The organism is Anaerotruncus sp. 80 (assembly GCF_009936115.1).
Classification (GTDB): Bacteria; Bacillota; Clostridia; order Peptostreptococcales; family Anaerovoracaceae; genus Senimuribacter; species Senimuribacter intestinalis.
On record NZ_QWES01000028.1, the window covers coordinates 1 to 45147 of the forward strand.

Sequence of the window (45147 nt, forward strand, 5' to 3'; positions counted from 1 at the left end):
TAACTGCTCACGGTAACCCTTGCTTTTTGGTGCTAATATTGCACTTATTTTTGGACTTTTTCAATTACGGTTGACAGTGTTTAATTTTCATGTCCTTTTTGTCTCAATTCCAATCCGGTTCATGAACCATGTCAGATTATGAAATGTGCATAAAATCATCATTTCTATTCAAAATATGCATATCCTTCTCCTGATCTGTGCATATTTTTTGTAAAATCAACGAGTATATGCATATTCTTGAACTTAAACGACTACACTTCAAGGTAAAACCCACTTAAATCTACATATTTTGAACAATTTCTTCAATTCTATGCACGTGCTTGTGCATATTTTGTCAAATTTTTTCTAATATATGCATTTTACCTCGTTACGCCGTCCTCGCTAGGACAAGCCTTTTATTCCTTGTCATGCTTCTGATGAAACTGGCTCGCCTGCCTGCAATCTCTGACAATTTGCGCAGACAGTTCCTTTACACTGTCAAATTTGACCTCGTCTCTGGTCTTCTGTAAAAACTCTACCGTAATCTGTTTTCCATAAAGTTCTTTATCAAAATCAAAAATATGCGTCTCTACATTTTTGTTATAGTGTCCAATGGTCGGCTTATGACCTACATTAGTTACACTCGGATAGCGAACGCCATTGTAAGTGCAGTAGGTTACATAAACACCGTTAGGCGGCGTTACCATGGACGGGTCGATAACCAGATTGGAAGTGGGAAAACCCAGCTGCTTTCCAAGTCTGTTTCCTACCACCACTTCACCGCCAATAGAATAGTGTCTGCCCATATAAGTTTTGCACTGCTCCACTTGTCCAGAGGCAATCAAGGTACGAATCAGCGAAGAGCTGACGATTTCGCCTTTAATTTTATATGGTGGGATTTCCGTCACCTCGTATCCGTGCTGCGCGCCCATCTTGCGCAAAACCTCCGGATTTCCCTGCGCTTTGTAGCCAAAATGATAATTAAAGCCACAGAAAGCAGCTTTCATCTGAAACTTCTCAAGAAGGAGCTTCTCCACAAAATCTGCAGGGCTCATGGTCATAATGCTGCGAGTAAAAGGCACATTGAACAGATAGTCCACGCCTAAGTCTTGAATAATCTGCTCCTTTTCCCGCTTAGCTAAAATGTTCTTCACCTTTTTTTCTTTAGGCAGCAAATCCTTCGGGTGATTAGAAAAAGTAAACACCGCCGACTTTAGATCCGACTCACCTGCTTTTTCCACCGCCTTTTTAATCAGTTCCTGATGCCCCAGATGAACACCGTCAAAATTCCCCAGCGCTACTGCCGCCGGTTCAATATTCTGTATTTCTTCTAAGGTTTCAAATATCTCCATTTTCATCACCTCGTATAAAAAATCTTATCCGCTACCAGTTTCTTATAGGTCTCGTTATAAAATGCCACACCTATAAAAACCTCTTTTCCGGCAATCTCCGCAAAGACGTTATATGCTTTGCGAAACTCCGTGCGGATAGGCAGATAAAAATCCTGCTCTGCAAAAGTCGGCGCTTTTACAATCTGACATTCCTGCAAAGGAAGGTGCCAGCCGGCAGCAAAGCGCACGCCGGAAATCTCATCGGTCACTACCTTGCCAAAGTGAACAAGAGGCTGCCACGAAGCGTAGAGACTTTTTTCAATCTCCAAAGGGTCCATCTCTCGAAATACTTCCAAATCCAGCGCTTCTTCAACATGAAAGATACCGCTGGAAATTCGTTCAAGGGACGTCAATGTGCCGCAGCACCCCAGTTTTTCCCCTGCGTCCTGACAGATGGTTCTGATGTATGTACCCTTGGAGCACTGCACCGTGAAGGTTATGGTTTTTTCACCATCGGGAAAAATCTTCTCAAGTTCCAGATTATGAATATAGATTTTCCGTGTCTTTACGTCGACAGTTTTCCCTTCTCTTGCATACTCGTAAAGTCTTTTTCCATCAACCTTCAGCGCTGAATACATAGGCGGTTTCTGGTCGATAACACCGCAAAAATCCGCAAATACAGCTCTAACCTGCGCTTCCGTGCAGGTAACCGATCTTCGCTCAAGTACCTCCCCCCAGATATCCTGGGTATCGGTCAGTAGTCCCAGCTCCATGGTACACCGATAAGTTTTCAAATCCATATCCAGATACTCCATGACTCTGGTGCTCTTTCCAATGCAAACAGGAAGAACTCCGGTTGCCATCGGATCCAGCGTGCCGGTATGTCCGATTTTCTTAATACCCAAAGTTCTTCTGGCAACGCCTACGATATCGTGAGACGTCATATTCTGCGGTTTATTGATATTCAGTATTCCTTCTGTAATCATGCTCTATCCTATACTCTTTATAATCTTTTCCTTCAAAAGGTCGAAGGCTTCGGAAAGTCCTAAGGTAAGCGTTGCGCCCGCTGCACGGATATGACCGCCGCCGCCAAGTTCAGAAGCAATGCGTGCCACATCTACACAGGATTTAGAGCGCAGACTGAGCTTAATTCTGCCGTCCTTTGTCTCCTTCAGGAATGCCGCCACTTCCACACCGGAAATGCTGCGCAGCCGCTGTACTACGCCTTCGGTCTCTTCCATAAGCGCACCGCTTTCTGAAAGCATATCCTGCGTCACATATGCGATGACACCGCGTCCGCCTGCTACGGTAGACATGGTGGCAAGCGCCATATTCTCGATGAGAAGTTTTTCTATGCGCATGTTCTCGTAAATCTCTACGCTGACTTTATTCGCATCAATACCAATGTCGTAAAGCTCTGCTGCGATGAGATGGCTCTCCTTGCTGGTATTGCTGTACTGAAAGTTTCCCGTGTCCGTGGTAATTGCCGCAAAAATGGCTTCGCCCATTTCTTTGTCGAGGGCAATGCCCAGAGTCTGCAAAAGTCTATAAATCAGTTCACCAGTCGCTGCAGCGTCTTTGTCTACGTAGTTGTAATCGCAATAAAATGTCGTCGTTTCGTGATGGTCAATGCACATGGACTTACTGCTCTTTTCAAAAGCCGCCTGTCTTCTTTCAAAGCGGGACGGATCGCCGCAGTCCACACAGACAGAAAGGTCGGGCGCTGTGATAACGTTCTGATCAAAGGTGCAGTACCCTTGGTCTAAAAACGCTAAATTGGCGGGAATGTCATCTTCAATGAGAACATGACATTCCTTTCCCATACTGCGCAGCCCCTTGCACAGCGCTGCCGCTGAGCCCAGAGCGTCTCCGTCCATATTGACATGAGGATAAATTAAAATTTGTCTTGCAGAAGAAAGGACTTCTGCCAATTCTTGAAAAGTATTATTCTTCATGTTCGATTCCCAGTTTTCCAATTACCTCTGAAATATGTCTGCCATACTCCATGGAGGTGTCCAGTTTAAAAATCAGCTCCGGAATGTGGCGCAGCTTAATCTGTCTGCCGATTTCTTTTTTTATAAGGCCTTTGGCGCTGCGAAGCCCCTCTAGTACAGCTTCCGCCTCCTGCTGCTTTGCCTCCTCATCTTTACTTCCGACAGAAAGCACAGTCACATAGCAGGTGGCATAGCTGCCGTCAGAAGTCATTTCCACTCCCGACAGGCTTACCATCGCTGACTGTAATCTAGGGTCTTTAATGTCTCTGAGCAGCATTTCGCTGACAATTTTGCGAATTTCTTCTCCTAGACGACCCTGTCTGTATCCTTTTCCCATAGGTTTTCCTTTCGTAATGGTTATTTACGTTCAATTTCAACCATGTGGAAGCACTCGATAATGTCACCTTCTTTGATGTCATTGTATGCTTCAATGCCGATACCGCATTCATAGCCGGAAGCAACTTCCTTAGCATCATCTTTGAATCTCTTCAGAGATGAAATCTTGCCTTCGTGAATTACGATACCATCACGCACCAGTCGAACTTCTGCGTTTCTCACAGCTTTTCCTTCCAGTACGTATGCACCGCCGATGATACCTACACCTGGTACTTTGAACGTAGTTCTAATTTCTACTTTACCCAGAATTTCTTCTTTAAATTCAGGATCCAGCATACCCTTCATGGCATTTTCTACATCATCGATCACATCGTAAATGACTCTGTAGGTTCTGATCTGAATGTTTTCTCTATCTGCCATGGTCTGTACTGCTGTGCTCGGTCTTACATTAAAGCCGATGATGATAGCGCCGGCTGTACCTGCCAGCATAACATCGGATTCTGTTACAGTACCTACACCTGTATGAATAATGTTTACTTTTACATTTTCGTTATTAAGTTTTTCAAGGGAAGCAATCAGTGCGCCGACAGAGCCCTGTACGTCGCCCTTGATGATCAGGTTCAGTTCTTTAACTTCCCCTTCCTGGATCTGGCTGAACAGCTTTTCTAAGGTGGTGCTTGCGTTTCTTGCAAGAACTTCTTCTCTCAGCTTTTCTTTTCTGTTTTCAGCAATTTCTCTTGCTATCTTATCGTCTTTTACTGCGTTAAATTCATCACCTGCCTGCGGTACATCGGTCAGACCCAGGATTTCTACTGCTGTAGCAGGACCTGCTTTCTTGATGGTCTTACCTTTGTGGTCGGTCATAAGACGGATTCTGCCGGAGCAAGTTCCTGCAACGACGCTCTGTCCGCTCTGCAATGTTCCGTTAGTGACTAGAAGTGTAGCAACCGGACCTTTGGATTTGTCCAGTCTTGCTTCAATAACTGAACCCATGGCAAGTCTGTTCGGATTTGCACGAAGTTCCATCATCTCTGCCTGAAGCAGAATCATTTCCAGAAGGTTTACGATACCTTCGCCGCTCTTTGCAGACACTGGCACGCTGATGACATCGCCGCCCCAGTCTTCTACCAAAATACCGTGCTCGGTCAAATCCTGCTTTACTCTGTCAGGGTTTGCACCTGGTTTATCCATCTTGTTGATAGCAACGATAATCGGAACGCCTGCAGCCTTTGCATGGCTGATGGATTCAACAGTCTGCGGTTTTACACTGTCGTCTGCTGCAACAACCAGTACTGCGATATCGGTAACGTGCGCGCCTCTTGCTCTCATTGCAGTAAATGCTTCGTGACCCGGTGTATCTAAAAATACGATCTTCTGTCCGTTAATTTTTACTTCAGAAGCACCGATATGCTGGGTAATGCCGCCGGACTCGGAAGCAGTTACATTGGTCTTTCTGATTGCGTCAAGAAGCGATGTCTTACCGTGGTCAACGTGACCCATAACAGTGATAATCGGCGGTCTGTCCTTCAAATCTTCTTCACTGTCTTCAAAGAGTTCCAGTCCCTCTTCAACAGCTTCTTCCTCTACCTTGCCGATAGCTACACTCAGACCCAGATCCTCTGCCAGCACCATTACAGTATCTTCATCAATATTCTGGTTGATATTTGCCATGATACCCAGCTTCATCAAAGTCATGATGACTTTTGAAGTGGATACTTCTGCCTGTTCACAGAAGCCTGCAACAGTAATCGGCACATTGATCACAACGGTGCCTTCTGGCAGTACTTCTTCTTCAATTTCAGTTTCCACAACTTGTGGTTTAGGTTTATTGTGTTTCTTTCTTGTCTGTTTTTCCAACGATTTTCTTTCCAGTTTATCAAACTTATTCTTTTCTTTATCCTGCTTCTTCTTGGAATCGTCTCTTCTTCCCGGCTTGGTTTCAATTTTATCAAGCTGTGGACGATCCTTTCTTGCCCCGCCGTTTCCACTGCGATCGTTTCTATTATTGTTTCCACCGCGGTCATTTCTGTCATTTCTGCCGTTATTTCCACGAGGATTATCCTTGCGGTCATTGCGATCATTTCTGTCATTTCTGCCGTTACGATTTCCGTTGCCGCCGCGATCGTTTCTGTCAGCTCTCGCACCATCTTTGCGTTCCGGTTTCTTGCCGCCGCGGTCTTTTCTTTCTGCATTTCTATCAGCAGGTTTCTTCTCTGGCTTTACTGCCGGCGTTTTTTCAACTGGCTTTACTGCCGGCTTCTCAGCTACTGCAGGCTCCGCTGGTTTTACCGGTGCAGCTTCCGGTGCTTTTACAGGCACCGCAGTTTTTGCCGGTTTTTCAACTGGTTTTGCTTCTCTCGGCAGCGGAGTGCCTACAGGCGGTTTCTGTCTGCTTCTATTTTCCAATTCTGCTTTATTTACTACCGGCTTTCCAACAGGCGGTTTATTCTTACTTGCCAAATACTCCGTATCTACTACCGGTTTTCCAACAGGCGGTTTCGGACGATTGGAAAAGCCTGGTCTTACTGCCGCTTTGACAGTGACTCTCGGTTCTTCCTGGACTGTAGTTCCCTTTTTCTTAGGCTCTGCCTTTACAATCTTAGTCTCTTTCTTTGTTCCCTTTATCTTGTCAACATCCGCATCAGATAACACGCTCATATGGCTTGTTACACTGATACCGAGCTGCGCTGCCTTCTCTTGGAGTTCTTTACTTGAAATGTTTAATTCTTTTGCCAGTTCATGTACTTTTTTCGTCATATTCACTCCTCCCTTTCTGATTGAATAAGGTCAATCTCCTTACAAATAATTTCCGCAAAATGACGGTCTGTAATACCGAAAATCCCCTTTCCGGTCTTTCCTGTCACCTGAGAAAGCTCATCGCTTCCTCCGAAAATTCTATAGTTAACATTATTTTTTTCGCATTTTCCCTGCATTTTTTTCACTGTGTTATCGGCTAAATCTTCAGTTAAAATCAAAAGCTGCACTCTTCGCTTCTCAATCATCATGATACAGGTGTTATACCCAGTCACAAGATTTCTGGACTTGGCGGCAAATCCTAAATAGCTGAAAACTTTTCCTCTATTCATTAGCCTGCCCGTTTACTTCTTTTAATTCCTCACAAACCCTGTCAATTTCGCTCTGGGCAATATTGGCAGAAAAGCTTCTCGAAAACGCCTTACGCTTCTGCGCCTTTTCAATACACACATTGTTGCGGCAGAGATATACGCCGCGCCCTTTAGCTCTTCCTGTCGTATCTAGCGACAAAATACCTTCGTAAAAGGCTACGCGGAGCAGTTCCTGCTTGGGTTTTGATTCCATGCAGCCGATACACTTTCTCATAGGAATCTTGTTACTCTTCAATCTCGAAAACCTCTTCTCCTTCTAATGCTTCTGCCGGCTCCTCATCGATTTCCACAATGTCATCTGCCGCCTCTTCATTATAGTACTGCGTGTGGCTCTTAATGTCGATTTTCCAGCCGCTGACTTTTGCAGCCAGCCTTACGTTCTGTCCTTCTTTACCAATTGCCAGAGAAAGCTGATAGTCCGGCACTACAACTGTCGCAGTCTTTTCAGCCTCATCTGCCAGCACAGATTCCACTTTTGCAGGTGAGAGCACGTTGCTGATCAGTACTTTCGGATCTTCACTCCAAGGAATGATGTCGATTTTCTCACCGCCCAGCTCGTCAACTACCGCCTGCACACGAATACCTCTGGTGCCAACACATGCACCAACCGGATCAACGTTCACGTCTTCGCTATAAACTGCCAGCTTGGTTCTGGAGCCGGCTTCTCTTGCAATCCCCTTGATTTCAACAAAGCCATCCTGAATTTCAGGAACTTCCATCTCGAAGAGACGCTTTACAAGACCCGGATGAGATCTGGATAAAAACACCTGCGGACCCTTCGTGGTCTTCTTCACGTCCATAATGTAGACTTTCAACCTTTCGTTGACCTCAAAACGTTCACCCGGTACCTGTTCGCCAGCAGAAAGGATGCCCTCCGCCTTTCCCATGTTGACAAACAGCGTTTCGCCGCTCTTTCTCTGCACAACACCGGTTACGATTTCACCCTGCTTGGTGATGAAGTCATCGAAAATCATACCTCTTTCGGCTTCTCTGATTCTCTGTACTACAACCTGCTTTGCAGTCTGTGCAGCAATTCTTCCGAAGTCTCTTGGCGTTACAGAAAACTCAATCGCGTCACCGATTTCGTATCTTGGATCGATTTCCTGTGCCTCCTCTAAAGACATCTCAATCATATCATCATAAACTTCTTCTACAATATCTTTTCTCATGAGTACTGCAATATCGCCGTCTTCCCTGTCGATATCCACTCTCACATTCTGCGATGTGCCATAGTTCTTCTTGTAAGCAGAAACCAGTGCGGACTCAATTGCTTCAATCAAAATGTCCTTGGAAATGTGTTTCTCCTTTTCAAGTTCATTTATCGCTTCGATAAATTCTCTGTTCATTTGTCTTTACCCTCCTTAGAAAACCACTGCCAGGTTGGTTTTTGCCACCTGATCCAGCGGGAACATCCATTTTTTATCATTTTCATCTTTTATTACAACATTGCCGTCTTCTAAGCCTTCCAAAATGCCTTCAAAAACTTTTTTCCCGTCAATGCCCTTATACAATTTTACTTCTACCAGTCTGCCGGTATACTTCTCGTAATGCCTTTCGGTAATCAGTTCCCGGTCCATGCCCGGCGAAGAAACTTCCAAATAATAATTCTGCTCAATAGGATCCAGTCTGTCCAGCTCGTCACTTAAAAATCTGCTGACCTTTTCGCAGTCGTCGGTACTCACGTATTCTTCCTCCTCTGCGGAGATTTTATCGATATAAACCCGCAGAAACCAGTCTCTGCCTTCCTTAGCAAACTCAACGTTATAAAGTTCCAGCTCAGATTCTTCCATGAATCCTGCTGCAATTTCCTCAATAATTTCTTTTATCTTTTTCTTTGCCATTTACTGCCTTTCGTCCTCTTGCAAAGCCTCTCTTTTACAGCACTTTGCCCTAAACAAAACTGAAAGAGTGGGTTTTGCCCACTCTTCTCGCTTTCCTCAATAAATTTCGTACATATATATACTAGCACAAATCTACGGCTATGTCAAATATTAGTTTTTTCAAATTTCCGGCGCATTGACATCAAACCTGCAATAGCTCTGATACCGCTATAAAGCAGACTGCGCCTTATGTCCTCTATCTGATAAAATTAGTCGCAACCTTCGAATTAACCGGTGCTTCAATCCCGTTTTCTTTTCCTGCTTCAATACATTTTAAAAGCCAAGCCATGTTAGAAGCGATATTTCGCATAGTCTGCAGTCCCTCTAAATCCTGTGCGACTTCCTCCGGCGTGTTGCCGTGCACCATATTCCAGTAAGTAGAAGATACCACCGGCATCTGATTAATCATAAAATATTTGTTCAAATCATCTAGCGCTGCTGTAGTGCCCGCTCTTCTTGCAGATACTACTGCTGCTCCCGGTTTGTGTGTAAATGCACTGCCTCCAGCATAAAAAGCTCTGTCAAGCACAGAAAGAACTCTGCCGTTAGCATGCGCGTAGTATACCGGTGATCCAAACACAAATCCATCTGCTTCCGCTGCTTTTCCTATCAATTCATTAACTGGATCATCCTCAAAAACGCAAACACCGTTTCGGCTGCCACATGCACCGCAGCCGATACAGTCTCTAATCGGCTGTTTCCCCAGCTGCAGGATTTCACTGTCGATATGAAATTCTGCCAGCGTCTGTGCAATCTCTTTTAAGGCTGTAAAGGTACAGCCTGCCTCGTTAGGGCTTCCATTTAACAGTAAAACTTTCATTCTTCTACCTCCCTTGTTGTGTCAGAGTAATCTATGTTCTTTGTCTTTAAAAATTCCACTTTTTCAGGAAAGACGCAAATTTCTTTACCGCTGCCGAAGCATTCTTTCCATTTTTGTAAATAACTCCAATATTACGGTAACACGGTAAATCCAGCGGTGCAATTTTAATCTGATCGCGGCATGTCTGCAATACCAAATCCGGCATAAGGCTAATGCCAAATCCCTTTGCAACCATGGATATCGCACTGTTATCGTCAACATAGGTGGTCTGTCTGTTGGGCTTGATATGATATCCTGCCAGCTGCTGCTCAACATCCAGGTCACTGGCACAGTAAGGGAACAGGAAATGTTCTGTTTCAATTCTATGCAGCGGAAAGAGTTCCCCCTCCTTCCATGGATATTCCGGTGGAAGCACTGCAAAAAAATCATCTCTGGCAAGGGGTTCAAAGTCCTCTCTTTTCACCAGATTGGTAGTGATGCACATGTCGACTCTTCCTTCGTCAAACCACTGATACAGCCTATCGTCTCCCTCTTTAATCTCAAAAGAAATTTCCGGGTTCTCCTTCTGAAAAGCGCGCATCACGTCCGGAAGCCAAGTTCTGATTACGCTGGCAACCGCCGCAATACGAATCATAGAGGCTTTCTGTTTTAGAATCAGGTCTACCTCCGTCTCAATCTTTCCGCTGGCCTTGACCAGTTCTTTGAAAAGTGGCATAAGGCGCTCGCCTTCTTCTGTAAGCCGCACACCAAACTTACCGCGGTGCAGCAGCACCACGCCCAGTTCACTTTCTAAAGAGTTCATCATATGGGTAAGCCCGGCCTGGGTATATCCCAGCTTAGTAGCCGCTGTCAGCAGACTGCCGTTATCCACCGCATAAATCAGCACCTTGACCTTATTAATATCCATAATATCCGTCCTGTTCTATTAAAAATCGTTATATATATATAATAATAAAGAGAATTCCATAAGTCAATAGAATGCGGTAAAATATAGATATAAATATTCGTTTAATTTGAAAAGATTTATTAGGAGGATTTCATTATGTACAATAACACCATGTACGAGCTGGGAAGCCAGCCATCTCTGATTCGTGAACTTTTCGCTTACGGACTTGAACAGGCAAAGATTGTTGGACCAGAAAACGTATTTGACTATACTCTCGGTAACCCAAGCATTCCAGCTCCTGCAAAAGTACAGCAAGCAATTAAAGACATCCTTGATGATACCGATTCCATCAAAATTCACGGCTATTCCATGGCTGGCGGTTTTGATGAAACCAGAGAAGCAATCGCTGCAAACCTGAACAAGCGTTTCGGTACTGATATCAAAGCATCCAACCTGTTCGTAACCTGCGGTGCTGCCCCTGCACTGATTTCTGTAATTAAGGCACTGGCTACTGACGCAGATTCCGAAATTATGGCAGTTGCACCATTCTTCCCTGAATACCGTCCGTTTGTTGAAAAGAACGGTGCGCACCTGGTAGTTGTACCTGCTGACAGAGAACATTTCCAGATTGACATGACTAAGGTGGAAGAACTGATTTCCGTACATACACAGGCAATCATTATCAACTCCCCTAACAACCCATCCGGTGTTGTTTACACGAAGGAAACTCTGGAAGCACTGGCTGCTATTCTGACTAAGAAGAGCGAAGAATACGGACATCCAATCTACATCATCGCTGATGAACCTTACAGAGAACTGACCTACGGAGATGCAAAGGTTACTTTCATCCCGACAGTTTACAAAAACACTATCGTGTGCTACTCCTGGTCCAAGAGTCTGTCTCTGCCAGGCGAACGTATCGGTTACGTATGCGTGCCTGATCAGTGCGATAACGCTTCCGAAGTATTCAACGCTGTTGCTGGCGCTGCTCGTGCAAACGGTCACGTTTGTGCACCTACCCTGCCGCAGATGGTAATCGCTCGCTGTGTAGACGAAATGCCTGACCTGAAAGCCTACGACGAAAACCGTACCCTGCTGTACGATGAACTGACTAAGATGGGTTATAAATGCGCAAAACCTGATGGCGCTTTCTACCTGTTTGTAGAAGTTCCAGATGGAGACGGAATGAAATACTGCCAGAAAGCAAAAGAAGACCACAATCTGCTGGTAGTTCCTGGCGAAGGCTTTGACTGCCCGGGATACATGAGATTATCCTACTGTGTATCCAACGAAATGATCAGAAGAAGTCTGCCTGCATTTGCTAAAATGATGGAAGCTTACAAATAATAAGCCTTTCTTCCAGCAGGGCTGTATGAAATCACACATCCCTGCGCGGCTTGACTTTAAAGTAACAGTCCAAATCGGGCTGTTACTTTTTTATCGTTGTTATTCCAATAATTTCCTTGTAATTCCAGGATAACTTTACCAGTTTTCAGTTTTATTCATTAGGGTTTTCAAAATCAGGATTTCGTCCGCAAAAAGAAACCCTTTTTGATAGTTTTGAAAACCAAACAGAGTATTTCTGAAAACCACCAGAATTTTCCATGTTAAAAAATTCAATAGACTGCATTAAACCTCAAATAATATCCAAAAAAGAGGAAGACCGGAGCACAGGGACTCCGATTTTCCATTTTAATCCATATTTAGCCAGTATAATTGAATCGATATCATTCAGTCAATCTCGTTCAGTCAGTGTCATTTAGTCGATATAATACGCCCAGTTCTCTTTTCTTTCTGAAGCCTTCGGATATTCTCCATCGACATAACCCAGCACGCAGTGGCCGATTCCCTCATAGTCACCTTCAATGCCCAGAGATTCAAGAATTTCCTGTCCCTCCGTACGTTCAAATTCTTCCTTTGCTCTGTGAATCCAGCAACTTCCGATTCCAAGGGAATGAGCAGCCAGCATCAGATTTCCCATGACCAGACTGCCGTTATATACGTGAGTCGGAATCTTCTTGTCCGCTAAGACAATCAGTACCACTGGCGCACCGTAAAACGGGTCGCTGTCTGATCCCATAATCTCAGCGTTGAGTTTAGACAGTCTGTCACGAACTTCCTTGTTGGTTACTGCAATAATAATCGGATCCTGATAGTTCATTCCTGTTGCCGCAAAAGTACCGGCTTCAATAATCTGCTCAATGATTTCCTTTGGCACCATGTCCGGCTTAAATTTACGGATGCTTCTTCTCGTTTTCATCGCTTCAATAATCTGATTCACTATTTTCTCCCTCCTGTATTTTTGTTCACTCTTCTATTTTAATTGTACTGAAATTTCAAGTTATCGTCAATACGCCAACTTGAAAAGAATCTTTCGGTATTCTTGCGTTCTTTATGTCAAAAACGCCAACTTGAAAATTTTATTTTAGTATTCTTGCGTTCCACTTCTTAAATTCGCCAACTCGAGAAGTAAAATTCGTCAAAACGGCGCATGACGCCAACTTGATCCTGTTTTAAAGCTGAAAGCAGCGTGAAACAGCGCTGCCTGATGGTCAGAAACGGCTTTAAAGCCTTTCGCAGCGCAAGAATCTTTAAAAAACACCTTGAGTTTGGCGTTTTTTAAGGGGCGAACGCAGAAATTTGGAAAAAAATCGGTGATGTTGGCGCGTTGGAACACCAGCACCAGGTCAGCAGCGGAATGTTGGCGCGCTGGTGCTGTGCTCCGCAGCCTACATGCTGCCTGCCTTTTCCTTATTAAACCGCTCTATGACATAATTCTTAAAGGCTGTGTATGCCCCGGAAGGTCTCCAGCTTTTTTTCCATGCCAGAAAGGTCAGTATCTCCTGGGGCGGTTCGATAGGAAGTGCTGCAAGCATCTCATTTTCGTAGCTCTTTGCAACCGTATCGGTGATAAGCAAAATACCGGTTCCCGCCTGCACCATATCCAGCATGATGTCCGTTTCTGCTGTATTCATAAAGGCAACATTAAAGTCAACCCCATATCGCCGGTACATCTCCTTCATCTCATTGAAAAAATGAGAATCACTTTCTCCTGTCAAAAGCGGCACCCTGGAAAGATTTTCAACTTGCATATTCTCCTCCCTGGCCAGAGGATTTGCTCTGCTGATTAAAACATTGAGCCTTTCAGTACGTAGAACCTCATAGCGAATGCCCGGGCGATTTGCGTTTTCAATGCGGGCTTTGATAATCACAAAATCCAGCCGCCCTGCTTCCAGCATTTCGTACGCCTCATAGTTTTCCACCACCTTGATACTGCCGATGACATTTTGTCTCTCAATAAAAAAGTCATTGATAATCGGAACCAGTCCAGCCGCTTTATAAAACGGAAATACACCGATGCGAATGGTGGTTTTATTATCCGCGGTACTCTGCCCGAAAGCTGCCAGAAGCTTATTTACAGAGCCGATTACCTCCTTTGCATAGGCGCAAAATTTCTCCCCTTCCGCACTGAGCACTACGCTGTGTGTATCTCTTTTAAAAAGCTTTACCGAGAGTTCTTCCTCCAGCGCATGAATCTGCTGACTGATGGCCGGCTGGCTGACAAACAGCGCCTCCGCCGCCTTTGAAAAGCTGCGCTGCTTTGCCACTTCCAGCACATAATAAATCTGCCTTATCTCCATAACCTTTTCCTCTTTTCGACTTTTGCCGCACGGTTATAACTGTATCTTATAACCGTATTGTATCTAATTATTTCCCTTTTTGCAATAGCCACAGTAAAATAATTTCAGAAAATTTTTTCAAGGAAAAGAGGTAAACAACATGCATCCAATCTTAGAAGAAGCAATGTCTATGAAGGAGGAAACCATTGCAGTCAGAAGGCAGATTCACGAAAACGCCGAACTGGGCTTCGACCTGCCGAAAACGCGCAAACTGGTAACAGATACCCTTTCTGCCATAGGCTGCACGCCAAAACCTTTGGGCGAAGGAATCACCTGCACCATTGGAAGCGGCGCGCCGGTCATACTCCTGCGGGCAGACATGGATGCCCTGCCGCAGACGGAAGATACAAACCTTCCCTTTGCCAGTCAAAACGGGGCCTGCCATTCCTGCGGTCATGACGCCCATACTGCTATGCTGCTGACTGCCGCGAAGATTTTAAAAGCTCATGAAAGCCAGCTTGCTGGCACGGTCAAACTGATGTTTCAGGCAGGAGAAGAAACCCTGCTGGGTTCTCAGAAAATGATTGACGCAGGGATTTTGGAAAATCCAAAGGTTGACGCGGCTATGGGACTGCACATGAACTTCGGTCCCTGTGGAAACTATGACCTTCACCCGGGCACGCTTGCTTACAGCGCCCATCAGATGATGCCGTCAGCTGACGAATTCAGAATTACAGTCAAAGGCCGCTCTGCTCACGGCAGCAGCGCTTTTCAGGGCATTTCCGCAGTCAGCGCCGCATCCGCAATCGTGACGGCTCTGCAGCAGCTCCTTGCACTGGAGCTTCCATCAGACGAACAGGCCATTCTTTCCATCGGCAGTCTGCATAGCGGAAACGCATCTAATGTAATCCCTGATGAAGCTGTGATTATGGGAAATTTCAGAGCCTACAATCCCCAGTACCGGGATTTGCTGAAAACCCGGGTTTCTGAAATCGCAGGCGGCATTGCAAAAGCCTGGCGCGCCGAAGCAGTGACAGAATACATCGCAGGTGTAGCGCCAAACATCAATGACCCGGAAATGGCAGAAGAAATGGCTGGCTATGCAGCCCAGGTCATGGATAAAGTGGAAGTCATCCCGCCGGTTAAAGGCTCGGAAGACTTTGCAAATCTCTGCAGTCACGTACCGACCTTCTTTGCCAATGTGTGCGGAGGAAGTCCGGAAGACGGGTACGCCTACTCCATGCACAATCCAAAAGCCACACTGGACGAAGACGCGCTGCCATACGGCGCAGCAGTCCACGTCATCTGCGCCATGAAATGGCTTGCAAATCACAAGTAAAATTTGTATCATTGAACTTAAGAAAGGAATTATCATGAACGGATTATACGCACTGACAATTGTCATGATTGTCTACGCTCTCGGCGATATGATCGCCACCAAAACAAAAGCAATTATCTCCATGCTGTTCGTCGCTTCCGTGGTCTTTGCCATCGGATTTTGGAACGGCCTTCCCGCAACGATTTTCGCAGACTCCGCCCTACAGGGTTTTGCAAGCGTGACCGTGGGTCTGCTGCTTGTACATATGGGTACTACCATCAAGCTGAAAGATTTGATCAAGGAGTGGAAAACCGTAATTATCGTACTCTGCTCCACTATCGCAATCTGCCTTGGCGTTTACTTGATCGGCGGTATCATCATCGATAAAGCCATGGCTCTAATTGGCGCTCCGATTCTGGGCGGAGGCGTTGTAGCCTTTGTTGTCATGAGTGAAGCACTGAAAAACGCAGGCGAAAACGTTATCGTCTTCGGTTCCCTCGTTCTGGTTGTCCAGGGTGTTGTAGGCTTCCCTCTTGCATCTTTCTTCTGCAAAAAAGAAGCGCTGCGTCTGAAAGGTCAGATTGCATCCGGCGAGCTGATGCTCAACAAACCGCTGGAAGACGGCGCCGCAAAGCCTGCTTTCCGCATTTTCCCGAAAACTCCGGACGATTACAACGGACCGAATTATCTGATTGCAAAGCTTGCCATCGTTGCATGCCTGGCACAGTGGCTGTCCGGCTTAACAGGCGGTAAAGTCAACATGCTGGTTATCTGCCTGGTTTTGGGTGTTATCTTTAAAGAAATCGGCTTCCTGGATGAGGCTTCTCTGACAAAAGCCAACGGCTTTACTTTCGTTATCGGTGCAGTTCTCGTCAACGTATTTGCAAGCCTTGCCAACACTACTCCGGCACTGGTTCTGTCCATGATTAAACCGCTGGCTGTAGTTGTTGTGGTCGGTCTTGCGTGCTGCGCAGTTGTTTCCATCCTCATCGGAAAAATTTTCCATCAGAGTTGGTACATGTCCTGCGCCCTGGGTGTAACTGCCCTCTTCGGCTTCCCGGGAACCCTGATTGTTCCGACTGAAGTCGCAAAAGCAGTAGCTGATAACGATGAAGAGAAAGAAGTGATCTTACAGAATATCCTGCCAAAGATGATCATCGCAGGTATGGTATCCGTATCCATCGTTTCCGTTGTCTTCGCAGGCGTTATGGCAAACTGGGTATAAAAACACCTTAAAATAATGCATAAAAAACTGCGCTTTTGGAAGTTCCTTTCGGATTTTCCGGGGCGCAGCTTTTATCTTTTCTTCATTATATAGAAAATTCACTCCTAAGTCAATCAGCTTACAATCAAAGGAAGCTTCTCAAGTGCTTTAATGTTCTCACCATTTGGGATACATAGCTGGATTCATTATCATACCATGCAGCTATACGAACTTCATAAATCTTAGTGCCGCATCTTCGAGCCAATGTCTGCGTTGCATCAAAGAGAGATCCGTATTTCATACCGATAATATCGCTGGATACCAGTTCTTCCTCAGTATAGCCGAAAAAATCGTTTGCTGCCGCTTTCATCGCCGCATTGATGCCTTCTGCAGAAACAGTTTCCGTATCATCCTTCAAAGTGGCATCCAGAATTGTGAGGGAACCTGAAGGTACCGGAACGCGCTGCGCAGAACCAATCAGTTTTCCGTCCAGTTCAGGAATAACCAAACCAATAGCCTTTGCTGCGCCGGTACTGTTTGGCACGATATTAATTGCGCCTGCTCTTGCACGGCGGAAATCTCCTTTTCTGTGAGGTCCGTCCAGAAGCATCTGATCTCCTGTATAAGCGTGAATCGTAGTCATAAATCCGGTTCGGATTTCACGATAGTCATTGAGCACCTTTGCCATAGGTGCAAGACAGTTAGTCGTACAAGAGGCAGCAGAAATGATATCATCCCCGGCAGTCAGAGTCTGATGATTAATGCCGTATACAATAGTTTTCAAATCATTTCCTGCAGGTGCAGAAATAAGAACCTTCTTTGCTCCTGCCCGCAAATGCGCTTCTGATTTAGCTTTGGAACAAAAAAAACCTGTGCATTCCAAAACAATATCGATACGCATATCCTTCCAGGGCAGATTCTCCGGGTTCTTCTCTGAAAGAATTACGATACGTTTTCCGTCTACCGTAATAGACCTCTCATCGCTGGTTATCATATGTCCACAGCATCCGCCCTGTACACTGTCATATTTCAGCAGATGCGCAAGCATTGCCGGCTCTGTCAAATCGTTAATTGCTGCAACTTCCATCGTTTCATCCTCAAGAATCTGCCTGAATGCCAATCTGCCGATTCTGCCAAATCCATTAATTGCAATTTTTGTCATTTTGGATACCCTCCTCATCTATACTATCTGTTTTCTGTAAATCACATTAATCGTATCTTGTCCGGAATATGGAAATGTCCCCCATTTATACAGGGAGACATTTCCGCATTGAGGTATTATCTATTACAACTTGTCTGTTTCCATAAACTGTGCATTGGTTCCGTGAATCTTAAAAAATTCTTCCGATGCCCTAATTCCTATTTCTTTTGGACACTGTTGTATTTTCTCCAAAGAGGCTTCTTCATCTATGGTTAAAATCCTTTGATCTCTCATAATGATTTTTCCATCGACCACAGATAATGCCACCTCCTGACCTCTTGCACTATACACAAGATTCGGTACAATATTGCGCATAGGATACGTGTACACCGGAAGCATAGACGGAAAGCTAAGATCAATCGCAATAAAATCTGCTCGTTTTCCTGTTTCTAAAGATCCAACAATATCGTCTACACCAATAGCTTTAGCTCCTTCAATTGTAGCCATGCGCAGAGCTTTCCATGCCGGCATTTTTTCCGGATCATGGTATTTCAGCTTATTGAACATGCATATATTTTTCATTTCATGAATAATATTATGACAATTATTTCCGGGTGCCTGGTCTGATCCTAATGCAACATTGCCGCCGGCTTCCTGAAAGACTGTGCTTGGGCATACCAAACCGTCTATAATGCCGATGGAAGCAGGATTAACTACCATAGAAGCGCCGCTTCGTGCTATAATACGAGTTTCCTCATCATTACACTCAGTCAGGTGTACGGCAATTAAAGAACTGTCCAGATATTCCATATCCTGTAAAAACTCCGTCGTTCTTTTTCCATAACGCTTTTCAATCTGATAGGTTTCCCTGTCGCCCTGCTGTACGTGCATATGTATTTTCGTGCCGCGTTCTTTTGCAATCTTTTGTATTTTCATCAGAAGCTCCGGACTGACAAAATCGACGCCCTGAGGGCCGAATAAAATCCTGATTCTGCCGTCGCCTTTACGATGCCATCTGTCAAACAGCTCCAGATTCCGTTTGAGTTCTGCTTCTCCCTGGGCATCATCCATTTCATACAGTTCTCCCGGCTGATATACTCTCCTTTTCGCTGCACGAATAGTCTGCGCAATATTACCTCTTGCACCTATCTTTTCAATGAAACGACATACATTATTCATTTCCGCATCATAATCGCCCAGTGTAGTTGTACCAGCCTTAATTGCCTCTATGATTGCCACTTCACTTCCGGCATCTCGCTCTGTATTGGTTACCGCATTGTCAAATGGCTGTAAGCCATACATCATCCAATTATTGGTATCCTGTGCAAGGCCGCGCATCACATTGCAGGCTGTATGCATGTGCCCGTCAATAAAACCCGGTAAAATGACATGATGGGGCAGATGCAGCACTTCCTCTGCCTGATATATTTCTTCGCAGTTGTTCAAATCCACGAAATCAATAATCTTTCCTCCATCTACAATCATTGCTTTTTCAGCCTGATATCCGACGCCGCCGCCTTTCATTGTGTAAAAGTGCGGCGCTTTTACAATCATATCTACTCTTTTCATGGTGTCCTCTTATCCGCAGCCTGTATCACAGGCATTATCATTATTTTGAAACGTCTAAGAACTTCGGTTCGCCTTCCATAATGGTCGGATGCGCTTTATAGCCTTTCACACGATTATTCAGAACAGACCAGCCGTTTTTGCTGTAAAGCGGTACCCAGATTGCTTCTTCTGCAGCAACTTTCTGGATTTCTTCATAGCATTCCATTCTTCTCGTTTCGTCCGTTGTGCTTCTTGCCTCAGCTAAAAGCTTGTCAACTTCAGGATCACTCCACTTGGAACGATTCGGTGCCGGCATATTTTTACTGTACATGTATTCCTGCAGCATATCCTCTGCGGAATTGATATAGGTACCCATAATCAGCACATCAAAATCATTGTCTCCATCGCCTCCGATTCTATCCCAGAAATCAGCAGTAGAAGTATTTACGATAACGTCAATGCCGATTTTTTTCATCTGTGCCTGGAACAGTTCCGCTGTTTTTGCATCTTCATCAGAATCGCAATAGGAAATCTCCATGGAAAGCTTTTCGCCATCCTTATACCGATATCCATCGCTTTCCAGCTTATAACCGTTGTCCTCAAGAAGCTTTCCTGCTGCCTCTAAATCATACTTGTAATAGTCTTTTCCTTCTTTCCAATTCCATTTGTATCCCTCAGGAAGGCCTGTATACATTGCCTCACAATGTCCACCCATAACTGTATTGATGATTTCGTCTCTATCAATAGCCATGTTGCATGCCTGTCTTACTGCCTTGTCAGGCACTCTCTCCGTCTGGAACATGAGGAATACTGGATAAGGAGGATTATATTCTTCTAAAGTGTAATCGCCTTTTTCAAGCAGTCCATCAAGTTCATTGGCAAATACGCAGCCGTTGCCCAGTACATCTATATTGCCGGCTTCAAATTCCATCTGTCTGGTTCCCGGTTCCGGAACGAATCTTACTTTTATGCCGGAAATATGTGCAGGACCCTGGTTTTCAAAAATAGAAGAGCCCCAGGTATAATCGTCATTTCTTGTCATCTTCAGGTAATCACTTGCTACATATTCCTCCAGTTTAAACGGACCGGTACCGTCAACAACTTCTACGCCGTAAACCTTGTTGTCAGCCTCAGCCTGCTCTATCGCATCCTTATTCATAATAGAAGCAACAGGAACAGTCATGTTTACCAGGAAATTATTATCCGGCTTGCTCATATTTACTACAACAGTCTTTTCATCCGGTGTTTCAATCGTGTCAACGAAGTCCAGATAATAAGAATAGCACGTACCGGACTCTGTCCGCCAGCGCTCCCAGGTCCACCTTACATCTTCTGAAGTCAGTGCTTTACCGCTGTGGAATTTGATTCCGTCTTTCAGATGGAAAGTATAAGTCATACCATCATCGGAAACCTCCCAGCTTTCTGCCAGTGCATCCTTAATTGTCTCACCGTCAAAATCAGTAGTCACTATCGTATCATACATCTGGTTTACATACTGCCAGTCCCCGTAAGAAGAGGTCATCTGCGGATCCATTATGCAGTTGCTTCCCTCAGAGTAAGTACCGACAACCAGTTCTTCAGATTCTGAGCTGCCGCCGTCATCGCCGCCGCATGAAGCCAGGGCAAATACCATGACAAAGATCAGTAAAGTTGCACTAATTCTTTTCCATTTCTGCTTTAACATCTTTCTTTCCTCATTTCGTTATATTTTGAAAAGTGAGTGAATTACACCACCTTTTCAACAAATCAGCTAGTCCTCATATTTTGGAGATACCAGCGGAGACAACTCATCTACGCTGCGTTTAAAACGGTCGTGCTGCGCAGTTCTGCTCCACGAGCCTTCTGATACCTCCTGCAGTTCCAGGGCAAGTTCTCTTTCATCCACACCATCGATTCTGCCGTCGTTTACAACACATTTTCCGCCTACATAAACCCTGTTAACAGAATGTCTTGTAGCACTGTAAACAATATTTTTTACAACGTCACGAACCGGGCTCATTTCAATGTTATCCAACTTGAATACAACAAAATCCGCCTTCGTTCCTTTTTCCAGCCTGCCCAAATCACTGCGTCCCAGTGCTTTGGCGCCGTTGACTGTCGCTGCATTAAAAATATCCCCGGCACTAACCGCAAAAGTTGTTCTGTCAACAATTTTTCCCATCACGGCTGCCATGCGCATTTCCTGAATAAAATCTGACGGGAACGTATCTGTACCAATTGTCATATTGACACCGTATTTCTGATACTTAGCAAAAGACTGCAGCGTATTTCCGCTTCTTGAAATAGCGATTGGACAATGGGCTACTGTAGTTTTACTGTCACCAAGAAGCTTCAAATCACTGTCGCCTGCCATATTAATCGAACTGTGTCCCGTAATATACAAACAATGCGGCACAATCACATCTTCACCCAGCATGCCGGTATCAGCCATCAGCTTAACAGGAGTCTTGCCGTACATGCGGATACTGGTTTCAAATTCAAGCGGGCTTTCCGCTCCATGGATGGTAATCCGTTTATCCATTTTGTCCGCTCTCTTCCTGACTTCTTTCAGCATATCAGGCGTACAGTACATAGTCTGCGTCGGTGCCCAAATTCCGTGTATTCTGCCGTCATAAGTTCCATCGATATCGCGGATCAGCTGTTCTGCTTCTTCAATACGGTCAAATCCCTCTTTTTCATCAAAATCGCAAACTGCAGAATGGCCGTCAGGCGAATACCATATGCTCCTTTCTTCATATCGGTCTCCTGCCCTTACCGGTGCGCCAACATATGCGCGCATACCCATTTCTCCCGCCAGTTCTGCCTCCGTTCTGGAATATCCTCCTCCATAGATCAGCGAAGTCGTACAGCCGCTTTTCAAAATCTCAGCCAAATTGAGTTTCGCCTGTAAAAACGCTCCTCTTTCTCCCAGCGACATAACCAGTGCATAGTCATAGAGCGTACCTTCATAGAAATACGGATTACCTACATCTTCTCTGTAACTCTTTAAGCTGTATACCTCGCAGGGGTGCGTATGGAGGTTTACAAACCCCGGTGTAATTGCTGCATTTCCCAAATCTTCATACGGTGCTCCCTGAGGAATCTGTGTATAGAATCCCTCAACGGTATCACCGTCTACACCCAGATATCCGTTTTCCAATGTTTTATGACATCCCTTATCCCAAACGATAATATACTTGGCTTTATAGTATTTAATTTCACTCATTTTTTCACCTTTCTTATTACAGTTTCTCAAAACTCATTGGATAAAACTCGTCCATCAATTTACCGTCATGCGTCTTTAATTTTTTCCACGCTTCCTCGCCCAAAGCCTGCAGTTCCTCACAGAGGCTTTTCTCATTAATTCCACAGGCCATACCATCCTGAACCACACACTTTCCCTCAACATAAACACGGGATATGGAATGTCTGGTACCGCTGTAGACAATACTCTTAATAATATCTCTGGACGGCGTCATCTCGATTGTACTCAGATCTACAATAGAAAAATCTGCCATAGCACCCTCACAAAGTCTGCCTAAATCCGATCTTCCCAGCGCTTTTGCGCCGTTGATTGTCGCCGCATTAAAGATATCTCTGCCTCTGGTTCTGTAAGTAGTACGTTCCTGAGATTTCGCCATGAACGCAGCAAGACGCATCTCCTGCACCATGTCCGATGGGAATGTATCTGTTCCCATACCAACATTAACACCTGCATCCGAGTATTTCGCAAAAGACTCAAGATTCGTTCCTACTCTGATAAATGGAGTAGGGCTGTGTGCTACATTGCTCTTAGTCCGGCCCAATAAATTCAGATCTCTGTCATCCCGAATAAACACCTGACTGTGTCCGGATATAAATACACAATGTGCCAGTACTACATCCTCACCCAGCATGCCCGTATCATACAATAGCTCCACCGGTGTTTTCCCATAAAGTCTGATACATCCTTCCACTTCTGCAAGATCCTCAGCAACATGAATGGTGATGCCAACACCCAGCCTGTCAGCAGTATTACGAGTTTCCTTCAGCATTGCAGGTGTACAGGTCATGGACTGCGTCGGGCCCATCATAATATGAATTCTGTTATCATAGGCTCCGTCATAATCCTTCACAAGGACTTCTGCTTCCCGAATTCTCTCAAAGCCGCTTTTCTCATTAAAGTCGTAAGTGACTGAATGACCATCAGGTGAATGCCACACACTGTCTGCCTCCATTCGGTCACCTGCCCGAATTCCTGCTCCGACATAGGCACGAAGTCCCATTTGGCCTGCTGTTTCTGCTTCCAGTCCGGAATAAGGCCCTCCATAAATCAAAGACGTCGTGCAGCCGCTTTTGATGAGTTCGACAAGATTTAAAGTTGTCTGAATCTCCGCGCCTCGTTTTCCCAGAGCCGGAAACGGATAATCCATTAATGTCGATTCAAAGAAATTAGGGTTTCCGCAGTCTTCTATGTAACTCTTGATGCTGAATACTTCTGACGGATGCGTATGCAGATTTACAAAACCCGGTATGATTGCCGCATTCCCCAAATCTTCACACTGTGCACCTTCCGGAAGTTCTGACATATAACCGGAAATCCGTTTTCCGTCTACAGCCAGATAACCGTTTTCCAAAATGCGATGACTGTCGTTTTTCCATACAACAATGTACTTAGCTTTAAAAAATTTCATAGTATTTTCACGTTCCTCCTCATTTTTAATCAAGGTTAATCTTAGAAAATGAAAGCGGAGACAATACATCAATTCCGCGATGCCGAATATCCTTTTTTTCAGCTTTTTTCCATCCCGCTTCAGCAAATTCCTGTAATTGACCACACAAAGCTTTTTCGTCAATTCCTTTCACTTTCCCATTTTCTACAATGCGCTGTCCATCTACATACACATGCTGTACTGAATGCCTTGTAGCACTGTATATCAGATTTTTCACCACATCTCGAACGGGGCTCATCTCAATGGAATCTAAACTGATAACTGAAAAATCCGCTTTACAGCCCGGAGCCAGCTTTCCTAAATCCTTTCTCCCCAGTGCGTGTGCCCCGTTAACAGTAGCTGCATAAAAGATATCCTTTGCACTTGCTGCGAAGGTACTTCGTCCCGTTATCTTACCCATAATTGCTGCCATTCGCATTTCCTGAATAAAATCCGACGGAAAAGTATCTGTTCCGATTCCCATATTAACGCCTGCCTGCTGATAACGCTCGAAAGTTTCTAAAGTGTCTCCCTCCCTTGCAAGAACGATTGGACAATGCGCCACTGTTGCACCCGCCTGACCGAGCAGCTGTAAATCCCTTCCTCTCATGTAAATCTGGGAATGCCCTGTAATACAGCAGCAGTGTGCAATAACCAAATCCTCACCAAGCAGTCCTGTTTCGTGCATTACTTCTACCGGGGTTTTCCCTCTATGACGAATGGAAGTTTCAAACTCTATAAAATCTTCACTGCCGTGAATCGTTATGCCAATACCATGTTTGTCCGCTTCTTTGCGTACCTGACGGAGCATTTCCTCTGTACAGGTCATAGTCTGTGTCGGTGCAAGCAAACCTTTAATTCGGCCGCTGCCCGAACCTTCAAGGTTTTTAGCAAAATCCACTGCCTCCCGCAGACGCTGCATACCGCTCGCCTCATCAAAAGAAAATGTAAGGCTGTGACCGTCAGGAGAATCCCATATACTGATTTCCTCTTTTGCGTCTCCTGCCCTGACACCCCATCCTATATAGGCTCGAATTCCTGTCTGTTCTGCTGTTTCTGCCTCTAGTTCGGACTCCGGTCCCCCGAAAATCAGAGATGTGGTACACCCGCTCTTCAAAATCTCGGCTATATTTAATTTTGCCTGTATTTCCGCACACTCCTCACCAAAGGATACCAAACCGGCATAATCATACAAAGTCGAATCATAAAAGTTAGCGTTCCCCTGATCCTCTTTGTAACTTCTGCCCCCATATACCTCCGAAGGGTGACAGTGAAGATTAATAAAGCCCGGGATAATCGCTGAATTTCCCAAATCCTCATAAGGGGTACCTTCTGCAAGTTTTCTATGAAAATCTACAATCTCATTTCCCCTTATCTCCAGATAACCGTCTTCCAACTGACGATGCTGTTTTCCATCCCAAATAATGATATATTTGGCTTTTAAAAAAACACTTTCTTTGTTCAAGCACACCACCTCCTGCAATATGTTCTAAACGAAATGACATGCAGCCAGATGACCATCTTCAATTTCCTTCAGTACAGGTTCCTGCGTTTTGCAAATTTCCTTTGCATTGGCGCATCTGGTGCAAAATCTGCAGCCTACCGGCGGATCGACAGGACTCGGCGTATCTCCCTCCAAAAGAATTCTCTCCTTCTTCACCGTAGGATCCGGAATCGGTATTGCAGAAAGCAATGCCTGTGTATACGGATGTGCGGGATTCTTATACAAATCATCTCTTTTCGCGATTTCCATAACCTTCCCCAAATACATCACGATAATCCGGTCGCAAATATATTCCACCACTGATAAATCATGGGAAATAAATAACATTGTCAGCCCAAAATCTTCTTTCAATTGCAACAGAAGATTGAGAATCTGCGAACGAACCGAAACATCCAGTGCGGAAACCGGTTCATCGCAAATCATAAATTTCGGATCAGCTGCCAGAACGCGGGCAATTCCGATACGCTGTCTCTGACCGCCCGAAAACTCATGTGGATAGCGATCAGCAAATCCTTTTTCCAGCCCGACAATCTCCAGCAGTTCTTCTACTCTCTGTCTTCTTTCTTTTCGGGTTCCCCTTTTCTGTATTTCCATAGGTTCTGCTATAGTTTCAGCAATACGCATTCTTGGGCTTAAAGAGGAGTAGGGATCTTGAAATACAATCTGCAAATCACTGCGCATCTTACGAAGTTCCTTTTTTTTCATTCCCATCAGCTCTTTGCCTTCAAAAACAATACTGCCGGAGGTCGGCTGCGTCAGACCTAAGATTGACCGGCTGATAGTGGTCTTTCCGCATCCGCTTTCACCCACCAGTCCCAGCACTTCTCCTTTATAAACATCAAACGAAACGCCGTCAACAGCTTTTACAAAGGATGTTGGTTTGCCAATCAGCTTATCATCAATCGCAAACCACTTTTTTATATCCCTGATAGATAACAGTATTTCTTTTTCCATTATGCTTCACCTGCCTTTTTTTCTGCAATATGCAGCCAGCATCTGATCTTCCTGCCATTATCGATTTCGAAAAGCTCAGGTTCCTTTTCACTGCAAATATCCATAGCATATTCGCATCGCGGACAGAACCTGCATCCTGTTTTTATTTTATTGGCACCGCTTTTAAAAGGTATCATATACAATTTCTCATGATTTCCTATTTTTGGAATGGACTTCATCAAACCTTTCGTATAAGGATGCAGCGGTTTTTCAAACAGACTTTCCACGGTCGCCTCTTCGACAACTCGGCCCGCATACATTACCACTACATATTTTGCAACTTCCGCTATTACGCCCAAATCATGTGTAATCATCATAATAGACATTTCTCTTTCGGACTGCAGTTTGCGAATTAAATCTAAAATCTGTGCCTGTATTGTTACGTCCAGTGCAGTAGTCGGTTCATCTGCAATGAGAAGCTGCGGATTACACGACAGTGCCATAGCAATCATCGCCCGCTGCAGCATACCTCCTGACATCTGATGCGGATATTCCTTTACCCTCTTTTCCGGAAAAGAAATTCCCACTTCACGAAGCAGGTCAATTGCCATTTGTTCAGCTTCTTTCCTGGACTTTTTTTGATGCAGTACAATCGCTTCTTCAATCTGCGAACCGATCGTATACAGTGGATTAAATGAAGTCATCGGCTCCTGAAAAATTACAGAAATCTGATTGCCTCTGATTTTCATCATTTCTTCTTCAGTTTTATCCAAAAGGTTTTCGCCTTTAAAAATGATTTCTCCTCCCGTAATTTTTCCCGGAGGATATGGAATCAGCTGCATAATGGACATAGCAGACACACTTTTGCCGCTGCCCGATTCACCTACAATTCCAAGGACCTCACCTTTTTTTATTCTAAATGTAACATCCTGAACAGCATGATTTTCATCTTTACCGTTATAGAAAGTGACAGAAAGGTGATTCACTTCAATTAAGTTATCATTTTTACTCATCTCTGACTCCTTTTCTTTTCTACATACGAGGGTCCAGGACATCGCGCAGCCCATCACCCAGCAAGTTAAATCCGGTTACTGTGATAAAGATGAAGATAACCGGAAATCCCGATATATGCGGTGAAGAGCTGATATAGTCCTTGCCGGCACTAATCAATGCGCCCCATTCTGGAATTGGAGGCGTAGCCCCGATTCCCAGAAAGCTCAAAGTAGAAATAGACATTATAATCCACGCCATTTCCAGCATCGAATAGACCACAATTGTAGGAATGCAGTTCGGGAGAATATGCTTTGCCAGAATTCTCAAATCTGAACCGCCTGCAGAGATGGAGGCTTCAATATAAGGCATCTCTTTCAGAGACAGAACCAGTCCGCGTATCAGTCTGGCATAGGCCGGCATAGATCCCAGACCTACAGCAATCGTTACATTACCCAGACCCTGTCCTAATGTGGCAACGATAGCGATTGCAAGAAGCATTCCCGGAAATGCCATAAGGATGTCCATAAACCGCATCAATGGATTATCGAGATGCTTATAAAATCCGGAAATCAATCCAAGAGGAACACCTACCAGAACAGCTACTGCCAGAGACATCAAACTATATGGAATCGTTATTCTGGCTCCGTACAGCATCCGGCTCAACAGACATCTTCCCAGTTCGTCAGTCCCAAAAGGATACCCTTCCATCGGTCCCTTCAGAGCCATTGAACCATCCGTTAAGTATGGATCATTCGGTGCAAGCACCGGTGCCAAAACAGCAATTGAAATCATAATTAATAAAATAACGGCGCCTATGGTTACACTTTTATTGTGAAAACACTTTCGCAGCATCATCCATTTCGGACTGTTATTTAACATTTCCAAATTATTCACCACCTTAATATTTGATTCTCGGATCAACAGCACTGTAGGTCAAATCCACAATCAGATTTACGACCAGAAACATAATCGCAAAGAGCAGAATGCTTGCCTGAATGACCGGATAATCATTTCCAATAATTGCAGTAATAGAGTATCTGCCAAGTCCCGGCCATGCAAAAATACTTTCAATTACCACAGAGCCGCTGAGCATATAGCCTGTTTGCGTCCCGATGACTGTAATCAAAGGAAGAGATGCATTTTTAAGTGCGTGCTTGATTACAATAGATTTATAACGCAGTCCTTTCGCCTTAGCTGTTCTGATATAATCCTGCCGCATAACCTCCAGCATTTCCGAACGTGTCAATCTGGATATAGAAGCCATCTGCGGCAGCCCCAGCATCAGCGCCGGTAAAAAGGCGTGCATCATGCCATCCAGACTGAAAAAAGAATTACCCATTCCGGAGAACGGAAACAGTCCCATCTGCAGACAGAAGATTTTCATCAGCATAAGTCCAAGCCAGAATTGTGGAATGGATACACCCGCTAATGTCAGTCCCATACAGGCTTTATCGATCCATGTATTCTGTTTCAAAGCTGCGATAATACCGAGGGGAATTGCCGCTGCAACAGACCAGATTCTGGCAAATACAATTAAATATATTGTGTTTACCAGCGCAGACATAAGGTCCTTACTAATTTCGGTCTTTCTCAAGAAGGATCGTCCAAAATCACCGTGAAGCACATTTGTAAAGTAATCAACAAACTGCTCCCATAACGGTTTATTTAAACCGAGCTGCTCCCTGATCGCCTCTATATCTTCTACGCGCGCAGAACTTCCTGCAAGTTTCACAGCAGGATCTCCCGGAGTGAATTGTACAATTAAAAATGTAACAATTATTACGCCCAAAATAATAATCGGCAATTGAATCAGACGCTTGACTAAATATTTCTTCATCTTCTCTCCTTCTTTCTCATCTTTACTCGTCTTTTTCGTTTCATTCTTAAACTCTTTTCTCATATATTTTGCAATGACCGTGCCAAAATGATACTTCCGCTAATTTCAATATTCATGACGATTTATTCAAAAATTTTCTTATATATTTTTACATTTTGAGTAAAAATATTTTTATTCTTTACCGTATTTGTCTGATAATTCTCTTATTTGACAAATAAAAAACCGTAAGCTGCAATCAAAGTGCTGCAATCTTACGGTTTTCGAAACTTTAATTTTCCTCTATTTTTTCTTTTGCTTCAGTCCATATTTCAATAGTTTATAATTTAAAGCCTGTTTTGAAATTTTCAGCTTATTGGCCGCTAAAGAAATATTCTTAGTTGAGTCAATAGCCCGGACAATCAGACGTTTTTCATATTCCTCGACCCTTTCTGTTAAACTCAGGCTGTCCTCATAATTCATCATGATGGACTTTTCATCTTCATAATGCGTTGTCAAATAAAGCGGTAAGTTTTCCATTTTGATTTCACGGGAGCTAAGTACATTAAAAGCTCCCTCAACCACATTTTTCAGTTCCCGCACATTGCCCGGCCAAGGATACTGACAAAACAGTTCCATTACATCATCACTTACTCCAATCACCTCCTTATTCATCTTTCTGTTATTCTGATTGATAAAGTAATTGGTCATAATCGGAATATCAGCAAGACGGTTTCGAAGTGCGGGAATTTCTATCAGTACTGTACTGAGCCGATAAAACAAGTCCTGTCGTAAAAGCCCTGCTTTAATACAATCCATAGGATTTTTATTTACAGCACTGATAATTTTAACATCAAACGGAATCATCTTATCGTCTCCGATACGTCTTACGCGTTTCTCCTCAATCGCTTTTAAAATTTTGGCCTGCATACTGACTTCCATTGAGTTAACTTCGTCAAGAAACAATGTGCCGCCGTCCGCAAGTTCAAAAAGACCGGCTTTATCCTCCGCTCCGGTAAAACTGCCTTTTACCGTACCAAACAAAATACCCTCCAGCAAATTCGACGGGATTGCAGCACAATTCTGCGAAATAAAGCGATGCGCACACCTCACCCCGGAAGTATGAATACTCTGTGCAATCATCTCTTTTCCAGTACCGGTTTCTCCATAGATCATCACAGCGGAATCTGTATTGGCAATCATAGGAATCTGCTTCTTTATTTCATTTACCTTCTGCGAGGCAGTAACTATATCATCAAGATGATACAGAACATCCGATTGCTTTTCCATTTTTGGCAGGTTAATGTATCGACGCTGAATATTCTTGTCACGACCATCGTCAATACTCCTGGAAAAATCAATAGCGCCTACAATCTTGCCGCCCTGCATAATGGGCAGCGTACTGCAGATGTTTGTAACGCAATCTCCATGTCCTGTAGTCAGGTGCTCCACCCTGTCATAGATGGGCTGCCCTGTCTTCAGCACCTGCATAATTGTACTGTCCTCCTCGGCTAAGTCCGGATGAATTTCCAAAATCGTTTTTCCTACAATCTGCTCCATCTGCAGGCTGTACACGTCTGTTCTGAAATTAGTGTAATATTTGATAACGCCTTTTTCATCCGTAACCATAATTCCGTCGAAATAGTTGTAAATATTTAATATCTTTTCGATATTCAAGTCTGACATGCCGGACACCTCGTCTCAAAATGTTATTTTCATTCTATCATAAAAACAGATAATACGAAATCACATTTTAAACTAAATACCTGTATAGCATCCGGCATACATTTTTGCAGGAATAAAATGTCCCATTCCGTACTCTCCGACAAATTTTCCATTCTCCACTGCAATCCTGCCGCGAAGCAGCACAGTTTCTACCTTGCCGATCTGCTTTCTTCCTTCATAAAGATTGTAATCCACCCCATTAGGATTGTCTGCCAGATGTACCTCACCTGTCCATGCCGGGTCAAATATAACAATATCTGCATCAGATCCAACCTCCAAAGTCCCTTTTTGCGGAAAAATTCCGTTAATCTTTGCCGGTCCGGTGGCTATCAGTTCCACAAATTTTTGTCTCGATATTTTTCCGGTTTCTACACCATAAGTCCAAATCATAGAGAAACGATCTCCTGCTCCCGGTGAACCGTTTGGAATCTGTGTAAAGTCTTCTCTGCCGGCTTGTTTCAACTCTGCTACATCAATACCGCAGTGATCCGAAGAAATACCGGTGAGCAGACCACTGTTCAAAGCTTCCCATAGCGCATCGATATCTTCCTGATCGCGAAGCGCCGGTGAGCAGACATACTTTGCAGCCTCATTAAAATCAGGATTCTCAAGTGCCTCTTTTGTAGTAGTCAGATAGTGTGTACAGGTTTCACCGTTAATATTGATTCCTTTTCCCTTTGCTTCCACAATTTCATCCAGCGCTTCACGACAGGTTACATGTGCGATATATAAAGGGGTTCCCACTTTTCCTGCTAAATAAGCCGCCCTGCGTACACCCTCCGCTTCAGTAAACGGCGGTCTTGAAACGTAGTGATACTTCGGTGTCAACTGTCCTTTTTTTACACATTCATTTCTCAAAAAGTCCAGAATTTCACCATTTTCAGCATGAACAAAGACAGTTGCACCTACCTTCTTTGCCTTTTCCAAAATACGATAATAAGATCCATCATCAACATGAAGAGGTGAACCATTGTAAGCCATAAAGATTTTGATATTGGAAATTCCTCTCTCCGGGAATTCATCAATTTCATCAAAAATGCTGTCCATAAGATAAGTCACCATTGCATGAAGGGAAAAATCCACGCAGGCCTTATTTTTTGCGCGGACATTAATCCGATAGTCGATAGAATCAAGCAGCCCTGTGTCCGGATCCTGTGGAGCAAAATCTATAATCGTGGTTGTACCTCCCACGATAGCCGAATCCGTTGTCTCATAACCTGCTGTGTCTCTGTCGCCTACATTGCAAAGCGCAGAAAAATGCGTGTGCTGGTCTACTCCTCCGGGCATTACCAGCTTATCTTTTGCATCAATAATCTTATCTGCGCTCGTATTAAGATTTTGACCTATGGCGATTATTTTTTCATCTTCAATCAAAACCTCACCGATGAATTCATTTCTGTCTGTAACAATTGTACCGTTTTTAATCAAAGTTCTCATATGCTCATGTCCTTTCAATGTTCTTATAAATCCACAATCCCATTAAATCCTTTAATTTCTTTTACCTCCGGCGCTTTCCATGTATTTGCTTTACTGGTCTTTACGTTCATTTTGACCAGTGCCTCCGCCAGTTTTACTGCAGGCATCACTCCATCCAGCACAGGCACACCCAATTCCTCGCGCAGCCTGTCGACAAAATCCACAAAGCCGGCGCATCCTAAAAGAATACACTCTGCGCCATCTTCCTCAACTGCTCTTCTGCCTTGCTCTGCTAAAGCCTTAAGGCCTTTCTCAGGATTTTTTCCGAATTCCAATACAGAAAGCCCTGTGGTTCTGATAGACCTGCAAAAGCTTTCAGCGCCATAAGCCTTAACAACATCCTCTGTTACCTTCCGTGAACGATCCAGTACAGACACCACACTAAAATACGGAGCAATAAACTTCGCTGTAGTAATTGCAGACTCACATATCCCCAGGACAGGTTTTTCTGTCACTTCTCTGGCTGCAGCAAGACCCGGATCACCAAAGCAGGCAATAATAAATGCATCTGCATTTTCTTCTTTATCTCCTTTTATTACTTCCTGAATTACTCCGGGAACCGCCAGATACTCATCAACATAACACTCGATGCTGTCAGGCCCTGTTAATGGGCTTACTGCCGTGATTTCCGTGTCTGCATCCGCATATCTTACTGCCATATTGTAAATACTGTCCGTCATTGACTGTGTTGTATTGGGATTAATTAATTTAATCTTCATTCAAATGCCCCCCTATCTATTTTCTGTAATGTTCTCAAAAGAACCTCAGCACCATCTCTGATATGATCCGGATCTGAGTATTCGTCAAATCGGTGACTGATTCCGTTTCTGCTCGGAATAAAAATCAGTGCAGAAGGTACCAGAAAACTCATATTAATCAGATCATGACCTGCGCCGCTATACATTCTCATAGACGAATAATCGAGCTCCTCTGCAGCTTTCTCAACAATTTCGCAGAGCTGCGGACTGCAAACGGTTTCCGGTTGTTTAATAAACTCTTCTACTGATAGTCCTTTATCCTTCCACCTTGCCAGAAGCTGCTTGATGACATCATACATCCGGTTCATCGACTTGTCGCGGAGCTCGATGATAAACTGTGTCTCACCCGGAATCACATTGACAGCGCCGGGAGTTACACTCATAGTACCTACTGTACACACCATGGTATTTCCGGTTTCCCGCACGCTGTCCATTAAGTCGGTAATAATCCGGCAGGTCTTTTCCATAGCATCATTTCTAAGTCTCATAGGTGTGCTCCCGGCATGATTCGCATCACCCCTTACTGTGGCCTTATAACGCAGAATACCAAAAATACCTTCGGCAATTCCAATGGTTTTTCCCTCAGACTCCAGGATTCCACCCTGCTCAATATGATATTCCAAATAAACCAAATAATCATTCTTATTACGTTTGCAGCTGGCAAAATCCTCCCTGGAAATATGCCGCTCCGCCATCGGCTTTATCATGGATTCCTCTAAAGGTGCTCCGGCAAATGCTTTGCTGCCAAAAGTTCCGCCAACCACATTTCCCTCTTCTTCATTAAATGCTATTATTTCTATCGGATGATCGTTCTTCCATCCTTCTTCCCTTAGAACCCGTACCGCCTCAACAGCGCCCAGAACACCTAAAGCTCCATCGTAAATACCTCCATTTGGCACAGTATCAATATGTGAGCCCATGGCAATCTTCTGTTTGCACCTGCCTGTTGAGGAAGGAAGAACTCCGGTCAGATTTCCCACAGCATCAATACAGGTCATCAGTCCTGCCTCTTCCATTTTTTTTCTGACAAAATCCCTTCCCTCATAGAAATTTTTACTGTAGGCCATGCGATTTGCACCTTTTCCCGGTACAAATCCAATACTGCCCAGTTTTTTCAAATCTTCCATTAAACGTTCTATCCTGACGCTCATTGGTTTTCACCCGCCTCTGCAAGTTCATTGAGAAATATTTCCAATGCATCCATTCCTTTTGTAATCTGTTCCATAGATGTAGCAAACGAAATACGAATATATCCTTCTCCATAATTTCCAAAAGCATCACCCGGAACAACAACAACCTGCTTATCTTCCAGCAGTTTTTCTGCGAATTCACTGCTGGAAAGGCCCGTATCTTTAATTGACACAAACGCATAAAATGTTCCTTTGGATGGTTCATAATGAACCATCGGCATAGTCGAAAGACGTCCGGCTAAATAGTCTCTGCGCTCTTTATAGCACTTTACCATATAGTTCAGATGCTCGCGGCTTCCTGTAAGGGCTTCCACAGCAGCGTACTGGCTCGGCATCGCAACACAGGCACTGATGTTCTCCTGCAGCTTGGTGATATTCGCAATAATCTCTGCAGGACCTGCCGCATATCCCACACGAAATCCCGTCATCGCAAAAGTCTTTGAAAAACTATCAATCACAAGGGTGCGGTTTTGCATTCCGGGAAGAGCGGCAATACTGGTAAACTTTACGTCATCAAAAACAATGTGCTTATACACCTCGTCACTGATGACCAGAAGATCGTGCGTTACGGCTAAAGCAGCCAGTTCTTCCAAAACGGATTTTTCAAGTACTGTACCCGTTGGATTGCAAGGTGAATTAATAATAACTGCTTTTGTTTTTTCGCTAATCGCTGCTTTGACCGCCTCTATATCAAGGGAAAATCCATTTTCCATATCTGCACAGACACTGACAGGAACGCCGCCGCACATGAGAATCTGCTGTAAATAGTTAGTCCAGCAGGGTTCTATTACAATGACTTCGTCTCCCGGATTCAGGATAACCTTCAGCCCCTGATATAATGCCGCCATAGCGCCGGGTGTCATGGTAATTTCACTGACCGGATTGTAATCCAAACCCAGCTCTGCTTTTAAATATGCGCTGACTGCTTTACGGAGCGGCAGAATTCCTGCATTCTCTGAATACTTGCTTTTTCCTTCCTGCATAGCCCTGCAGCCGGCAGCAACAATGTTTTCCGATGCCGTAAAGTCCGGCTCGCCGATAGTAAAACTAATGGGATTTTCATACTCCAATGCTTTATTAAACATTTTTCTGATTTTGGAATATTGGATTGACTTAGTATTATCTGATATCATGTTCATAAGCTATATCTCCTTTTTATCTGTTATCTTTGCACTCTTCCCGATCCATCACCTGCTGCCAATGCCAGAACTTCTTCTACAGATACCAGATTAAAATCTCCCTCTACAGTATGTTTCAGACATGAGGCAGCTACTGCAAATTCCAGTGCCTCCCTATCAGACATACCGGTATACAGTCCATAGATTAAACCTCCGCCAAAACTGTCGCCGCCTCCTACCCGATCAACAATATGAACCGGGTATTCTCTGGAAAACATTGCAGATTCACCATTATACAGCATTGCTGCCCATCTGTTATCGCTGGCAGAAATACTGGTTCGCAAGGTGATTGCTACATATTTGCATCCGAAACGATCTGCCAGCTGCTTCGCAACGTCTCTGTAACCGTCATGATTCAGTCTGCCGCCTGCAATATCAGAAGATGCTGCCGCAATACCGAAGACCTTTTCGGCGTCTTCTTCATTGGCAATACATACGTCAACATACTTCATAAGCTGACCCATGACCTCTCCTGCTCTTTCACTGGTCCACAAATTCTTACGAAAATTCAAGTCACAGCTGACGGTAATATTTCTTTCCTTTGCAGCCTTTACTGCATCCAGACAGATTGCAGCTGTATTAGATGAAAGCGCCGGAGTAATTCCGGTAAAATGAAACCATTCAGTGTCCCTGAATATTTCATTCCAGTCAAAATCTTCCCTTTCTGCTTCTGCAATCGCAGAGTGTGCTCTATCATAAACTACTTTTGACGGTCTTTGTGACGCGCCCTTTTCCAAGTAATAGATACCAACCCGGTTCCCACCTTTTTTTATACAGCTTACATCTACACAATGCCTGCGAAGTTCCTTTACAGCTGCTCGTCCAATTGGATTATCAGGTAGTTTAGTCACAAATGCTGCATTTAATCCATAGTTTGCCAGAGAAACAGCCACATTAGCTTCTCCCCCTCCAAAAGTTGCCTGAAACTCAGGTTCCTGCATAAATCTAAGATAGCCTTTAGGCGCCAGTCTCAGCATGATTTCACCAAATGTTACAATTTTCTTCATGTTTTACCTCCAATCATTGTCATCCGATTATCTATCTTTGTCTTACGCGATTCACAATTTCCATTGCATTCTTACTTAGCTCTGTTACTGCATCCCAATTACTTTCTTTTAGAAGCTGTTCTTTTACCATAAACGAACCTCCGCATGCAATAATACTTTTCTCCTGTAAATACTCTTCAAGATTATTCAAGGACACACCTCCTGTAGGCACAAACCGGATAGAGCTAAAAGGTCCTGCCAAAGCAGAGATTGTTTTAATTCCGCCAAACTGAACTGCCGGAAAAAACTTTACAACAGAAAGGCCCTGCCTCAGCGCCATCTGGATTTCAGTCGGCGTCACACAGCCGGGCAGCGGAAATATTCCTCTCTCCAGTGCAAAATCAACAATTTTCTCATCAAAACCGGGACTGACAATAAATTTAGCACCGGCAGCAGCAGCTCTTTCCGCTTCTTGCACAGTCAGCACCGTACCTGCTCCAACAAGCATATCCGGATATGCCGACAGCATTGCTTCAATAGCATTCTCTGCACCCTGCGCTCTGAAAGTAACTTCTGCACAATTAATGCCTCCCTCTCGCAATGCCTGCGCCAGACGTGCTGCTTTTTCAGTTTCTTCCAGCTTGATAACCGGTATGATACCGGCTTTTTGTAAGTGTTCTCTCATATCCAAACTCATCCTTTCCACAGATTTCTACCTTTACTATACCAATTCCGATACACAGGTAAAATCGCGCACTCGTTTGATTTTTTTGGATAGTTTTTTGATTTTAATAGTACTTTTAGATAAAAAAAGTATCCAAAGTAATAATTTTTTGCATTAAAAAATGGTTATTCTGTTTTTCATTTCAGAATAACCACTCATATAAGCGCTTATAATTCATCAAAATTAATTTTGTCTGTAGATAGCGGCAGACTTTGGAGTAACTGTACTCGATTTTTTACGTGCATTTTTTCATAGAGGCTGTGCAAATGCTTTTTGACGGTATTTACACTGATATGCATCAAATCCGCAATGCGTTCATTGCTGTATCCTTTTACTGCGTAATCAAGCAGTTCGGACTCTCTGCCTGTAAGGCCAAATTCTTTACTGATACGCTCATGATAGCCTTTGGCAAAGAAATAACGGGTATCTCCTTTCTTTGCCTCATAATACAGCCGGTAAGCCAGATGTTTTTGAAGCTGGTCCATAATAAAGAGTTCTCGTTTGGTAAAATCTCCACTTTCTCTTTTTCTATAAAAAGTAATCATACCTACCACTTCTTCGCGAAAAACAATGTTCATACCCATGGCATATCGAAATTGCTGCGGCAAATAAAATTTTTGATAAAAATCAGACTTTTCCATAGCCTCATCGGACAGAAGCTCGCTTTGCACCCAGGCTGCACTGCGTCCGCTGATCTGCAGCCACTGAAGAGGATTACCTTCTCCTGCAGTCTTTTCAAAAATCTCTGTTTCTTTTTCATCCAGCCCATATGAAATACTGTTCTTTATCTGTTCTTCCTCTACCAAAGCGAATACGCCGCCGTCAAATCCCACCAGCATATGAAGCCATTTTAGCGCTGTTCTTCGCATTTCATCAAAAGAATAAATAAAAGACACATTATATGCAATTTCATTTAAAAACATCCATTCACTTTCCTGTAAAAAAGCCATGAAGAGTCCTCCTCTTTGTATGCATGTTTTCCGCAGTTTTGTTTTTGCAGAAAAGCACATTCGTTTTCTATATAGTTAATCTCCTGATTCTCCCATAGTCAGATTCAAGCTTTATCATCATACCATTTACCGCATATAAATTTCAAGAGTTTTTAGTAAAAACAATCAGTCTGCACAACTCCGCATGCCCAGCTTACCGCGTCAGGACGATACAGTCATACCTGACGGATTTTCCCTTAATTGAGTAGCTCGGCTTTACGCCTGCCAGATACGGGCCTTTCAGCGGCCTTTTAATCACGATTCTGCGTGGGCCGCAGGAAATCGCTGCCTGAAGCAGTGCATCCTCTTCAGCGCAGGGCTGCTCCAGCTGCTGCAGCAGCTGAAACTTCTTCTTAATGAGGCCGCTTTTCTGTCTCTTTGGAAACATAGGGTCAAGAACCACGACATCCGGATGTACTGTCTGTTCTTCCAACGCTTTAATACTGTCCTCGCTGTGCAGCTGCATCCGGCTTATAACCTGCTCCAGCGCAGGCTCTGCAAGGCCTCGGCGCAGCACATCATAAAGAAGCGCCGCAATCACCGGATTTCGTTCATAGAGATTCACTTGAAATCCTGCTCCTGCAAGCAGAAATGCATCCTCTCCCAAGCCTGCGGTTGCATCCACTGCGCTCAGCATTTCTCCGTCCTTTGCGCCTTTAAACCTGGCTGCTTTTACTAAAAGCTCTCCGTTCAAATTGTTTGGTTTGAGCCGTGGCTGCAGCTTTCTGAAATCACCGCGCAGCCCATGACCGTTTTCGATCAGTGACAGACCGTCCCGGTCTATTTGCAGGTACGCAGGTGCAATATCCAAAGGTTCCCCTTCCTGCTCCCGCACTGCTTCAACGCCCAGCCGCTCCTCTATATCACGGATAACCGCAGCATCCGCATCAGTTTTTGCATATAAGAAAATGTTTTCACTGTCTTTCATTTAATCAGAATTTCCGTTTCTTTATTATATTATGACCTCTTTAGTATACCAAATCAAAACTGTAAACGGAATAGATAACGGAAAGAATTTTAAAAAGGCTGCGCCGGGTTTTCCCAAAGCGCAGCCTTTACATCTTCTACATCTGTATCATTACATATTCAGTTCTTCCACTGCATGCACCAGCATTTCGATGGCTGCAGGAATGGAATCTTCGTCAAGGTCAAACTCCGGACTGTGAAGCGTCTGGGTAGTGTCACAGCCGATTCCTACGTAGGTAGCGATACCGCCGTTATCCTGTACCTTGTTAATCATGACAGAAGCATCGTCAGTTCCGCCAACGTTTCCCTCAAAGTGGATTTTTTCAAACCAAGGCACTTTCTTCGCAGCTCTTTCGATGACTTCCATCATGGCGTCACTGCTCTGGGCTGCCGGAATTTCACCGAAGTCCTCATAGGTGTATTCCATATCGTACGCCTTTGCAGCACCATCCAGAATGTCAAACACTCTTTTGCGGGCATAAGCAGCGATAGTTCTGGTCTGTCCTCTGTACTCAATGCTCATAAACGCGTTAGGCGCGATGGTATTTACTACAACACCTGCGTTGAGGATGCCTACATTGACTCTGCAAAGTCCCTCTTCGTGGGGCGCGATTGCGTGGAGATTCAGTGCCGCTGTGCAGGCTGCCAGAAGAGCGTTCTTTCCGTTCTGAGAAGCGCCGCACGGGTGTGCCGCTGTACCGTGGAAAGTAACATCAATCTGATCGTCACTTAAGAAGTCCTTGCAGCCGCAGGCGATGGTATTGGATGGCAGCGGCCATCCCTCTGCAGTCAGCGCCATGTGTACAGAAATAAAGTTCATCGCATCGTCCAGATGGCCTTTGTCGACGATGGACTGTGCACCGTTGTAGCGTTCTTCTGCCGGCTGGAAAATGATACGCATTTTCCCTTTCAGCTGGTCTTTTCTCTTCATCAGTTCCCATGCAAGACCGATACCGATAGCTGTGTGTGCATCGTGACCGCAAGCGTGGACGCAGTCTTTGTTGCAGGAAATATACCCCTCATCAAATGGTCTGAAGCCTTCTTTCTGCAGTTCTTCATAAGGCAAACAGTCTATATCGAAACGAAATGCGGTCACAGGACCTTCTTTTCCGGTGTCCAGTTCTGCGATGACACCTGGATAGCCTTCCGTTCTTTCTACGTATTCCGGTTTTGCACCCTGCGCAACGGCTCTTTCCATTTCCGCCTTTTTCTCTTCATCAGAAAGCATTTCAAAGCCAACAGTATCGACATTGATTACATCGGTTCCCATCAGGCATTTGTAGCCTTCCTTCTCCAGAATTTCAGCAATTCTGGCACTGGTTCTGATTTCTCTCCAGCCGATTTCCGGATAATGATGGAATTCTCTTCTGTACTCAACAAATTGATTCATTCTTCTCTTCTCCTATCTTTTACTCTTTTGCATTCATCCAAGGCCTGCCCCAGCAGTGCAATGCCTCGCCTGATCTGCTCATCTGTCACATTAGAAAAACACAACCTAATATGCCCTTTCCTACTGTGACTGTTATCATAAAACACCCAGCCGGGTGTTATTAGAACACCTTTTTCTTCAGCAACTCTAAAAAGTTCTCTTTCATTTATACCGTTCTCCAAAGTGCACCACAAAAGCAGCCCTCCTTTAGGCTTCTTATAAGTAATACCTTTGTCACTAATCTTATCAAGCTCCTCACAAAGAAGATTAAGCCTGGCACTGTAAACCTGCTGTACACACCTGATATGCTTTTCAAACTCACCCGATTCGATATACTCGTTGAGAAAATATTGACCGATTCCTCCGATAGTAGTCTCGTCCACGCTAAGAGCATACCCCATCATATACATCAAGTCCGGCGGACCTACTGCATAGCCGATTTTCATCATATACGGAAAGGTCAGCGTAAAAGTATCTACATAGATGACCATTTTATTTGCATCTAAGGCATAAAGACTTGGAATTTGATGATCGCTATAAACAAAATCTTTCTGATAATCTTCTTCAATAACCGGCACATTATAGGTATTTGCAAGGCGAAGCAATGTCTGGCGCTTGGCAAGAGACATGGTAATTCCTGTCGGATTGTGATAGTTTGGCTGCGTATAGATGAACTTCGGCTTCCGCTCTCTGAGAGCCTCCTCCAAAAGATCCATCTTCATGCCGTCCTCGTCCATAGGAATCGTGATAACCTCAATACATCGATTATAAAAAATGCTGTAATTGTCCGGCACCATAGGCGCCTCTGCCACAATACAGTCGCCTTCTCGCAGATACATAATCATCAGATAAGTGATTGTTTGATTGCTCTCTGCAAAGATTTGGATATTTTTTGTAGTCACATAGATGTTCTGATTGGTCAAAAGCTTTCTGACGTTTTCCCGAAGTCTCTCTGTCTCCTGCAGAAATTCCTTCGTGCTGGCAACCTTACTGCTGTTAAAAATTCTGGAAACCACATGCTCCATCCCCTGCACAGGATTTAACCTTCTGTCCATAATCAAACCGCCAAAAGGGATCTGCTCATCGGGCTCAGACTTCCAGTAAATGTCGTTAAACCGCTTCTCAGCTTTGCGAAACTCGTAGCGAAAAGCTTTTTCTAAAGGAAAAAAACGCTTTCCAAACTCCTGGCTTTCCTGCGGAACCTTGACAAAGTAGCCCTTAGGTTTTTCCCTGGACACCACACACAGTTCCTTAGCAATAAGCACATCATATGCCTTGATGATAGTATTTCGATGGACGCCGATTTCTTCTGCCAAACGCCGCTCTGCAGGAAGTTTATAGCCTGATGGAAGTTCTTCCCATAAAATCTTCTTCTCGATTTCTCGTGCGATTTGCTTATAAATCGGTATGCTACTGCCCTTATCGATCTTTAGCTTCACCCTATCACATCCTATTCTGCTAAAGCAATCCCTTTTTTTGCGCAAAAAGCCTTCTCCATTCGTCGTTTATATTATTTTAAACTTCTGCGCCGAATTATGCAAGAGGTTATGCGTTTTGGGCTCTCAGTTTTTTTACATATCTGTCCCAAACAGTTAGCATCAGGATACCAACAATCATAATAGCTACGATTGCAATGAACAGATAACGATAACCGCTTTCTCCGAAAGTATCCAGAATCTTACCGGAGCAGAACGGAACGATAACTTCCGGCAAATAGCCCAGTGTACATACTAAACCGATTGCAGTACCTGCAACTCTGATAGGCACACCACCTTCATCCATCATGGAGAATACCATGATGTAACCACCGTACATACCTGCATAAATCATGATACAAAGCACGATGAATAAAGTAGAACTCATATTGCCCATAACCACCATCAAAAGTGTACCCAGAGCCATCATAGAGAACGTAACATACATAACCTTGGATCTTCCCAGTTTGTCAGCAATAGCGCCACCGCCAAATGCAGCGATAGGTCTTACATACTGTGCAGCGATTGTAACAAATGCACCTGCTGTTGCCACCATTCCAAATCTGGAAGTTGCATACGGTGTAAAATAGTAGAATGCAATGTTCATTACATAAGTACAGCAGAGGATTGCAGACAGAATCCATACAGCTGGCATCTTGATAACTTCTTTTACCTGTGCAAGGCTGATTTTTTCTTTCTGTTCACCAACTTTTTCTGTTGTATCCGGTTTATTTTCTTTCATGATGAAGAACAGCAGTATGCCAAGTGCGATTGCAATTGCAGAATAATATACAATTACACCATTAAGTCCTGCGGCGTCGCCTGCTTTTTTGCTGAAATATCCAAAGATAGAAACAATCGCAATACCGTCAACTGCATATACCAGACCTCTTCCGCCGTCCATAAATCCGTATGCTTTACTCTGTTCGTTTTCGTTGGAAATCTCACGAAGACTCTTCAGAAGGGATGGCCAGAATGCGAACAAGGAAGTGAATCCCCATAATGCGTAAATACCCAGCAGCATTACGTAGTTAGGATTCAGCAGGTGCAAAATTCCACCAAGTCCAGTTAAAATCAAAGATACTGACATCAGCTTCCTGGTGGAAACCATGTCGGCAACAACACCGCCGAATAAATAGGAAATCATTCCAAAAATACCAAACATGGAACCGAAAGTACCCATCTGCGTGTTGTTTAAATGATATGTTTCCAGATAGGCGTCATAGAAATATGATCTGAAATATGGCATACCATAAATCATAGCGCCTGCGATGGTGATAATCACCAGGTGAAACATATGCTTTTTAAGCTTACTTTCTCCGCTCATTTTTCTTTCTCCTTTTTAGAAAATTTTTAAAATAGTTATGATATCTTTTTTTATTATACGAAAAAAAGACTCAATATAAAGTACCAAAAAATTAAAAAAAGCATTTTGGACTAGTCCAAAATGCAAAAACACACCAAAAGGCTCCACCTTTTAGGTAGAGCCTTTTGGCTGCGATATTAATTAAGAAAGAACGTTCAAAAGAAATAATCTGTAACCCTATCTCCTTTTGACACTCTCAGTATACCAATAGAATGTGACGATTCTGTGAAAAAAAGTTATCGCTATTGTGTTGAAAAAATTAAGATTTATTAAGAGTTGTTCTATCTTTTTCTTTCTTCAAAGGTAATTCTTCAATGCATCAAAAAACTCTTCTGCCTGTCCATTGGGATTTGCAGTTTTTGTAGCTTTTATTTCTACTGGTTCGTACTCATGATTAACGATTATTTTTACTCTTCCAAAATTTAAATCTAGACTTCTTAACAACAATACCAGCCATAAACTTTAAAGCCTTCGTAGAAAAAGATGTCTTTTCTTCTATTTCAAGTATTTCGTTTTCTTTTTTGTGATTCAATTTATTCTTTTTAAGAATTACAAGACAAAATAAGACTGTTCCCTGTCTGCCATCCCCTCAAGGTATTCGCCGAAGTCGCTTGTCCAATGGTAAAGCCTCCTGTCAGAATTGAAGTCTGCTCCGTCGTCTGTGCGAATTTGTTCAATGGTGGTTTCTTCAACTCCGTGTTCCCTCAATATTTTTTCTTCAGCTTCTTTCCAGATAAGCCATTTCCTGTTCTCACGTCCGTTGTTGTATGCCATTCTTTATTCCTCCAATCTGAATTTTTGAAACGTAATAATCCAGATTGGATAGGCGGCGAACGACAGCCAACAGCGGAAACAGTCTCGCGGCATATTCCGATAAAAAACGACAAAAGAAAAACCGCAAAGGCACTGTGACCTCTACGGTTATAGGAGATACATATTCTGTTAAACGGAGATTCTACTTCTGGTTTCATGGTGAGAAGCAATGTTGCATAAACAGGGATTTTTTTAACTGGCTTCCTGCCAATCCCCGATATGCTATGTATGGGTAAAATCTGCGTTGCGTGAGCAGACGTATAACTCTGCCCGAAAAAAGAACATTAAAAATCCCTCCAAACTTCAAAGAGTGTCTGTTAAGTCTTTTCGGGTGTAGCAAATCAGCCCACCAAAACACCGTTTTTTTATATGGTGGGCGTTTGCGTTAAAAATTTATAGCCTACTAAAAAAGAGCCAACAAACGGTGAGATAGTATGCTCACTTGTTCATCGGCTCTGCATCTAAAGTGTCTGGCTCTGTGATGACTGTTATTTGTAAATTCATTACATCAATCAAGGCTTCCTGCTTGCATTTCGGACAGTAAAGAGGATAGTTTTTTAAAACCGTATCTTCTCTGATTCTGTCACGGGTTTTGCCGCCGCAAACAGGACAGCGTATCCATTCAGTTCTTTTCATTATTTCCTCCAATTCTGCTATTTCTTTCTATTTTTCCATGCTTTATAAATCAAGTTTGCAACAGGAAGCAGAATACAGATAATTACAAACCATTCTGGAAAATGTGGCATATCCTTTGTCCCCCCTTTTCTCTAATGGATTTGCATAAATACAGCTATCAATACACTGCCTATACCAATTAAAAATCCCTTGATGATTCGTTTCGCTGAATAACTGTATATTCTCTCTGGTTTGTTCCGGTCATAACGAACGGTAATCGGTGTACCTATCTTGGATGTCAAAGGAACTTGTATGCGATTTTTAGATACAATGTTTCTGTCATTAACCCGATAGGAAATCTC

Annotated in this window: 39 protein-coding genes and 2 pseudogenes; 3 read left to right on the top strand and 38 right to left on the bottom strand. The window is 43.8% G+C overall.

Features of this window, described 5'->3' with window-relative positions; translation table 11 throughout:
- Positions 1-395: 395 nt before the first annotated feature.
- The 11 genes and pseudogenes from D1155_RS12970 to D1155_RS13020 all read right to left on the bottom strand — a co-directional run bounded on the left by D1155_RS12970 (position 396) and on the right by D1155_RS13020 (position 10372).
- Positions 396-1331, bottom strand: coding sequence for a bifunctional riboflavin kinase/FAD synthetase (locus D1155_RS12970; RefSeq protein ID WP_160202839.1), 936 nt, complete (start codon positions 1329-1331; stop codon positions 396-398).
- A gap of 5 nt (positions 1332-1336) precedes the next feature.
- Positions 1337-2296, bottom strand: coding sequence for a tRNA pseudouridine(55) synthase TruB (gene truB, locus D1155_RS12975; RefSeq protein WP_160202840.1), 960 nt, complete (start codon positions 2294-2296; stop codon positions 1337-1339).
- Positions 2297-2299: 3 nt separating this feature from the next.
- Positions 2300-3265 carry a bifunctional oligoribonuclease/PAP phosphatase NrnA gene (locus D1155_RS12980; protein WP_160202841.1) on the bottom strand — a complete coding sequence of 322 codons (966 nt, stop codon included), beginning with the start codon at positions 3263-3265 and terminating at the stop codon, positions 2300-2302.
- Positions 3255-3641 carry a 30S ribosome-binding factor RbfA gene (gene rbfA / locus D1155_RS12985; RefSeq protein WP_160202842.1) on the bottom strand — a complete coding sequence of 129 codons (387 nt, stop codon included), beginning with the start codon at positions 3639-3641 and terminating at the stop codon, positions 3255-3257. The genes D1155_RS12980 and rbfA overlap by 11 nt, the downstream gene beginning before the upstream one ends.
- Before the next feature lie 20 nt (positions 3642-3661).
- Positions 3662-6397 (bottom strand): translation initiation factor IF-2, encoded by a 2736-nt coding sequence (gene infB / locus D1155_RS12990; RefSeq protein ID WP_160202843.1) that lies wholly within the window; start codon positions 6395-6397, stop codon positions 3662-3664.
- Positions 6398-6399: 2 nt separating this feature from the next.
- On the bottom strand, positions 6400-6726 hold the full coding sequence (locus tag D1155_RS12995) for a ribosomal L7Ae/L30e/S12e/Gadd45 family protein (RefSeq protein WP_160202844.1): 327 nt from the start codon (positions 6724-6726) through the stop codon (positions 6400-6402).
- The gene (locus D1155_RS13000) at positions 6719-7000 is read right to left on the bottom strand and encodes a YlxR family protein (protein WP_243151099.1); all 282 of its coding nucleotides are present in this window, start codon (positions 6998-7000) and stop codon (positions 6719-6721) included. Before D1155_RS13000 ends, D1155_RS12995 begins: the two co-directional genes overlap by 8 nt.
- Positions 7001-7085: 85 nt before the next feature.
- A pseudogene (gene nusA, locus D1155_RS13005) lies at positions 7086-8111 on the bottom strand (transcription termination factor NusA); the annotation flags it as partial.
- A gap of 15 nt (positions 8112-8126) precedes the next feature.
- Positions 8127-8606, bottom strand: coding sequence for a ribosome maturation factor RimP (gene rimP / locus D1155_RS13010; protein WP_160202846.1), 480 nt, complete (start codon positions 8604-8606; stop codon positions 8127-8129).
- A gap of 235 nt (positions 8607-8841) precedes the next feature.
- Positions 8842-9465: a flavodoxin family protein gene (locus tag D1155_RS13015; RefSeq protein WP_160202847.1), complete on the bottom strand. Its 624-nt coding sequence runs from the start codon at positions 9463-9465 to the stop codon at positions 8842-8844.
- A 46-nt stretch (positions 9466-9511) separates the two neighbouring features.
- Positions 9512-10372 carry a LysR family transcriptional regulator gene (locus D1155_RS13020; RefSeq protein ID WP_160202848.1) on the bottom strand — a complete coding sequence of 287 codons (861 nt, stop codon included), beginning with the start codon at positions 10370-10372 and terminating at the stop codon, positions 9512-9514.
- 135 nt (positions 10373-10507) lie between these two features.
- Between D1155_RS13020 and D1155_RS13025 the strand changes: the two genes are divergently transcribed.
- Positions 10508-11698 carry a pyridoxal phosphate-dependent aminotransferase gene (locus D1155_RS13025; RefSeq protein WP_160202849.1) on the top strand — a complete coding sequence of 397 codons (1191 nt, stop codon included), beginning with the start codon at positions 10508-10510 and terminating at the stop codon, positions 11696-11698.
- A gap of 412 nt (positions 11699-12110) precedes the next feature.
- On the opposite strand, the gene D1155_RS13030 is transcribed toward D1155_RS13025, so the two are convergent.
- A complete protein-coding gene (locus D1155_RS13030) occupies positions 12111-12632 on the bottom strand; it encodes a nitroreductase (RefSeq protein ID WP_160202850.1) in 522 nt (173 codons plus the stop codon).
- Between the two features lie 448 nt (positions 12633-13080).
- Positions 13081-13992 carry a LysR family transcriptional regulator gene (locus tag D1155_RS13035; RefSeq protein ID WP_160202851.1) on the bottom strand — a complete coding sequence of 304 codons (912 nt, stop codon included), beginning with the start codon at positions 13990-13992 and terminating at the stop codon, positions 13081-13083.
- A gap of 139 nt (positions 13993-14131) precedes the next feature.
- Here D1155_RS13035 and D1155_RS13040 point away from each other — a divergent pair, with 139 nt between their 5' ends.
- Positions 14132-15310: a M20 family metallopeptidase gene (locus D1155_RS13040; RefSeq protein ID WP_160202852.1), complete on the top strand. Its 1179-nt coding sequence runs from the start codon at positions 14132-14134 to the stop codon at positions 15308-15310.
- A gap of 34 nt (positions 15311-15344) precedes the next feature.
- Complete coding sequence (locus D1155_RS13045; protein WP_160202853.1) at positions 15345-16514, top strand: hypothetical protein; 1170 nt, start codon at positions 15345-15347, stop codon at positions 16512-16514.
- Between the two features lie 124 nt (positions 16515-16638).
- Here D1155_RS13045 and gap read toward each other — a convergent pair whose 3' ends face one another.
- From gap to D1155_RS15680, 25 genes and pseudogenes are all read right to left on the bottom strand, one after another.
- Entirely contained in the window at positions 16639-17655 is a 1017-nt protein-coding gene (gene gap, locus D1155_RS13050; RefSeq protein WP_160202854.1) for a type I glyceraldehyde-3-phosphate dehydrogenase, read from the bottom strand.
- Positions 17656-17778: 123 nt separating this feature from the next.
- Entirely contained in the window at positions 17779-19203 is a 1425-nt protein-coding gene (locus D1155_RS13055; protein ID WP_160202855.1) for an amidohydrolase family protein, read from the bottom strand.
- 40 nt (positions 19204-19243) lie between these two features.
- The gene (locus D1155_RS13060; RefSeq protein ID WP_160202856.1) at positions 19244-20866 is read right to left on the bottom strand and encodes an ABC transporter substrate-binding protein; all 1623 of its coding nucleotides are present in this window, start codon (positions 20864-20866) and stop codon (positions 19244-19246) included.
- A 66-nt stretch (positions 20867-20932) separates the two neighbouring features.
- Complete coding sequence (locus D1155_RS13065; RefSeq protein WP_160202857.1) at positions 20933-22387, bottom strand: amidohydrolase family protein; 1455 nt, start codon at positions 22385-22387, stop codon at positions 20933-20935.
- Positions 22388-22403: 16 nt separating this feature from the next.
- Positions 22404-23834, bottom strand: coding sequence for an amidohydrolase family protein (locus D1155_RS13070; RefSeq protein WP_160202858.1), 1431 nt, complete (start codon positions 23832-23834; stop codon positions 22404-22406).
- A gap of 25 nt (positions 23835-23859) precedes the next feature.
- Positions 23860-25317, bottom strand: coding sequence for an amidohydrolase family protein (locus D1155_RS13075; RefSeq protein WP_160202859.1), 1458 nt, complete (start codon positions 25315-25317; stop codon positions 23860-23862).
- A gap of 24 nt (positions 25318-25341) precedes the next feature.
- Entirely contained in the window at positions 25342-26310 is a 969-nt protein-coding gene (locus D1155_RS13080) for an oligopeptide/dipeptide ABC transporter ATP-binding protein (protein WP_160202860.1), read from the bottom strand.
- Positions 26310-27302, bottom strand: coding sequence for an ABC transporter ATP-binding protein (locus D1155_RS13085; protein WP_160202861.1), 993 nt, complete (start codon positions 27300-27302; stop codon positions 26310-26312). The genes D1155_RS13080 and D1155_RS13085 overlap by 1 nt, the downstream gene beginning before the upstream one ends.
- Positions 27303-27321: 19 nt before the next feature.
- Positions 27322-28161 carry an ABC transporter permease gene (locus D1155_RS13090; RefSeq protein ID WP_160202862.1) on the bottom strand — a complete coding sequence of 280 codons (840 nt, stop codon included), beginning with the start codon at positions 28159-28161 and terminating at the stop codon, positions 27322-27324.
- Between the two features lie 19 nt (positions 28162-28180).
- Complete coding sequence (locus tag D1155_RS13095; protein ID WP_160202863.1) at positions 28181-29119, bottom strand: ABC transporter permease; 939 nt, start codon at positions 29117-29119, stop codon at positions 28181-28183.
- 279 nt (positions 29120-29398) lie between these two features.
- Positions 29399-30781, bottom strand: coding sequence for a sigma 54-interacting transcriptional regulator (locus D1155_RS13100; protein WP_160202864.1), 1383 nt, complete (start codon positions 30779-30781; stop codon positions 29399-29401).
- Between the two features lie 72 nt (positions 30782-30853).
- The gene (gene hydA / locus D1155_RS13105) at positions 30854-32257 is read right to left on the bottom strand and encodes a dihydropyrimidinase (RefSeq protein ID WP_160202865.1); all 1404 of its coding nucleotides are present in this window, start codon (positions 32255-32257) and stop codon (positions 30854-30856) included.
- A gap of 23 nt (positions 32258-32280) precedes the next feature.
- The gene (locus tag D1155_RS13110; RefSeq protein ID WP_243151100.1) at positions 32281-33015 is read right to left on the bottom strand and encodes an aspartate/glutamate racemase family protein; all 735 of its coding nucleotides are present in this window, start codon (positions 33013-33015) and stop codon (positions 32281-32283) included.
- Positions 33012-34205, bottom strand: a complete 1194-nt coding sequence (locus tag D1155_RS13115; RefSeq protein ID WP_160202866.1) for a M20 family metallo-hydrolase — start codon at positions 34203-34205, stop codon at positions 33012-33014. Before D1155_RS13115 ends, D1155_RS13110 begins: the two co-directional genes overlap by 4 nt.
- The gene (locus tag D1155_RS13120; RefSeq protein WP_160202867.1) at positions 34202-35383 is read right to left on the bottom strand and encodes a pyridoxal phosphate-dependent aminotransferase; all 1182 of its coding nucleotides are present in this window, start codon (positions 35381-35383) and stop codon (positions 34202-34204) included. Before D1155_RS13120 ends, D1155_RS13115 begins: the two co-directional genes overlap by 4 nt.
- A gap of 23 nt (positions 35384-35406) precedes the next feature.
- Positions 35407-36429 (bottom strand): sugar kinase, encoded by a 1023-nt coding sequence (locus tag D1155_RS13125; RefSeq protein WP_160202868.1) that lies wholly within the window; start codon positions 36427-36429, stop codon positions 35407-35409.
- Positions 36430-36460: 31 nt separating this feature from the next.
- Positions 36461-37093, bottom strand: a complete 633-nt coding sequence (gene eda, locus D1155_RS13130; protein WP_243151101.1) for a bifunctional 4-hydroxy-2-oxoglutarate aldolase/2-dehydro-3-deoxy-phosphogluconate aldolase — start codon at positions 37091-37093, stop codon at positions 36461-36463.
- A 206-nt stretch (positions 37094-37299) separates the two neighbouring features.
- Entirely contained in the window at positions 37300-38082 is a 783-nt protein-coding gene (locus D1155_RS13135) for a helix-turn-helix transcriptional regulator (protein ID WP_160202869.1), read from the bottom strand.
- A 193-nt stretch (positions 38083-38275) separates the two neighbouring features.
- The gene (locus D1155_RS13140) at positions 38276-39049 is read right to left on the bottom strand and encodes a class I SAM-dependent methyltransferase (protein ID WP_160202870.1); all 774 of its coding nucleotides are present in this window, start codon (positions 39047-39049) and stop codon (positions 38276-38278) included.
- Positions 39050-39199: 150 nt separating this feature from the next.
- The gene (locus D1155_RS13145) at positions 39200-40477 is read right to left on the bottom strand and encodes an amidohydrolase (RefSeq protein ID WP_160202871.1); all 1278 of its coding nucleotides are present in this window, start codon (positions 40475-40477) and stop codon (positions 39200-39202) included.
- Entirely contained in the window at positions 40474-41955 is a 1482-nt protein-coding gene (locus D1155_RS13150; RefSeq protein WP_160202872.1) for a PLP-dependent aminotransferase family protein, read from the bottom strand. Before D1155_RS13150 ends, D1155_RS13145 begins: the two co-directional genes overlap by 4 nt.
- A gap of 106 nt (positions 41956-42061) precedes the next feature.
- Positions 42062-43318 (bottom strand): MFS transporter, encoded by a 1257-nt coding sequence (locus D1155_RS13155; protein ID WP_160202873.1) that lies wholly within the window; start codon positions 43316-43318, stop codon positions 42062-42064.
- A 606-nt stretch (positions 43319-43924) separates the two neighbouring features.
- Positions 43925-44131 (bottom strand): annotated as a pseudogene (locus tag D1155_RS13160) (sigma-70 family RNA polymerase sigma factor); the annotation flags it as partial.
- 477 nt (positions 44132-44608) lie between these two features.
- Positions 44609-44806, bottom strand: coding sequence for a cysteine-rich KTR domain-containing protein (locus D1155_RS13165; protein ID WP_160202875.1), 198 nt, complete (start codon positions 44804-44806; stop codon positions 44609-44611).
- 131 nt (positions 44807-44937) lie between these two features.
- On the bottom strand, positions 44938-45147 hold a 210-nt coding region (locus D1155_RS15680), incomplete at its 5' end, for a DUF3592 domain-containing protein (protein ID WP_243151102.1).

What these genes read in the sequence shown, in the direction of transcription:
- D1155_RS13090 (WP_160202862.1), bottom strand. Translation starts at nt 28,161, where the DNA reads ATGTTAAATAACAGTCCGAAATGGATGATGCTGCGAAAGTGTTTTCAC.
- D1155_RS13070 (WP_160202858.1), bottom strand. Translation starts at nt 23,834, where the DNA reads ATGAAATTTTTTAAAGCTAAGTACATTGTTGTATGGAAAAACGACAGT.
- D1155_RS13155 (WP_160202873.1), bottom strand. Translation starts at nt 43,318, where the DNA reads ATGAGCGGAGAAAGTAAGCTTAAAAAGCATATGTTTCACCTGGTGATT.
- D1155_RS12980 (WP_160202841.1), bottom strand. Translation starts at nt 3,265, where the DNA reads ATGAAGAATAATACTTTTCAAGAATTGGCAGAAGTCCTTTCTTCTGCA.
- D1155_RS13015 (WP_160202847.1), bottom strand. Translation starts at nt 9,465, where the DNA reads ATGAAAGTTTTACTGTTAAATGGAAGCCCTAACGAGGCAGGCTGTACC.
- D1155_RS13135 (WP_160202869.1), bottom strand. Translation starts at nt 38,082, where the DNA reads ATGGCTTTTTTACAGGAAAGTGAATGGATGTTTTTAAATGAAATTGCA.
- D1155_RS13085 (WP_160202861.1), bottom strand. Translation starts at nt 27,302, where the DNA reads ATGAGTAAAAATGATAACTTAATTGAAGTGAATCACCTTTCTGTCACT.
- gap (WP_160202854.1), bottom strand. Translation starts at nt 17,655, where the DNA reads ATGACAAAAATTGCAATTAATGGATTTGGCAGAATCGGCAGATTGGCA.
- D1155_RS13045 (WP_160202853.1), top strand. Translation starts at nt 15,345, where the DNA reads ATGAACGGATTATACGCACTGACAATTGTCATGATTGTCTACGCTCTC.
- D1155_RS13055 (WP_160202855.1), bottom strand. Translation starts at nt 19,203, where the DNA reads ATGAAAAGAGTAGATATGATTGTAAAAGCGCCGCACTTTTACACAATG.
- D1155_RS13025 (WP_160202849.1), top strand. Translation starts at nt 10,508, where the DNA reads ATGTACAATAACACCATGTACGAGCTGGGAAGCCAGCCATCTCTGATT.
- infB (WP_160202843.1), bottom strand. Translation starts at nt 6,397, where the DNA reads ATGACGAAAAAAGTACATGAACTGGCAAAAGAATTAAACATTTCAAGT.
- D1155_RS13020 (WP_160202848.1), bottom strand. Translation starts at nt 10,372, where the DNA reads ATGGATATTAATAAGGTCAAGGTGCTGATTTATGCGGTGGATAACGGC.
- truB (WP_160202840.1), bottom strand. Translation starts at nt 2,296, where the DNA reads ATGATTACAGAAGGAATACTGAATATCAATAAACCGCAGAATATGACG.
- hydA (WP_160202865.1), bottom strand. Translation starts at nt 32,257, where the DNA reads ATGAGAACTTTGATTAAAAACGGTACAATTGTTACAGACAGAAATGAA.
- rbfA (WP_160202842.1), bottom strand. Translation starts at nt 3,641, where the DNA reads ATGGGAAAAGGATACAGACAGGGTCGTCTAGGAGAAGAAATTCGCAAA.
- D1155_RS13060 (WP_160202856.1), bottom strand. Translation starts at nt 20,866, where the DNA reads ATGTTAAAGCAGAAATGGAAAAGAATTAGTGCAACTTTACTGATCTTT.
- D1155_RS13080 (WP_160202860.1), bottom strand. Translation starts at nt 26,310, where the DNA reads ATGGAAAAAGAAATACTGTTATCTATCAGGGATATAAAAAAGTGGTTT.
- eda (WP_243151101.1), bottom strand. Translation starts at nt 37,093, where the DNA reads ATGAGAGAACACTTACAAAAAGCCGGTATCATACCGGTTATCAAGCTG.
- D1155_RS12970 (WP_160202839.1), bottom strand. Translation starts at nt 1,331, where the DNA reads ATGGAGATATTTGAAACCTTAGAAGAAATACAGAATATTGAACCGGCG.
- D1155_RS13120 (WP_160202867.1), bottom strand. Translation starts at nt 35,383, where the DNA reads ATGAACATGATATCAGATAATACTAAGTCAATCCAATATTCCAAAATC.
- D1155_RS13140 (WP_160202870.1), bottom strand. Translation starts at nt 39,049, where the DNA reads ATGAAAGACAGTGAAAACATTTTCTTATATGCAAAAACTGATGCGGAT.
- D1155_RS13100 (WP_160202864.1), bottom strand. Translation starts at nt 30,781, where the DNA reads ATGTCAGACTTGAATATCGAAAAGATATTAAATATTTACAACTATTTC.
- D1155_RS13165 (WP_160202875.1), bottom strand. Translation starts at nt 44,806, where the DNA reads ATGAAAAGAACTGAATGGATACGCTGTCCTGTTTGCGGCGGCAAAACC.
- D1155_RS13095 (WP_160202863.1), bottom strand. Translation starts at nt 29,119, where the DNA reads ATGAAGAAATATTTAGTCAAGCGTCTGATTCAATTGCCGATTATTATT.
- D1155_RS12995 (WP_160202844.1), bottom strand. Translation starts at nt 6,726, where the DNA reads ATGAATAGAGGAAAAGTTTTCAGCTATTTAGGATTTGCCGCCAAGTCC.
- D1155_RS13065 (WP_160202857.1), bottom strand. Translation starts at nt 22,387, where the DNA reads ATGAGTGAAATTAAATACTATAAAGCCAAGTATATTATCGTTTGGGAT.
- D1155_RS13110 (WP_243151100.1), bottom strand. Translation starts at nt 33,015, where the DNA reads ATGAAGATTAAATTAATTAATCCCAATACAACACAGTCAATGACGGAC.
- D1155_RS13145 (WP_160202871.1), bottom strand. Translation starts at nt 40,477, where the DNA reads ATGAATCAATTTGTTGAGTACAGAAGAGAATTCCATCATTATCCGGAA.
- D1155_RS13115 (WP_160202866.1), bottom strand. Translation starts at nt 34,205, where the DNA reads ATGAGCGTCAGGATAGAACGTTTAATGGAAGATTTGAAAAAACTGGGC.
- D1155_RS13125 (WP_160202868.1), bottom strand. Translation starts at nt 36,429, where the DNA reads ATGAAGAAAATTGTAACATTTGGTGAAATCATGCTGAGACTGGCGCCT.
- D1155_RS13040 (WP_160202852.1), top strand. Translation starts at nt 14,132, where the DNA reads ATGCATCCAATCTTAGAAGAAGCAATGTCTATGAAGGAGGAAACCATT.
- D1155_RS13035 (WP_160202851.1), bottom strand. Translation starts at nt 13,992, where the DNA reads ATGGAGATAAGGCAGATTTATTATGTGCTGGAAGTGGCAAAGCAGCGC.
- rimP (WP_160202846.1), bottom strand. Translation starts at nt 8,606, where the DNA reads ATGGCAAAGAAAAAGATAAAAGAAATTATTGAGGAAATTGCAGCAGGA.